General features: G+C 71.7%; 57 protein-coding genes and 3 tRNA genes (1 of these 60 running past the window's edge). 30 read left to right on the top strand and 30 right to left on the bottom strand.

Translation table 11 applies throughout. The features are described from left to right. The first annotated feature begins 278 nt into the window (after positions 1-278). The 3 genes from ACFVS8_RS19045 (at position 279) to ACFVS8_RS19035 (ending at position 2,437) form a co-directional block, all read left to right on the top strand. Positions 279-1,208, top strand: coding sequence for a DsbA family protein (locus ACFVS8_RS19045; protein ID WP_387065987.1), 930 nt, complete (start codon positions 279-281; stop codon positions 1,206-1,208). Positions 1,209-1,289: 81 nt separating this feature from the next. Next, positions 1,290-1,362, top strand: a tRNA-Thr gene (locus ACFVS8_RS19040). Between the two features lie 91 nt (positions 1,363-1,453). Beyond that, positions 1,454-2,437, top strand: coding sequence for a DMT family transporter (locus tag ACFVS8_RS19035; protein ID WP_387065984.1), 984 nt, complete (start codon positions 1,454-1,456; stop codon positions 2,435-2,437). A 51-nt stretch (positions 2,438-2,488) separates the two neighbouring features. On the opposite strand, the gene ACFVS8_RS19030 is transcribed toward ACFVS8_RS19035, so the two are convergent. Then, entirely contained in the window at positions 2,489-3,058 is a 570-nt protein-coding gene (locus ACFVS8_RS19030) for a nitroreductase (RefSeq protein ID WP_387066126.1), read from the bottom strand. Then, entirely contained in the window at positions 3,055-3,456 is a 402-nt protein-coding gene (gene msrB / locus ACFVS8_RS19025; RefSeq protein ID WP_387065981.1) for a peptide-methionine (R)-S-oxide reductase MsrB, read from the bottom strand. The genes ACFVS8_RS19030 and msrB overlap by 4 nt, the downstream gene beginning before the upstream one ends. Before the next feature lie 149 nt (positions 3,457-3,605). On the opposite strand from msrB, the gene ACFVS8_RS19020 reads away from it, so the two are divergent. From ACFVS8_RS19020 to ACFVS8_RS18995, 6 genes are all read left to right on the top strand, one after another. Further along, positions 3,606-3,896: a DUF3263 domain-containing protein gene (locus ACFVS8_RS19020; RefSeq protein ID WP_387065978.1), complete on the top strand. Its 291-nt coding sequence runs from the start codon at positions 3,606-3,608 to the stop codon at positions 3,894-3,896. A gap of 28 nt (positions 3,897-3,924) precedes the next feature. Then, complete coding sequence (locus ACFVS8_RS19015) at positions 3,925-4,467, top strand: LytR C-terminal domain-containing protein (RefSeq protein ID WP_387065975.1); 543 nt, start codon at positions 3,925-3,927, stop codon at positions 4,465-4,467. A gap of 207 nt (positions 4,468-4,674) precedes the next feature. After that, the gene (locus ACFVS8_RS19010) at positions 4,675-4,875 is read left to right on the top strand and encodes a cold-shock protein (protein WP_116081101.1); all 201 of its coding nucleotides are present in this window, start codon (positions 4,675-4,677) and stop codon (positions 4,873-4,875) included. A gap of 141 nt (positions 4,876-5,016) precedes the next feature. Further along, positions 5,017-6,072, top strand: a complete 1,056-nt coding sequence (locus tag ACFVS8_RS19005; protein ID WP_387065972.1) for a DUF3048 domain-containing protein — start codon at positions 5,017-5,019, stop codon at positions 6,070-6,072. A gap of 134 nt (positions 6,073-6,206) precedes the next feature. Continuing rightward, positions 6,207-7,826 carry a chaperonin GroEL gene (gene groL, locus ACFVS8_RS19000; RefSeq protein WP_387065969.1) on the top strand — a complete coding sequence of 540 codons (1,620 nt, stop codon included), beginning with the start codon at positions 6,207-6,209 and terminating at the stop codon, positions 7,824-7,826. 142 nt (positions 7,827-7,968) lie between these two features. Then, positions 7,969-9,168: a hypothetical protein gene (locus tag ACFVS8_RS18995; RefSeq protein ID WP_387065966.1), complete on the top strand. Its 1,200-nt coding sequence runs from the start codon at positions 7,969-7,971 to the stop codon at positions 9,166-9,168. 211 nt (positions 9,169-9,379) lie between these two features. Here ACFVS8_RS18995 and ACFVS8_RS18990 read toward each other — a convergent pair whose 3' ends face one another. The 3 genes from ACFVS8_RS18990 to ACFVS8_RS18980 all read right to left on the bottom strand — a co-directional run bounded on the left by ACFVS8_RS18990 (position 9,380) and on the right by ACFVS8_RS18980 (position 12,343). Beyond that, complete coding sequence (locus ACFVS8_RS18990; protein WP_387065964.1) at positions 9,380-9,670, bottom strand: WXG100 family type VII secretion target; 291 nt, start codon at positions 9,668-9,670, stop codon at positions 9,380-9,382. A 125-nt stretch (positions 9,671-9,795) separates the two neighbouring features. Then, on the bottom strand, positions 9,796-11,613 hold the full coding sequence (locus tag ACFVS8_RS18985) for an ATP-binding protein (protein WP_387065962.1): 1,818 nt from the start codon (positions 11,611-11,613) through the stop codon (positions 9,796-9,798). Between the two features lie 31 nt (positions 11,614-11,644). Further along, entirely contained in the window at positions 11,645-12,343 is a 699-nt protein-coding gene (locus tag ACFVS8_RS18980; protein WP_092966659.1) for a response regulator transcription factor, read from the bottom strand. Positions 12,344-12,431: 88 nt separating this feature from the next. Here ACFVS8_RS18980 and ACFVS8_RS18975 point away from each other — a divergent pair, with 88 nt between their 5' ends. Genes ACFVS8_RS18975 through ACFVS8_RS18965 form a run of 3 tightly spaced genes read left to right on the top strand, consistent with a single transcriptional unit; the run spans position 12,432 to position 15,333 of the window. After that, the gene (locus ACFVS8_RS18975; RefSeq protein ID WP_387065959.1) at positions 12,432-13,718 is read left to right on the top strand and encodes an NAD(P)/FAD-dependent oxidoreductase; all 1,287 of its coding nucleotides are present in this window, start codon (positions 12,432-12,434) and stop codon (positions 13,716-13,718) included. After that, positions 13,715-14,602 (top strand): dihydropteroate synthase, encoded by an 888-nt coding sequence (gene folP, locus ACFVS8_RS18970; protein ID WP_387065957.1) that lies wholly within the window; start codon positions 13,715-13,717, stop codon positions 14,600-14,602. The genes ACFVS8_RS18975 and folP overlap by 4 nt, the downstream gene beginning before the upstream one ends. Then, positions 14,599-15,333 (top strand): pyrimidine reductase family protein, encoded by a 735-nt coding sequence (locus ACFVS8_RS18965; protein ID WP_387065955.1) that lies wholly within the window; start codon positions 14,599-14,601, stop codon positions 15,331-15,333. The genes folP and ACFVS8_RS18965 overlap by 4 nt, the downstream gene beginning before the upstream one ends. A gap of 21 nt (positions 15,334-15,354) precedes the next feature. On the opposite strand, the gene ACFVS8_RS18960 is transcribed toward ACFVS8_RS18965, so the two are convergent. The 3 genes from ACFVS8_RS18960 to ACFVS8_RS18950 are packed head-to-tail and all read right to left on the bottom strand — an operon-like array spanning position 15,355 to position 19,215. Beyond that, on the bottom strand, positions 15,355-16,998 hold the full coding sequence (locus ACFVS8_RS18960) for a DNA repair helicase XPB (protein ID WP_387065953.1): 1,644 nt from the start codon (positions 16,996-16,998) through the stop codon (positions 15,355-15,357). A gap of 60 nt (positions 16,999-17,058) precedes the next feature. Then, positions 17,059-18,930 (bottom strand): helicase-associated domain-containing protein, encoded by a 1,872-nt coding sequence (locus tag ACFVS8_RS18955; protein ID WP_387065950.1) that lies wholly within the window; start codon positions 18,928-18,930, stop codon positions 17,059-17,061. Positions 18,931-18,939: 9 nt separating this feature from the next. After that, the gene (locus ACFVS8_RS18950) at positions 18,940-19,215 is read right to left on the bottom strand and encodes a multidrug ABC transporter ATPase (RefSeq protein WP_387065947.1); all 276 of its coding nucleotides are present in this window, start codon (positions 19,213-19,215) and stop codon (positions 18,940-18,942) included. 109 nt (positions 19,216-19,324) lie between these two features. Here ACFVS8_RS18950 and ACFVS8_RS18945 point away from each other — a divergent pair, with 109 nt between their 5' ends. Next, positions 19,325-19,705, top strand: a complete 381-nt coding sequence (locus tag ACFVS8_RS18945; RefSeq protein ID WP_092964766.1) for a cold-shock protein — start codon at positions 19,325-19,327, stop codon at positions 19,703-19,705. Continuing rightward, the gene (locus ACFVS8_RS18940) at positions 19,698-20,591 is read left to right on the top strand and encodes a DUF3027 domain-containing protein (RefSeq protein WP_387065944.1); all 894 of its coding nucleotides are present in this window, start codon (positions 19,698-19,700) and stop codon (positions 20,589-20,591) included. The genes ACFVS8_RS18945 and ACFVS8_RS18940 overlap by 8 nt, the downstream gene beginning before the upstream one ends. Here the strand turns inward: ACFVS8_RS18940 and ACFVS8_RS18935 are convergent. Together ACFVS8_RS18935 and serC are read right to left on the bottom strand one after the other, a co-directional pair. Continuing rightward, positions 20,567-20,833 (bottom strand): DUF2530 domain-containing protein, encoded by a 267-nt coding sequence (locus tag ACFVS8_RS18935; protein ID WP_387065941.1) that lies wholly within the window; start codon positions 20,831-20,833, stop codon positions 20,567-20,569. The two genes, ACFVS8_RS18940 and ACFVS8_RS18935, sit on opposite strands and share 25 nt — an antisense overlap. A 5-nt stretch (positions 20,834-20,838) precedes the next feature. Continuing rightward, positions 20,839-21,954 carry a phosphoserine transaminase gene (gene serC / locus ACFVS8_RS18930; RefSeq protein WP_387065938.1) on the bottom strand — a complete coding sequence of 372 codons (1,116 nt, stop codon included), beginning with the start codon at positions 21,952-21,954 and terminating at the stop codon, positions 20,839-20,841. A gap of 69 nt (positions 21,955-22,023) precedes the next feature. Here serC and ACFVS8_RS18925 point away from each other — a divergent pair, with 69 nt between their 5' ends. The 4 genes from ACFVS8_RS18925 (at position 22,024) to ACFVS8_RS18910 (ending at position 25,759) form a co-directional block, all read left to right on the top strand. Next, a complete protein-coding gene (locus ACFVS8_RS18925) occupies positions 22,024-22,716 on the top strand; it encodes a metal-dependent transcriptional regulator (protein ID WP_387065935.1) in 693 nt (230 codons plus the stop codon). Between the two features lie 335 nt (positions 22,717-23,051). Further along, complete coding sequence (locus ACFVS8_RS18920; RefSeq protein WP_387065932.1) at positions 23,052-23,807, top strand: C40 family peptidase; 756 nt, start codon at positions 23,052-23,054, stop codon at positions 23,805-23,807. Between the two features lie 374 nt (positions 23,808-24,181). Further along, the gene (locus ACFVS8_RS18915) at positions 24,182-24,679 is read left to right on the top strand and encodes an HNH endonuclease (protein WP_387065929.1); all 498 of its coding nucleotides are present in this window, start codon (positions 24,182-24,184) and stop codon (positions 24,677-24,679) included. Between the two features lie 291 nt (positions 24,680-24,970). Beyond that, positions 24,971-25,759 (top strand): CHAP domain-containing protein, encoded by a 789-nt coding sequence (locus ACFVS8_RS18910; RefSeq protein ID WP_387065926.1) that lies wholly within the window; start codon positions 24,971-24,973, stop codon positions 25,757-25,759. A gap of 327 nt (positions 25,760-26,086) precedes the next feature. On the opposite strand, the gene ACFVS8_RS18905 is transcribed toward ACFVS8_RS18910, so the two are convergent. Beyond that, positions 26,087-27,118, bottom strand: coding sequence for a lactonase family protein (locus ACFVS8_RS18905; protein WP_387065923.1), 1,032 nt, complete (start codon positions 27,116-27,118; stop codon positions 26,087-26,089). Positions 27,119-27,274: 156 nt separating this feature from the next. Here ACFVS8_RS18905 and ACFVS8_RS18900 point away from each other — a divergent pair, with 156 nt between their 5' ends. Together ACFVS8_RS18900 and ACFVS8_RS18895 are read left to right on the top strand one after the other, a co-directional pair. Continuing rightward, the gene (locus ACFVS8_RS18900) at positions 27,275-27,853 is read left to right on the top strand and encodes a hypothetical protein (RefSeq protein WP_387065921.1); all 579 of its coding nucleotides are present in this window, start codon (positions 27,275-27,277) and stop codon (positions 27,851-27,853) included. Between the two features lie 33 nt (positions 27,854-27,886). Next, positions 27,887-27,958: transfer RNA gene (locus ACFVS8_RS18895), tRNA-Arg, on the top strand. Positions 27,959-28,000: 42 nt separating this feature from the next. Here ACFVS8_RS18895 and ACFVS8_RS18890 read toward each other — a convergent pair. Further along, positions 28,001-28,324 carry a hypothetical protein gene (locus ACFVS8_RS18890; protein ID WP_387065919.1) on the bottom strand — a complete coding sequence of 108 codons (324 nt, stop codon included), beginning with the start codon at positions 28,322-28,324 and terminating at the stop codon, positions 28,001-28,003. Between the two features lie 150 nt (positions 28,325-28,474). On the opposite strand from ACFVS8_RS18890, the gene ACFVS8_RS18885 reads away from it, so the two are divergent. Further along, a complete protein-coding gene (locus ACFVS8_RS18885) occupies positions 28,475-29,539 on the top strand; it encodes an ATP-dependent DNA ligase (protein WP_387065916.1) in 1,065 nt (354 codons plus the stop codon). Positions 29,540-29,605: 66 nt separating this feature from the next. Here the strand turns inward: ACFVS8_RS18885 and ACFVS8_RS18880 are convergent, their stop codons facing one another. Next, positions 29,606-30,145: an Lrp/AsnC family transcriptional regulator gene (locus tag ACFVS8_RS18880; protein WP_387065914.1), complete on the bottom strand. Its 540-nt coding sequence runs from the start codon at positions 30,143-30,145 to the stop codon at positions 29,606-29,608. Between the two features lie 128 nt (positions 30,146-30,273). Between ACFVS8_RS18880 and ald the strand changes: the two genes are divergently transcribed. Further along, positions 30,274-31,374 carry an alanine dehydrogenase gene (ald, locus tag ACFVS8_RS18875; RefSeq protein ID WP_387065911.1) on the top strand — a complete coding sequence of 367 codons (1,101 nt, stop codon included), beginning with the start codon at positions 30,274-30,276 and terminating at the stop codon, positions 31,372-31,374. 36 nt (positions 31,375-31,410) lie between these two features. On the opposite strand, the gene ACFVS8_RS18870 is transcribed toward ald, so the two are convergent. Together ACFVS8_RS18870 and ACFVS8_RS18865 are read right to left on the bottom strand one after the other, a co-directional pair. Then, a complete protein-coding gene (locus ACFVS8_RS18870) occupies positions 31,411-31,731 on the bottom strand; it encodes a metal-sensitive transcriptional regulator (RefSeq protein ID WP_387065909.1) in 321 nt (106 codons plus the stop codon). After that, positions 31,728-32,036 carry a rhodanese-like domain-containing protein gene (locus ACFVS8_RS18865; protein WP_387065906.1) on the bottom strand — a complete coding sequence of 103 codons (309 nt, stop codon included), beginning with the start codon at positions 32,034-32,036 and terminating at the stop codon, positions 31,728-31,730. Before ACFVS8_RS18865 ends, ACFVS8_RS18870 begins: the two co-directional genes overlap by 4 nt. Positions 32,037-32,264: 228 nt before the next feature. On the opposite strand from ACFVS8_RS18865, the gene ACFVS8_RS18860 reads away from it, so the two are divergent. Then, positions 32,265-35,954: an AAA family ATPase gene (locus tag ACFVS8_RS18860; RefSeq protein ID WP_387066123.1), complete on the top strand. Its 3,690-nt coding sequence runs from the start codon at positions 32,265-32,267 to the stop codon at positions 35,952-35,954. Further along, on the top strand, positions 35,951-36,157 hold the full coding sequence (locus ACFVS8_RS18855) for a hypothetical protein (RefSeq protein ID WP_387065904.1): 207 nt from the start codon (positions 35,951-35,953) through the stop codon (positions 36,155-36,157). The genes ACFVS8_RS18860 and ACFVS8_RS18855 overlap by 4 nt, the downstream gene beginning before the upstream one ends. A 57-nt stretch (positions 36,158-36,214) precedes the next feature. Here the strand turns inward: ACFVS8_RS18855 and mscL are convergent, their stop codons facing one another. The 3 genes from mscL to ACFVS8_RS18840 are packed head-to-tail and all read right to left on the bottom strand — an operon-like array spanning position 36,215 to position 37,603. After that, entirely contained in the window at positions 36,215-36,652 is a 438-nt protein-coding gene (mscL, locus tag ACFVS8_RS18850; RefSeq protein WP_387065901.1) for a large conductance mechanosensitive channel protein MscL, read from the bottom strand. A gap of 29 nt (positions 36,653-36,681) precedes the next feature. Continuing rightward, positions 36,682-36,990, bottom strand: coding sequence for an FmdB family zinc ribbon protein (locus ACFVS8_RS18845; RefSeq protein ID WP_387065898.1), 309 nt, complete (start codon positions 36,988-36,990; stop codon positions 36,682-36,684). A gap of 34 nt (positions 36,991-37,024) precedes the next feature. Continuing rightward, positions 37,025-37,603, bottom strand: coding sequence for a 5-formyltetrahydrofolate cyclo-ligase (locus ACFVS8_RS18840; RefSeq protein ID WP_387065895.1), 579 nt, complete (start codon positions 37,601-37,603; stop codon positions 37,025-37,027). A gap of 71 nt (positions 37,604-37,674) precedes the next feature. Between ACFVS8_RS18840 and galU the strand changes: the two genes are divergently transcribed. The 5 genes from galU (at position 37,675) to ACFVS8_RS18815 (ending at position 42,011) form a co-directional block, all read left to right on the top strand. After that, positions 37,675-38,574 carry a UTP--glucose-1-phosphate uridylyltransferase GalU gene (gene galU / locus ACFVS8_RS18835; protein WP_387065893.1) on the top strand — a complete coding sequence of 300 codons (900 nt, stop codon included), beginning with the start codon at positions 37,675-37,677 and terminating at the stop codon, positions 38,572-38,574. 2 nt (positions 38,575-38,576) lie between these two features. Beyond that, positions 38,577-39,239, top strand: a complete 663-nt coding sequence (locus ACFVS8_RS18830) for a GNAT family N-acetyltransferase (RefSeq protein ID WP_387065890.1) — start codon at positions 38,577-38,579, stop codon at positions 39,237-39,239. Between the two features lie 51 nt (positions 39,240-39,290). Next, positions 39,291-40,295, top strand: coding sequence for a hypothetical protein (locus ACFVS8_RS18825; protein ID WP_387065887.1), 1,005 nt, complete (start codon positions 39,291-39,293; stop codon positions 40,293-40,295). Between the two features lie 68 nt (positions 40,296-40,363). Continuing rightward, positions 40,364-40,439 (top strand) — tRNA-Ala (locus tag ACFVS8_RS18820). Positions 40,440-40,520: 81 nt separating this feature from the next. Beyond that, positions 40,521-42,011: an MFS transporter gene (locus ACFVS8_RS18815; protein WP_387065884.1), complete on the top strand. Its 1,491-nt coding sequence runs from the start codon at positions 40,521-40,523 to the stop codon at positions 42,009-42,011. A 14-nt stretch (positions 42,012-42,025) separates the two neighbouring features. Here ACFVS8_RS18815 and ACFVS8_RS18810 read toward each other — a convergent pair whose 3' ends face one another. The 4 genes from ACFVS8_RS18810 to ACFVS8_RS18795 all read right to left on the bottom strand — a co-directional run bounded on the left by ACFVS8_RS18810 (position 42,026) and on the right by ACFVS8_RS18795 (position 46,466). Continuing rightward, positions 42,026-42,739: a DNA alkylation repair protein gene (locus ACFVS8_RS18810; protein ID WP_387065881.1), complete on the bottom strand. Its 714-nt coding sequence runs from the start codon at positions 42,737-42,739 to the stop codon at positions 42,026-42,028. A gap of 25 nt (positions 42,740-42,764) precedes the next feature. After that, a complete protein-coding gene (locus ACFVS8_RS18805; protein ID WP_387065879.1) occupies positions 42,765-44,228 on the bottom strand; it encodes an MFS transporter in 1,464 nt (487 codons plus the stop codon). 136 nt (positions 44,229-44,364) lie between these two features. Next, a complete protein-coding gene (locus ACFVS8_RS18800) occupies positions 44,365-45,747 on the bottom strand; it encodes a M20/M25/M40 family metallo-hydrolase (RefSeq protein WP_387065876.1) in 1,383 nt (460 codons plus the stop codon). 59 nt (positions 45,748-45,806) lie between these two features. Then, the gene (locus ACFVS8_RS18795) at positions 45,807-46,466 is read right to left on the bottom strand and encodes an NADPH-dependent F420 reductase (RefSeq protein WP_387065873.1); all 660 of its coding nucleotides are present in this window, start codon (positions 46,464-46,466) and stop codon (positions 45,807-45,809) included. Between the two features lie 247 nt (positions 46,467-46,713). Between ACFVS8_RS18795 and ACFVS8_RS18790 the strand changes: the two genes are divergently transcribed. Then, positions 46,714-47,838 (top strand): LLM class flavin-dependent oxidoreductase, encoded by a 1,125-nt coding sequence (locus ACFVS8_RS18790; protein ID WP_387065871.1) that lies wholly within the window; start codon positions 46,714-46,716, stop codon positions 47,836-47,838. A gap of 41 nt (positions 47,839-47,879) precedes the next feature. On the opposite strand, the gene ACFVS8_RS18785 is transcribed toward ACFVS8_RS18790, so the two are convergent. The 8 genes from ACFVS8_RS18785 to ACFVS8_RS18750 form a co-directional block, all read right to left on the bottom strand. Next, positions 47,880-49,082, bottom strand: coding sequence for a cation:proton antiporter (locus ACFVS8_RS18785; protein WP_387065868.1), 1,203 nt, complete (start codon positions 49,080-49,082; stop codon positions 47,880-47,882). A 16-nt stretch (positions 49,083-49,098) separates the two neighbouring features. Then, the gene (locus tag ACFVS8_RS18780) at positions 49,099-49,593 is read right to left on the bottom strand and encodes a cation:proton antiporter regulatory subunit (protein WP_387065865.1); all 495 of its coding nucleotides are present in this window, start codon (positions 49,591-49,593) and stop codon (positions 49,099-49,101) included. Between the two features lie 90 nt (positions 49,594-49,683). After that, entirely contained in the window at positions 49,684-50,586 is a 903-nt protein-coding gene (locus ACFVS8_RS18775; protein ID WP_387065862.1) for a metal-dependent hydrolase, read from the bottom strand. A gap of 10 nt (positions 50,587-50,596) precedes the next feature. Then, on the bottom strand, positions 50,597-50,773 hold the full coding sequence (locus tag ACFVS8_RS18770; protein ID WP_387065860.1) for a hypothetical protein: 177 nt from the start codon (positions 50,771-50,773) through the stop codon (positions 50,597-50,599). Positions 50,774-50,852: 79 nt separating this feature from the next. Further along, entirely contained in the window at positions 50,853-52,028 is a 1,176-nt protein-coding gene (locus tag ACFVS8_RS18765) for an acyl-CoA dehydrogenase family protein (RefSeq protein ID WP_387065858.1), read from the bottom strand. Then, positions 52,025-53,020 (bottom strand): DUF4349 domain-containing protein, encoded by a 996-nt coding sequence (locus ACFVS8_RS18760; RefSeq protein ID WP_387065855.1) that lies wholly within the window; start codon positions 53,018-53,020, stop codon positions 52,025-52,027. Before ACFVS8_RS18760 ends, ACFVS8_RS18765 begins: the two co-directional genes overlap by 4 nt. A 129-nt stretch (positions 53,021-53,149) precedes the next feature. After that, positions 53,150-54,001, bottom strand: a complete 852-nt coding sequence (locus ACFVS8_RS18755) for an aldo/keto reductase (RefSeq protein ID WP_387065852.1) — start codon at positions 53,999-54,001, stop codon at positions 53,150-53,152. A gap of 13 nt (positions 54,002-54,014) precedes the next feature. Then, positions 54,015-54,213 carry the end of an MFS transporter gene (locus ACFVS8_RS18750; protein WP_387065849.1) on the bottom strand. Its footprint extends 1,010 nt past the window's final position, so the window shows 199 of its 1,209 coding nt (coding positions 1,011-1,209); its start codon lies beyond the right edge, outside the window — the gene reads right to left on this strand; it ends in the stop codon at positions 54,015-54,017.

The raw sequence follows: 54,213 nt of genomic DNA, 5'->3' as shown, positions 1-54,213 counted from the left end.
CAGGTACGTGCCGGACGATCCGTAGTGAATGGACTGCGTCGACGTCGACGCTCCCTCAGTATTGCACGCGAGGCGGCGACGGCCGATTCGGCGGTCGCCCGCGGCATCCGCCGACCGTGCGCCGCTGCATGGCAGCCCCGAAGCGCCTGAGTGCCCGCCGAACGGCCGCCGAGCGCGAACCGTGGTGCCCGTGTGGCTGATTCCCAGCCACCGTTCCTACTATCGTGGGTGCGTTCGCAGTACGCGCGCGCCCACACAGCGACCCGGAGTGACCATCGATGACCAACGGCGGATCCCAAGAGCCACGTGCCACCCGTAACGAGAAGCGGGAGGCTGCCCGCGAGAAGGCGCGCGTCCTCCGCGAGGAGCAGAAGAAGCGCGACAAGCGCAACAAGGTCCTCATCCAGGGCGGCGTCATCGTCGCCGTGCTCCTCGTCGCGGCCCTCATCGGCTGGTTGATCTTCAACAGCATCAAGCCCGCGGGCCCCGGTCCGGCCAACATGGCGAGCGACGGCATCGTGCTCGTCGCGGGCGACGACGGCGCGATCACCGCGGTCGAGACGCCCGCCATCAAGCCTGGCGGCGAGCCCACGGCCACGGTCCCCGACGACAGCGGCACGGTGGCGAACATCGTGACCTACATCGACTACCTGTGCCCCTACTGCGGCCAGTTCGAGACGACGAACTCCGAGGCCATGCGCACCATGGTCGAGTCCGGAGCCGCGACGCTCGAGATCCACCCCATCGCGATCCTCACGAACAAGTCGGCCGGCACGCAGTACTCGCTGCGCGCGGCCAACGCCGCCGCGTGCGTCGCCGACCTGTCGCCCGACGCCTTCTTCGACTACAACGAGATCCTCTTCCAGAACCAGCCCGAAGAGGGTTCGGTCGGTCTCGCGAACTCCGACCTCAAGAAGCTCGCGACCGATGCCGGCGCCGACTCGTCGGTCGCCTCGTGCATCGACGACATGCGCTTCAAGACGTGGGTGCAGGATGCCACGACGCGGGCGCTGACCGGTCCGATCCCGAACTCCGACCTCACCTCGGTCACCGGCACGCCCACCGTGCTCGTGAACGGCCAGCAGTACAGCGGTTCGCTCACCGACGCGCAGGAGTTCCAGTCGTTCGTCGTGCAGGCCACGAGCGCCACCTTCAACGAGTCCGAGTCGACCCCGACCCCCACTCCCACGCCGACCCCGGCCCAGTGATCCCGTCCGCGCGGCGGAGCCAGACCGGGCTCCGCCGCGCGATCGGTAGGATGTCGTGGGTCCCCCTCGTGGGGCGGCCTCGCCGGCTTGGCGCAATTGGTAGCGCACCGCTCTTGTAAAGCGGTGGTTGCGGGTTCGAGTCCCGCAGCCGGCTCTTGACTGAAGACGAACGCATTCCCGACGCCGCCTCGCCGGCGGCACCGGCGGAAGACGGGCATCGGCACGCCCATGTCGAGCCCGCCGGCATGCCCGCTTGGATCGCGATCGCCCTTGCCGCGGTCGGCGGTGCGCTGACCGCCCTGCAGTCGCGCGTCAACGGGCAGCTCTCGGCGGCGATCGGCGACGCGTACACGGCCGCGGCCATTTCGTTCGGCAGCGGCCTGGCGATCCTGCTCGTCGCGCTCGCCTTCTGGAAGCCGGGGCGGGCCGGAATCGGCAACGTGGCCCGGGAGCTCCGCTCCGGAACCATCCGCTGGTGGATGCTGTTCGGCGGCGTCGCGGGCGCCTGGTTCGTCGCGACCCAGGGCATCTCGGCCGGTGTCATCGGCGTCGCGCTCTTCACGGTCTCGATCGTCGCGGGCCAGACGGTCGGCGGCGTCGTGTTCGATCTCGTCGGGCTGGGGCCGGCCGGACGCCGCCCGCTCACGGCGCCCCGGGTGTTCGGCGCACTGCTCGCGCTCGGCGCGGTGGTCTGGACCCTGTCGTCCGAGATCGGCGGCGAGGTGCCGGTGCTGCTCGTGATCCTGCCGTTCACCGCCGGGTTCGGTGCGGCGTGGCAGCAGGCGGTCAACGGCCGCGTTCGCATGGCGGCGTCGAGCGCACTCACGTCGACGCTCGGGAACTTCGTCGTCGGCACGACGGTGCTCGTGGTCGTGATGGTCGTGCACTCGTCGGTCGTCGGCTGGCCGACCGGGTTCCCCGGCGAGCCCTGGCTCTACGCGGGCGGCCTCATCGGGTGCATCTTCATCGCGGTGCAGGCGATCGTGGTGCGCGTGATCGGCGTGCTGGTGCTCGCCCTCGCGGGAGTCGCGGGCCAGCTCACCGCGGCGCTCGCGCTCGACCTGCTCGTACCGGTCGGCGACCGGGGAGTCGATCTGGCGACCATCGGCGGCGCCGCGCTCGCGCTCGTCGCGGTGATCATCGCGAGCACGAGGTGGTCGAGGAGCCGGCACGTCGTCGAACCCGGCGAGAGTCCGGCATCCGCGCCCTCCGCCGACCTCAACTCCTGAACGCGACGGGCTCGGCGCGAGCCCGGCGTCGGCCGTGGCCCGCGCCGGCGATCAGCCCAGGCTGGTGAACCGTGCCGACGCGTCGCGCGGCGCGCGCCGCTCCACCCGCGTGCGAGGAGGCCGGCCGCCGACGTAGAGCCAGCCGAGCAGCGCCTCGTGCTCGCCCAGCCCGTGCATCGCCGCGACGGCCGGATCCCGGGTGTGCGGGCCGGTGCGCCAGATGACGCCCCAGCCGGCCTCGTCGAGGAGCAGGCTCAACAGGTGCGCGACCCCGGAGGCCGTGGCGTCCTGCTCCCACTCGGGCACCTTGCGGTGGTCGGGCGTGCGCACGGCGACGACGGCGAGCAGCAGCGGCGCACGAAGCGGCTTGGCGGCGAGCTTCGCCGCGTCCTTCGGGTCGGACTCGGCGAGGCCGGACGCCTCGGCGAGGGCTGTCCCGAGACGCTCGCGGGCCTCGCCGCGCAGCGCGATCACGCGCCACGGACGGAGCGAGGCGTGGTCGGCCACCCGACCGGCGGCTCCGAGCAGCTCGATCAGCTCCGCGTCGTCGGGTGCGGCTTCGGTCACCTTCGAGGCGGAGCGACGCGTGCTCGCCGCCTGGAAGACCGGGCGCTCGTTCAGGATTCCGGCGTGAAGTCGAGCGCGATCGAGTTCATGCAGTACCGGTCGCCGGTCGGCGTGCCGAACCCGTCGGGGAACACGTGACCCAGGTGCGAACCGCAGTTCGCGCAGCGGACCTCGGTGCGCACCATGCCGAGCGAGGTGTCCTCGATGAGCTCGACCGCCTCGGGGCGCACCGACTCGTAGAAGCTCGGCCATCCGCAGCCGGAATCGAACTTGGTGCCGCTCTTGAAGAGCTCGGCACCGCACGCGGCGCACGCGTAGATGCCGGCGCGCTCCTCGTCGAGCAGTTCGCCCGTCCACGGGCGCTCGGTCGCCGCCTCGCGCAGCACCTGGAACTGCTCGTCGCCGAGCTGCTCGCGCCATTCGTCGTCGGACTTCTCGACCTGATACGCCATTGGGTTCCCTCCAGAACTGCGGATGCCTCCATCGTCGCAGGTCGCAGGGGCCCGCGCATGCACACGCCGCAGACGCTCGGCAGCCTCACGGCAACGCATCCCTAGGATGTGACGCGAAGGCGACGCCGTCGCCGCGGGAGGTGCACGTGATGCTCGATGGGCAGCCTCGCGACGCCGAGCCGCATCTCGACGCACTCGCCCTCCGCGTGCTCGCCTTCGAGGCCCACGCGTGGCAGCAGCCCGGCGTGAAGGCCGAGGGCATCCGCGAGGAGTTCGGCATGTCAGCCGCCCGCTACTATCGGATCCTCGGAGAGCTCATCGACTCGCCCGCGGCCCTCCGCCACGACCCCATGCTGGTGAAGCGCCTGCAGCGGCTCCGCGACGCCCGCGCGGCGACGCGGGCGCGGCGCTCGCTCTCGAACGGCCGCACGCTCGACTGAGCAGGCCCCGACCCCGACGACTGGACCCATGGCGCAGAACCCCCCTCGAGATCGCTTCGACACGATTCCCCACGGCATCGAGCGCGTGGGCGCCCACCGTGCACCGCAGCGTCGCGGGGCCAGGTGGATCGCGTTCGGCTGGGCGGCCCTCGCGACCGTCGTGCTCACCGGCGTCGGCATCACGTGGGTCGTGGTCGCCAACGACCGGCTCGACCTGTCGGAGGCCGCGCCCACCGCGACGGAGGCGCCGGTCGTCACGGCCGAGCCGACGATCGCCCCCGATGTTCCCGTGACCGTGCTGAACGGAACCGAGACGAGCGGGCTGGCCGCCACGGCCGGCGAGGCGCTCACCGCGGCAGGCGTGCCCGTCGGCGCCACCGCGAACGCGAGCGAGACCGATCTGGTCGAGTCCGTCGTCTACTACGCGAGCGCGGACCTCGAGGGCGCGGCGCGCGGCGTCGCCCAGGCGATCCCCGGCGCCGACGTGCGCCTCGACGCGAAGTTCGGCGAGATCGGCACCCCGCTCGTGCTGGTCGTCGGTTCGGACTACGCCGCGACCGTCGCGGGCTGAGCCGGGTCGCGGAATCGTTGCCATTCCGCGACATTTCGGCGCGTTCCACCCCTTTTCCTGGCTGTGCCCGCGTCATTAGTATCTGGAATTGGTCGCTCGAACCCGTGTAATGCCAGGTACCACCCGTGGTCCCGTCAGCACGACGGGCAGGCCCGGTACAGGCGACACGCACGTGCTGATCGACACACGGCTATATGGGAGCAACGCATGGCGAACGGAACCGTCAAGTGGTTCAACGCTGAAAAGGGCTACGGATTCATCACCGTCGACGGAGGCCAGGACGTGTTCGTCCACTACTCCGCGATCGACATGGCCGGCTACAAGGTCCTCGAAGAGGGCCAGGCGGTCGTGTTCGAGGTCGGCACCGGTTCGAAGGGCCCTCAGGCAGAGGCCGTCCGGCCCGCCTGATCGAAGCGTGACACGATGCGCCGCCGGATGCCTCGCACCGGCGGCGCTTCGTCGTCTCCGGGCCGGCGGTCGCAGGCGGCCCGGGGGTCGGTTCCGGCGCGCCGCCCGCGCACGGGCGGATCTCGATGGTTGGCTGTGCGCATGGCGCGGCGGAACGGATCTGCCATCGGATGGCGGCCGCTCGCCGTGCTGCTCCCGGCAGCCGCACTGCTGCTCGCGGGCTGCAGCGCCCCCGACCTCGACCGGATCGTCGCGACGCCGACGCCCGCACCCGCACGACCGGTCGGAGCCTCCGCCGCACCGGTCGCGCTGGCGTTCGCGCCGCTGCGCGGCACCCGTGCCGAATGGGCGGCCATGCAGCATCCGTCCATCGCCGCGAAGATCGACAACCACGAGGAGGCGCGACCGCAGCTCGCGCTGAACCGCACCGACCTCGTCTTCGAGGAGCTCGTCGAGGGCGGGCTCACCCGGTACCTCGCGGTGTGGCATTCCGACATCCCCGATGAGCTCGGCCCTGTGCGCTCGATACGTCCGATGGACCCCGACATCGCGACCCCTTTCGGCGGCATCATCGCCTACTCGGGCGGGCAGGAGCAGTTCGTCGAGATGATGCAGGCGACGCCGCTCGTGAACCTGGTCTTCGATCTCGACGACACCGGGCTGTTCACGCGGGCCGACGAACGACCCGGCCCGCACGACGTGATCCTCGACGCGGCCGAGGCGCTGGAACGCAACGCCGCGCTCGCCCCGCCCGCGGTGCAGTTCGTGTACGGCGGCACGGACCCGCTCTCGGCCCCCGATTTCGCCGCCGAGGCGACGTCGGGCATCTCGCAGGTGTTCTCGGAGGAGCGGTTCCCGTCGTGGACGTGGGATGCCGCGGCATCCGTCTGGCTGAGATCCCAGGAGGGCGAGCCCGACCTCGACGACGCGGGCGCGCAGGTGCAGGCGGTGAACGTGCTGACGCTGCGGGTCGCGATCGACTGGTCGTACGGCGAGGTGCCGCGGACCGTGCTCGACGGGTCGGGGGAGGCCTGGGTGTCGAGCGGCGGGCGGACCGCGCACGGCACCTGGTCGAAGGCGGCGCAGGCGTCGCCGATCGTGCTGACCTCCGACGACGGGGAGCCGTTGCCGCTCGCCCCGGGCAACACCTGGATCGAGCTGGTGCCCACCACCGGATCGGTGACCTTCGCGCCCTGAGCGAACCTCGCGCCGGCCGCCGGGTGCTCGCTTGCACTCGGGTCGGTCGAGTGCCAGAATTGATTTAGCACTCATTCGAATCGAGTGCTAACCCAAGAATCTTTGAGACGTCCGAGAAGGGACGAGAAACACACATGGCAAAGATCATTGCTTTCAACGAGGAGGCCCGCCGCGGTCTCGAGCGTGGCCTCAACACGCTCGCCGACGCGGTCAAGGTGACCCTCGGCCCGCGCGGTCGCAACGTCGTGCTCGAGAAGAAGTGGGGCGCCCCCACCATCACGAACGACGGCGTGTCGATCGCCAAGGAGATCGAGCTCGACGACCCGTACGAGAAGATCGGCGCCGAGCTCGTCAAGGAGGTCGCCAAGAAGACCGACGACGTCGCCGGTGACGGCACCACGACCTCGGTCGTGCTCGCCCAGGCGCTCGTGCGCGAGGGCCTCCGCAACGTCGCCGCAGGCGCCGACCCCATCTCGCTGAAGCGCGGCATCGAGAAGGCCGTCGCGGCCGTCGAGGCCGAGCTCATCGCCAACGCCAAGGAGGTGGAGACCAAGGAGGAGATCGCCGCGACCGCTTCCATCTCCGCCGCGGACGAGACCATCGGCGCCCTGATCGCCGAGGCCATCGACAAGGTCGGCAAGGAAGGCGTCGTCACGGTCGAGGAGTCGAACACGTTCGGCACCGAGCTCGAGCTCACCGAGGGCATGCGCTTCGACAAGGGCTACCTGTCGGCGTACTTCGTCACCGACCCCGAGCGCCAGGAGGCGGTCTTCGAAGACCCGTACATCCTGATCGTCAACGGCAAGGTCTCGAACATCAAGGACCTCCTGCCCATCGTCGACAAGGTGATCCAGACGGGCAAGCAGCTCCTCATCATCGCCGAAGACGTCGACGGCGAGGCTCTCGCGACCCTCATCGTCAACAAGATCCGCGGCATCTTCAAGTCGGTCGCCGTCAAGGCCCCCGGCTTCGGCGACCGTCGCAAGGCGCAGCTCCAGGACATCGCGATCCTCACCGGCGGCCAGGTCATCTCCGAGGAGGTCGGCCTCAAGCTCGAGAACGTCACCCTCGACCTGCTCGGCCAGGCCCGCAAGGTCATCATCACCAAGGACGAGACGACCATCGTCGAGGGTGCCGGTGACGAAGAGGGCATCGCCGGTCGCGTCGCGCAGATCCGCGCCGAGATCGAGAACACCGACTCGGACTACGACCGCGAGAAGCTCCAGGAGCGCCTCGCCAAGCTCGCCGGCGGCGTCGCCGTCATCAAGGCTGGCGCGGCCACCGAGGTCGAGCTCAAGGAGCGCAAGCACCGCATCGAAGACGCCGTCCGCAACGCGAAGGCCGCCGTCGAAGAGGGCATCGTCGCCGGTGGCGGCGTCGCGCTCATCCAGGCCGGCAAGGTCGCGTTCGACAAGCTCGAGCTCGCAGGCGACGAGGCGACCGGCGCGAACATCGTTCGCGTCGCGATCGACGCCCCGCTCAAGCAGATCGCGCTGAACGCGGGCCTCGAGCCCGGCGTCGTGGTTGACCGCGTGCGCAACCTCCCCGTCGGACAGGGCCTCAACGCCGCGACCGGCGAGTACGTCGACATGCTGGCCGCCGGCATCAACGACCCGGTGAAGGTGACCCGCTCGGCTCTGCTCAACGCAGCGTCGATCGCCGGCCTCTTCCTCACGACCGAGGCCGTCGTCGCCGACAAGCCCGAGAAGAACCCGGTTCCGGCCGGCGACCCCACGGGCGGCATGGACTTCTAGTCCGAACCGATCCCCGGCCGTCACGGCCTGATCAGCGCGAAGGGCGCCTCCGAGAGGAGGCGCCCTTCGTCGTGTGCGGCCCGCCCCGCGGCGTTGCCGAAACGTGACCGACCGCTCGAAGGCGCTTCGATAGCGTGGGCGCGTGCCGAGTACTCGATCTCTGCGGCGCACCGCGTTCGTGCTCGCCGCCGCCGCCATGTGCCTGCTCTCCGCCTGTTCGCCGGTCGCGCCCTCCATGACCGCCCCGACGACCTCGGCGGCGACGACGGCGGCGACGACGGAGCCGGTCGGGAACGACGCGCCGCCGGTCGACGCTCCGTCGCCGCGGTTCGCCATCGGGTGCGATGCCGTGCTGCCCCGAACGGCGCTGGTGGCCCTGCTGGGTGCAGGGGAGGCGCCGCTCGGCGAGGTCGACCTCGGCGCGGTGAGCGCGCCGGACGCCTCGGCGGCCGCTCAGGTCGGCGCGCTCGAGTGCGCCTGGAACGACGGGCGCGTCGGGTCGACCTGGACCGGGCCGGTCGAAGGGGCGCAGTCGGTGCGTCTGGGGATCGTGCCCGACGCGCAGGAGGCCGCACAGGCCTACGCCGACCTGTACAACGGCGGCGAGACGCCCACGCCGTACGGCGCGACCGCGCAGGGCCCGCGCTGCGTCGCCTTCGACGTCGACGCGTTCTGCGAACTCCACGGTTGGCTCGCCGAGGCGTGGATCGCGTTGCAGATCGACGGCATCGTGCTCGAAGAGGGTGACACCGAGGCTTCGCTCGCGGCCGAGTTCACGGCACTCACCGACGCGATGATCGCGGCGCTCGCCGACGTCGGCTCGAGCAGTGAACCTTGGATGCCGCCCGCCTCGACGCGCTCCGTGGAGGAGTGCGAGCAGTTGACGACGCCCGCCGAGTTGACCGAGGTGACCGGGCTGCCCGACCTGCGGTTCGGCTTGTCATGGGACGGGCCGAGAGTGGGGCAGTACTGGTACTCGGTCCAGGAGACCGGCGCCATGCGATGCTCGATCGGCTTCAGCCAGTCCGAGTCGGGATACGGCACCGTCTCGTACCTGCCGGGCGGCGACTGGCGCTACCTGCTCGAGCGCGATGCGTGGATCGCCGACGGCGGCGCATTCGTCGACGTTCCCGGGCTCGACTCCGAGGCTGCCGTACTCCGATGCGCGGACGACTCGCAGCCGTGCATGCTCGACCTCAGGCTCGACCGAGGCTGGGTGCGGATCTCGTTCCCCGAGGTGCCGCCGGCGAGCGTGACCTACCTTCCGGAGGGGCTCGACTTCGTCGCCGCCCGATCGTCGATCGTCGAACTCGCGTCGCGCATCGTCGCGAACGCGGGCTGACGCAACCTGACGCAACATGACGGGGCCTGACACAGCCTGACGGCGCCTCGCGACGTCCTCGTCATGCTCGCGCGCGGTGCGCGCACACAGTCGCGCGCAGGACCCCGCGCGCACGCACGCGCCACTGAGATCGGGCACCGAGGTGGCCGCGCACTGCGGTCGATGCGCCGCGGCCGCCGCAGGTGAGCGGCGTGCCGCGGCGAGGCATCCGTCAGCGCAGGAAGAGCCGCGCGTTGGCCTGCTCGGCCTCGGCGTACTGGGTCGCCGCGACGCCGAGCGCCCGGTTCAGCCCGTCGAGGCTCTGCTCGACGTGCAGCTGCGTGGCCCGCCAGTCGGACACGGCACCCTGGAACGCCGTCGCGGCCTGGCCCGACCACGACGACTGCAGGCCCGTGAGCTGGCCGAGCAGCGAGGCGACCTCGGACTGGATGCGGCCGATCGTGCCCTGCACGGTCTGCGTCGCAGCGGAGACTTGGGCGGCATCGACGTGGAAACTCGACATGGTGGTCCCTTCACTCGGTTGGTTCCGCCACGATGGCATCCCGGATTCGCGCCCGATCCGCTGACCCGGTCTGCTGTGCGCGAGTCCGCGGTCGTCGCCGCAGGGGAGGAAGGGTCGGGACCGGTTCAGTCGACCGCGACGGGCTGCGGCGCTGCCGCGCTGCCCGCGAGGGGGAGGAGCACGCGGAAGGTCGCACCGCCACCGGGCGTCTCGACCACGTCGACCGCACCGTTGTGCGCCGCGACGATCGAGGACACGATCGCGAGCCCGAGGCCCGAACCGCCCGTCTCGCGCGTGCGCGAGGTGTCGGCGCGCCAGAAGCGCTGGAAGATCTTCTCCCGGATCTGCGGCGGGATTCCCTCGCCGTGATCGATGATCTCGATCATCGCGCGCTCGGTGGCGCGATCGGCGCTGACCCGGATGTCGATCGGGCTCTCGTCGGCCGTGAACCGCATGGCATTGCCCATGAGGTTGGTGATGACCTGCCGGATCTTGTTCTCCTCGGCGAGCACCACTGCCTGCTGCACCGCGCCGGTCGTCGCGGTCGAGGTGCGTGCACCGGCCTGGGCCTGTCCGGCCGTCGATGTCGCCGGCACGGAACGCGTGGCCTGCACCTGTGCTTCGGCCTGGGCGGCCTGCGCTGCGGCACGACGGCTCGCGGTGGTCGTCGTCTCGGTCGTGCGCGGTCGCCGGTTGCGCAGGCGGGCGAGCGTCGCCCCGGCGAACGAGATCGCCCCGGTCGACGCGCGTCCGCTCCCGGCCGGCGTGCCGGCGGCGGCGACGGGGCCGTCGACCGGTGCTGCCGGAGCGGCATCCGCCGTCGCGAGGTCGTCGGGCGTCGTGACGGTGATCGTGCGGCCGGGGTGCGCAGCCATGGCGTCGAGGGCCGCGTCGCGGGCGAGGGGCACGAGGTCGACCTCGGCGAGCTCGAGCGGCTTCGCCTCGTCGAGGCGGGCGAGGGCCAGGAGGTCCTCGACGAGGCCGCCCATGCGGATGGCCTCCTTCTCGATGCGCTCCATGGCCTGGGCGACGTCGTCGGGGGTCTGCAGGGCGCCCATGCGGTACAGCTCGGCGTAGCCGCGCACCGACACCAACGGCGTGCGCAGTTCGTGGGAGGCGTCGCCCACGAAACGCCGCATCTGGTCGATCGTGCGCGCACGATCGCGGAACGCGCGGTCGATACGGTTCAGCATCGTGTTGAGCGAGCGGTTGAGCCGGCCCACCTCGGTGTTCGGCGTCGCGCCGCCGAGTCGCTGGCTGAAGTCGCCGTCGGCGATCGCGGCCGCCGTGGCCTCGACCTCGCGCAGCGGCGTGAACGTCGTCGTCACGAGCATGCGCGTGAGCAGTGCGCCGACCAGCACCACGCCGATGCCGAAGCCCAGGAAGATCGTGAGGTAGACGGCGATGAGCGACTCGGTGTCCTTCGACGAGATCGCGATGATGATCGGCGCCAGCGCTCCGTGGTCTCCGACGCCGAGGAGGGCGACCACTGCGCGGAACGTCTTGTTGCCGTCGGCGTCCTTCAGTTGGACGACCGTGTACTTGCCGGCGCCCTGCTCGTTCATCTCGTTGACGTCGGCCTGCGTGAGCGTCTTGGGGATCAGCGGCACGTCTTCGGCGGGACGGCCCTCCCAGTTGTGGTTCAGGAACTGCCCGGTGGTCGGGTCGTAGACGGCGACGAACACCTGGTCGTTCTCGGAGAACTTCGACTGCCCGTCCGATGAGCCGTCTGCATCGCCGCTGTCGACGAAGTACTTGTCGAGGCTGCCGCCCGCGATGCCCCCGAGCTTCGCCGACATCTGGTCCTCGACGTACGAGCGGAGCATGGCAGCCGTGCCGATGCCGGAGACGAGCAGCCCGAGGGTCAGCATCAGCACCGTCACACCGGTGATCTTGGTGCGCAGCGAGATGCGGTTCCACCGCTCGGAGATCGTCTGATGCATAGCGGGGCGAGTCTAGGCGGCCGACCCTGAGTCAGGGCTTGGAGACCGAGGACTTCAGCATGTACCCGAACCCGCGCTTCGTCTGGATCAGCGGCTCGGTCGAGTGCTGGTCGAGCTTGCGTCGCAGGTACGAGATGTAGCTCTCGACGATGCCGGCGTCGCCGTTGAAGTCGTACTCCCAGACGTGGTCGAGGATCTGCGCCTTGGAGAGCACCCGGTTGGGGTTCAGCATCAGGTAGCGCAGCAGCTTGAACTCGGTGGGGGACAGCTCGACGGGCACGTCGCCCACGAGCACCTCGTGGGTGTCCTGGTCCATCACGAGTTCGCCGGTGCGGATCACGGCGTCTTCCTCGGCGTGCATGGTGCGGCGCAGGATTGCCTTGATGCGGGCGACGATCTCGTCGAGGCTGAACGGCTTCGTCACGTAGTCGTCACCGCCGACCGTGAGGCCGGTGATCTTGTCTTCGGTGTCGTCTTTGGCGGTGAGGAAGAGGATCGGCGCCGTGTACCCGGCCGAACGCAGGCGCTTGGTGACGCCGAAGCCGTTCATGTCGGGGAGCATGACGTCGAGGATGATCAGGTCGGGTTCCTCTTCGAGAACGGCCGAGATGGTCTGGGCGCCGTTGCCGACGGCGCGAACGGCGAATCCGGCGAAACGCAGGCTCGTGGTGAGCAGGTCGCGGATGTTGGGCTCGTCATCGACGATGAGAATGCGTGGTCCATCGCTCATGTTGACCATCATCTGCGCATGGGCTGGAACTTTCCTGAACATTCTTCGAGGGTCGTGGAATCCGATCGCGGAATGGAACACTTGGCCTATGGCGTCGCAGCAACGGGTGGTCGTGGTCGGAGGGGGTCTGGCGGCGGCCGGGGCCGTGCGCTCGGCGCGCGAGAGCGGGTTCGAGGGCGAGGTCGTCGTGCTCGCCGAGGAGCCGCGGGCGCCCTACGAGCGGCCACCGCTCTCGAAGGGCTACCTGACCGGGTCGGATGCCGCGAGCAGCGTCTCCCCCCACGACCTCCGCTGGTACCGACGGCACGAGGTCGACGTGCGTCGGGGCGCCCGCGCAGTCGCCCTCGATCCGGCCGCGCACACGATCGACGTCGAGCAGCGCGACGGCGAGGACTCGACGCTGGCGTTCGACCGGCTGCTGCTCGCGACCGGCGCTCGCGCCAGGCGGTTCACCGGCCCCGGAGCCGGCCTGCGCGGCGTGCACGTGCTGCGCACCCTGCCCGACTCGACCCGGCTGCGCACGGCCCTCCGCGTCGGCGGTCGACGGGTCGTCGTGGTCGGGGGCGGCTGGATCGGGCTCGAGGCCGCCGCGGCGGCGCGCGGGTACGGCAACGACGTGACGGTCATCGTGCGCGGCGGCGAGCCGCTCGAGGCCGCGGTCGGAGCGGGCCTCGGGGCGATGTTCCGCGGCCTGCACGAGCAGCACGGCGTCGAGGTGCGACGAGGCGCGTCCGTCACGGCGCTCCGGGGCGCGCGCGGCCGGGTGACGTCGGCCGTTCTGAGCACCGGCGAGGAGGTGCCGGCCGACCTCGTGCTGTTCGGCATCGGTGCGGTGCCGAACGTCGAGCTAGCGGCATCCGCCGGTCTTCATGTCGACGACGGCATCGTGACGGATGCATCGCTCCGCACCAGTGCCGACGACGTGTTCGCCGCGGGCGACGTCGCCGCAGTCTGGAACCCTCGGCTCGAGCGGCACCTGCGCGTGGAGCACTGGGCGAACGCCGGCGCCAGCGGAGCCGCTGCCGGGCGTGCGCTCGCCCTCGCGCCGATCGCCTTCGACGAGGTGCCCTACTTCTTCACCGACCAGTACGACCTCGGCATGGAGTACTCCGGCTACGGCGACCTGGCGGCCGACGCCGAGATCGTCGTGCGCGGCGACGTGCCGCTCACGGCGGCGTCCGCGGCCGACGCACGTCGCGAGGGCATCGTGTTCTGGCTTGCGCGCGACGGCCGCGTGGTGGCCGGAATGAACGTCAACGTCTGGGACGTGAACCCCGCGGTCCAACGGCTCATCCGGTCGGGGCGGGTGGTCTCGCGCGACGAGCTCGCCGATTCCTCGGTGCCCCTCGAGGCGCTCGCCGGAGATGCGGCATGACCGCGTCGACCCCGACGACCGGCGGCATGGTGCGCACCATCGGACCGCGGACGTTCGACTTCTCGCGTCAGGTCGCGGTCATGGCGATCGTCAACCGCACGCCCGACTCGTTCTACGACCGCGGGCGCACCGACGCGCTCGACGCGGCCGTCGCCGCCGGGCTCCGGGCCGTCCACGACGGCGCCGACTGGATCGACATCGGCGGGGCGAAGTTCGCCCCCGGCCCCGCCATCCCGGTCGCCGAGGAGATCGATCGCGTCGTGCCCGTGGTCGCCGCGCTCGCCGACGCCGGTGCCGTGATCTCGGTCGACACGTTCCACGCGGAGGTGGCGATGGAGGCGATCGCGGCCGGCGCCCACGTCGTGAACGACACGACGGGTCTCAGCGATCCCGGCATGGCCGCGGTGCTCGTCGAGACGGGCGCCTCGATCGTCGTGACGCACAGCCTCGCGAAGCCTCGCACGGCTCACCCGTCGCCGCGCTACGACGACGTGGTCGCCGAGGTCGTCGACTACCTGCGCGACCGGGTGGCGCGCGCGGAGGCGGCCGGGGTGGCGTCCGACCGCATCATCGTCGACCCGGGCCACGACCTGAACAAGCACACGCTCGACTCGCTCGAGCTCACCCGCCGCCTCGACGAGGTCGTCGCGCTCGGGTATCCGACGCTCGTCGCGCTCTCGAACAAGGACTTCGTCGGCGAGAGCCTCGGCCGACGCGACCGTTCGCAGCGGGTCGAGGGATCGATCGCCGCGGCCGTCTACTCCGTCATGCGCGGCGCACGCATCGTGCGCGTGCACAACGTGCGCGAGACGGTCGACGCGATGCGCATGATCGAGGCGATCGAAGGGTGGCGCGAGCCGGTGTTCCTGGAGCACAACCGATGATCGAGGAGTCGAGGGTCGACCGCGCGACCCTGCTCGAGGCGTATGCGCCGCCCGATCGCGAAGCGCCGATGGTGCGCATGAACTTCGTCGCGAGCATCGACGGCGCGGTCACGCTCGACGGACGCAGCGGCGGCCTCGGCGACGCGAGCGACCGGCTCGCGATGCAGGCCATGCGCACGCTCGCCGATGTCGTGCTCGTCGGGGCGGGCACCGTGCGGGCCGAGGGCTACGGCGGTCTCTCGGTCGACGAGGCGGATGCCGCGTGGCGGCGTGCGCACGACCTCGACGACCAGCCCCGCGTCGCCGTGGTCTCGTCGAGGCTCGACCTCGACCCGCGGCATCCGTTCTTCGCGAAGGCCGTTCGGCGGCCGATGGTGGTCACGCACGCGGCGTCGCCCGAACCCCGGCGCGCGGCGCTCGCCGAGGTGGCCGACGTGCTCGTCTGCGGCAGCGCCGCGGTCGACCTGGCCGCCGCCCGGCGCTCGCTCGCCGCGGGCGGCCTGACGCAGGTGCTCTGCGAGGGCGGTCCGCACCTGTTCGGCGCGCTGCTCGACGCCGACCTGGTCGACGAGGTCTGCCTCTCGCTCAGCCCGACGCTGGTCGGCGGCACGGCGGGCCGCATCGTGCGGGGTGCACCCGAGCTGGCCAGGCCGATGCGCCTGGTGCACGCGCTGCCGGCCGGCGACCTGCTGCTGCTGCGCTACGCGCGCGACCTCGACGAGCGCGACTGAGACCGGCCGAGCGCGACCGCGTCAGGCGGCCTCGAGCGCGTGCGCGTCGAGGATCGTGTAGCTGTACCCCTGCTCGGCGAGGAACCGCTGGCGGTTCTGCGCGAAGTCCTGGTCGACCGTGTCGCGCGCGACGAGCGTGTAGAAGTTGGCGGTGAGACCCGACTCCTTGGGTCGCAGCAGGCGGCCGAGCCGCTGCGCCTCCTCCTGGCGCGAGCCGTACGAGCCGGAGACCTGGATCGCGACGGTCGCCTCGGGCAGGTCGACCGAGAAGTTCGCGACCTTCGACACGACGAGCACTGGCGTGCGCCCGTCGCGGAACTCCTGGAACAGCCGCTCGCGTTCGTCGACGGGCGTGGCGCCGGTGAGCTGCGGTGCGCCGAGCGTCTCGGCGAGCTCGTCGATCTGGTCGAGGTACTGGCCGATCACGAGGATCCGCTCGCCGCGGTGCTTGGCCACGAGCTCCTTCACGACGTCGAGCTTCGCGGGTGCGGTCGCGGCGAGGCGGTAGCGCTCGTCGTCGGCGGATGCGGCGTACGCGAGCCGCTCGGACTGCGGGAGGTCGATGCGCACCTCGTAGCAGGCGGCGGGCGAGATGAAGCCCTGGGCCTCGATCTCCTTCCAGGGGGCGTCGAACCGCTTGGGGCCGATGAGGCTGAACACGTCGCCCTCACGGCCGTCCTCGCGCACGAGGGTGGCGGTGAGCCCGAGGCGTCGCCTGGCCTGGAGCTCGGCCGTGAGCTTGAAGACCGGCGCCGGCAGCAGGTGCACCTCGTCGTAGACCACGAGCCCCCAGTCGAGCGCGTCGAGCAGTGCCAGGTGGGCGTACTCGCCCTTCCGCTTCGCCGTGAGGATCTGGTACGTCGCGATCGTGACCGGCTTGATCTCCTTGGTCTGGCCGGAGTACTCGCCGATCTCCTCGGCCGTGAGCGTCGTGCGCCGCAGCAGTTCGTCGCGCCACTGGCGCGCCGAGACCGTGTTCGTCACCAGGATTAGCGTCGTGGTCTTCGCGGTGGCCATGGCGCCGGCCCCGACGAGGGTCTTGCCGGCACCGCACGGCAGCACGACGACGCCCGATCCGCCGTCGAAGAAGTTGTCGACGGCCTTCTGCTGGTAGTCGCGCAGGTGCCAGCCGCCCTCGTCGAGCGCGATCGGATGCGGCGTGCCGGGCGTGTATCCGGCGAGGTCCTCTGCGGGCCACCCGAGCTTCACGAGCTCCTGCTTGAGGGCGCCCCTGGCCCAGGCCTCGACGAGGAACCCGGTGTCGTCGATCCGCTCGGTCAGCAGCGGCGCGATGCGCTTCGCGTTCGCGACCTCGGTGAGCACCGCGAGATCGTCGGAGCGCAGTCGCAGCGCGCCGTCGTCGGTGCGGTCGACCACGAGCCGGCCGTATCGCGCGACGGTCTCGCGCATGTCGACCGAGACGGTCTGCGGCACCGGGAACTTCGCGTACTTCTCGAGCGTGCCGAGCATGTCGTCGGACGTGTGGCCGGCCGCTCTGGCGTTCCAGAGTCCGAGTCGGGTGATGCGGTACGTGTGCACGTGCTCCGGTGCGCGCTCGAGCTCGGCGAAGACCGCGAGGTCGTGGCGCGCATCCTCGGCGAGGGGGTGCGCGACCTCCAGCAGCACGGTTCGGTCGCTCTGCACGATGAGGGGGCCGTCTGACATAACCGTCGAGTCTACGCCCGGTTCATGGGCGCATCGCCGATCGCCGCGGAATCGTCGGGGTCAGACGTTCGACGGCGCCGGGGCCACGGCCGCGATGGCCGAGAGCGGCAGCGTGCGCTCGATGTCGGCCTTGCGGTCGCGAGCCCGGAGGCGTCCGTTGGCGACGCTCGCCGGTGCCAGCAGGTAGTCGGCGGTGGTGCCGCCCGGCATGCGCACGGTGACGGTCAGCGTCTCCTTCGAGCGTGCGGCGGCTTCGAGCTGCCGCGCCAGCCACGCGACCTCGTCGGTGGCGTCGTCGTCGTGCTTGGCGAGCAGCCGGTCGAGCAGCGCCGCGACCTGGTCGGCCGCGGGCTGCGGGGCCGGCGACTGCGCGAGGTGGTGGCGGTGCAGGCGGATGATCGTGCCGTCGTGGTCTTCGGCCGCGACGGGGTACTTCGCGTCGGCCAGCGCCCAGAACACCACGTCGGGCGCGAACCGCGAGAGCAGGCGGTGGGGACCGACGAGCCTCAGCCCGACGGCGTTCAGCGTCTGGTCGACGGCGAGCGTGCCGATGAGCTGCTCGTCGTCGGAGCGCACCATCGTGCGCGCCGGGAGGTCGGCCTCGTCGGCGGCGGCCACGCGTACGCTGCCGAAGCGACGCGACGCCTCGGCGACGAGGTAGGCCACGGGCTGCGGGATGCCGGTGAGCGAGATGCCGCCGAGGAACTCGAGGATCGACTCCGCGGTCTCGCCCGCTGCCAGCCCGCGGTTCACGGATGCCGCGCTCACGCGATAGGTCGAGGCGAGATCGCGCCCCTCGACGTCGGCGATGCCGCGCAGGCGCGCGTCGATGACGGGCTCGAGCGGACCGGGGGAGACGACCGTGAGGTCGTGCTGCACGTAGACCTTCGCCACCTGCGCCGGGAAATGGGCCGAGAGCTCCGCTGCCGCGGCCGCCACTTCTCCCGTGAGCACGAGCCGACCGGATGCCACGGGCTCGCCCGCGACCGCCAGGCCCAGCGCCTCGGCGTCGTCGACGAGCCGGTCGAGGCCGTCGTCGAGCCATTTGCCGCCGGCCGGGTAGAGCCATCGCACGTCGTCGCGCAGGTCGGTCGCCGAGATTGACTCGCTGCGACGCGCGACGAGTTCGCGGAGCGACGGCGGGATTCGAGCCAGCCACTGCTCGGCCAGCCGCTGCCAACGATCGGCCGATCCGAGCTGGGACCACTCGGCGCCGATGTCGGACTCGAGCCAGTACGCGCCGTCGCGGAGCACGAGCCCCGCCTCGTCGGCCCGGTGGAACAGGCGCGGCAATGCGTCGAGGTCGACGCCGCAGGCCTCGGAGAGCCGCTTCGAGTCGGGCAGGGTCAGCCCGCCCTTCGCGAGCTCGCGCGCCGGCTGGGCGCCGACGGCGGCGAGCAGCTCGGCGGTCGCCGCGACGGTCGCGTACGCCGCCTCGGCCGCCCGGCGCTCGAGCAGCGTGCGGTCGACGTCGTCGACTCCCACGAGCACCGGCGGGGCCGGGGCCGCGAGTTCGGCGGCGGAGGGGATGTCGCGTTCCGTGCGCACGGCGAGCCGGGCGCCGACCGCGAGGGGGAGATGGACGCGTTCGTCGTCATGCGAGACGACCAGCAGGGAGTCCGCGAGGCGCCCGATCAGGCCGGGCACGGCGGCGCGCAGCTCGGGCGACGCGCCGAGCCGGCCCAGCTCCGCCGCGATCGCCTCGATCGTGGTGTCGGTGTGGTCGGCCGTCAGCGAGGCCGTCGCCGCGAGCACCGCGAGGCGCGGGCGGTCGAGGCGCGAGAGCACGTGGTCGAGCGAGTCGGGTGCCAGCAGCACCTCGGCGAGGTCGAACAGGTCGCGGACCCCGGAGCCCTCGAACTCGCGCGTGGCCAGCGCCGCCCCGAGGTCATCGCGGGGCAGCGAACGCAGGCGCGCGGCGAGTTCGAGCATCGTCTCCGATCAGTTCGTCTGGGCGCGCGTCGTGCGCGAGCGGTTCACCGCGTGCACGATGAACAGGGCGATGAGCAGCAGGAACGCGATCGGGAGGCCGAACCACGGCAGCATGATGACGACCGGCCAGACGCCCTGGCTGAAGCCGTCGTTCTCGGCCACTCCGGCCACGGTCGCGAAGATCACCGCGATGAACGCGGCGATGGACAGCAGCACCAGCCCGGCGAACATGAACGCGAGGACGCGTTCGACGCGCTGACTGCCGGACTGCTGGGTTTCACTCACTCTGCAAGGATAGGGCAGCGCGACGCCCGCATGGGGCCGGGACTCTAGACTGGTGCGTGCACGGCGCGCGCGTTCCCGCGCGCCTTCCCCGACATGAGCGAGGTTCCACATGCCCACCGGCAAGGTCAAGTTCTACGACGAGGAGAAGGGATTCGGCTTCATCAGCTCCGATGACGGCCAGGAGGTCTTCCTCCACGCATCCGCTCTTCCCGCCGGTGCGACCGTGCGCGCGGGCAGCCGTCTCGAGTTCGGCGTCGCCGAGGGCAAGCGCGGCGCCCAGGCGCTCTCGGTGCGCGTGCTCGACGCGCCCGTGAGCCTCGCGAAGATCAACCGCAAGCCCGCCGACGACATGGCGATCATCGTCGAAGACGTCGTCAAGGTGCTCGACTCGATCGGCGCCGACCTGCGCCGCGGCCGGTACCCGGAGAAGTCCAAGGCGCGCACGGTCGCGACCGTGCTGCGCAAGGTGGCAGACGATCTGGATGCCTGAGTTCACCGAACCCGAGACGGATGCCGCGGCGACGGCGTCCGCTTCCGACGCACCGGTCGAGTCCGAGGCGGCGACCGCTCCGGAGGCGGAGGCGGTCGAGGCCGCTCCGTTCGCCGACGAACCTGCTGAGGCCGAGTCGGAGCCCGGAACCGTCGAGGCCGAGTCGGAGCCCGGAACCGTCGAGCCCGAGTCGGTGCCCGAGACTGTCGAGCCCGAGTCGGCGCCCGAGCCCGTGGTGTTCGAGCCCGACCCGGTGCTGCTCGCGTCGGTCGACCTCGCCCGCCGTGCACTGCTCGAGACGACCGCGCCCGAGACCGTCGGATCGGTCGTCGGCCACATCGTCGAAGACGAGCACGTGCTCACGCTGCACTTCGCCTCCGACCTCTCCGGTTACCCGGGGTGGCACTGGAGCGCGACGATCGTACGAGTCGACGGCGAGGAGCCGACGGTCCTCGAGACCCAGCTCATGCCGGGCGACCGGGCACTGTTGGCGCCGGCGTGGGTGCCGTGGTCGGAGCGGCTCGCCGAGTACCGGGCGGCGCAGGCCGCGGCGGCAGCTGCCGCGCGCGAGGCGGGCGAGGAGCCCGAGTCCGACGAACTCGAGTTCGTGGCCGACGACGGGTCGGAGGAGCTCGAGATCGGCGACGACGAGTTCGACGACGACCACGACCTCGATGAGCACGACCTCGACGGCGAGCACGACGACGAGCACGGGTTCGACGACGAGCACCCCGACGAGGCCGACGACCTCGACGAGGAGCACTCCGACGAGGAGCACTCCGACGACGAGCACACCGACGACGCCGACGAGCACGACGCGCAGGGTGACGACGCCGAGCACGGGCTCGACGCCGACGACGATCAGGACGAGGCGCCCGCGCTCTGACGGCCGCGGCGCCGCCGGCTCACCTGCACGAACACCAGTGCGGCGACGCCGAGCAGCACCCCGGTCGCGCACGCCCAGATGAGCCAGGCGAGACCCGTCGACGCGAGGGCGTCTCGGACGACGAGGCACACCACGAGGCCGACGAGCCAGAGGGCCGTTCCGGCGAGCACCGCCTTGCGCGCGTCTGCGCGGGCGGGCGCCGGATCCGGCCGGCGCTCCGACTCGGGGAGCCAGAGCCGCATCGGCGTCAGCCGATCCGCTCGAGCACGTAGTCGATCGATGCCGTGAGCGCACGGACGTCGTCGGGCTCGATCGCGGTGAACGTCGCCACGCGCAGCTGGTTGCGACCGAGCTTGCGGTAGGGCTCGGTGTCGACGATGCCGTTCTCGCGGAGCGTCTTCGCGATCGCGGCGGCATCCGTCGACTCGTCGAAGTCGATCGTGACGACGACCTGCGAGCGGTCGGCCGGGTCGGCGACGAACGGGGTCGCGACGGCGGTGCGCTCGGCCCAGTCGTAGAGCACCGACGAGGACTCGCGCGTGCGCGCGTCGGCCCAGGCGAGCCCGCCGGAGGCGTTCATCCACTCGAGCTGGTTCTCGAGCAGCAGCAGCGTCGAGAGCGCGGGCGTGTTCAGCGTCTGGTTCAGGCGCGAGTTGTCGACGGCGTTCTTGAGCGACAGGAACTCGGGGATGTAGCGGTCGGATGCCGCGATGCGCTCGACCCGCTCGATGGCGGCGGGGGAGAACAGCGCGAACCAGATGCCGCCGTCGGACGCGAAGTTCTTCTGCGGTGCGAAGTAGTAGACGTCGAACTCGGTCGGGTCGACCGCGACGCCGCCGGCGGCGCTCGTCGCGTCGATGACGGTCAGCGCGCCCTCGTCGCCGACAACCCGCTGCACGGGCGCCATGACGCCGGTCGAGGTCTCGTTGTGCGGCCAGGCGTAGACGTCGACGCCGGCGACCGGCTCGGGGTTCGAGCGCGTGCCGGGATCGGCCTTGCGCACGTCGGGGGCCTCGAGCCACGGCGCACCGGCCGCGCCGGCGAACTTCGCGCCGAACTCGCCGAAGGAGCAGAGCTGCGCGCGGCGCTCGATGAGGCCCGCTGACGCGGCATCCCAGAAGGCGGTGGAGCCGCCGTTGCCCAGCACGACCTCGTAGCCGTCGGGAAGCGCGAAGAGGTCGGACAGCCCGGAGCGCACGCGCCCGACGAGGTTCTTGACCGGAGCCTGGCGGTGCGAGGTGCCGAGCAGGGAGGGGCCGACCTCCGCGAGGTGCGCGAGCTGCTCGGGGCGGACCTTGGACGGGCCGCAGCCGAATCGTCCGTCGGCGGGCAGGAGGTCGCTGGGGATCACGATGCTCGGCATGCACGGAAGTCTATCGAGCCTCCGCATCCGGCTAGGCTTGATGACGGGCTGCGACAGGAGGGCTTGCTGGTGACCGACCTCATCGACACGACGGAGATGTACCTCCGCACCATCCTCGATCTCGAGGAGGAGAACATCGTCCCGCTGCGCGCCCGGATCTCCGAGCGACTCGGCCACTCCGGCCCCACGGTCTCGCAGACCGTGGCGCGCATGGAGCGCGACGGGCTGGTGGTCGTCTCCGACGACCGGCACCTCGAGCTCACCGCCGACGGCCGGAGCAAGGCCGTCCACGTCATGCGCAAGCACCGCCTGGCCGAACGCCTGCTCTCCGACGTCATCGGCCTCGAGTGGGAGTACGTGCACGACGAGGCATGCCGTTGGGAGCATGTCATGAGCGAGCAGGTCGAGCGCCGCCTCATCGAGATCCTCGGCGAGCCCAAGGAATCGCCGTACGGCAACCCGATCCCGGGGCTCGAGGAGCTCGGTCTCGAGCCGGCCGACCCGTTCATGTCGGGCGTCGTGCGGGTCACCGACGCCATCGCGGAGCGCGATTCAGAGGTGCGCGGCGTGGTCCGCCGCCTCGGCGAGCCGGTGCAGTTCGACCCCGAACTGCTGCTCCAGCTCAAGCAGGCCGGCATCGTTCCGGGCGCCGCCGCGACGTTCACCCGCAGCGGCGGCTACATCGCCGTCGAGGTCGACGGCATCGACGGCGCGCTCGAACTGCCCAACGAGGTGGCCGGGCACATCTTCGTCGCGGAATGAGCCATCCCCGAACCTGAGTGTTCGCAAGGGATCACAGAAAACCGTGATCGGAATGTGACATTCAAGCACGCCTCGCGTATCCTCGGTCGAGTCCGACGGCATGAAGCCGGTCGTCGGACCAGGATCGGGATCGCCCCTCGGCACTCACCGCCCGGTTCAGGACGAAGACGCGCCTCGAGCGCACCAGGTGAGACGGAGCCCGACTCCGTGGGGCGGTGGAGGAACCCGATTTGGCTCGATTCACCCCACGCCGCCGTTTCACGTCCCCGAAGCGCGGCAGCGCCTCCAAGGCCGTGGCCCCGCGCGTCAGCCCAGAACCGCAGTCCGCTCCCGTCGTGCAGCGTCCGCTCGCCTCGACCCGTCGGCTCCGCCGCGGAGGCGTCGCGAACGTGGCCGTCATGACGATCGCCGCAGGCATCGTGGGCACGCTCGCGATCCCGGCCTACGCGTTCGCACCGGGCAGCAACGACCCCCAGTTCGCCACGAGCGACGCGACCCGCATGACGAAGGCGCAGGCCCAGTCCGTCGAGGTCGCCGAAGACGTCATCGCCGCCCCCGTGACGAAGGACGGCTTCGCCGCCACCACCAAGGCCGAGATCGACGCGGCCGCCGAGGCGCAGCGCCAGGCCGAGCAGGCCGCAGCCGAGGCCGAGGCCGCCAGGGTCGCGGCCGAGACCGCGATGACCTCGTACGCCGCGTCGTACGAGGGCCCGTCGGTCGGGGACTTCCTCGCCAACCCGCCGTACCCCAGCTTCGACCTCGCGAGCGTGTACAGCGTCGCGACCCAGTACATCGGCACGCCCTACGTGTACGGCGGGGCCACCCCGGCCGGCTTCGACTGCTCGGGCTTCGTCATGTACGTCTACGCCCAGTTCGGCGTCGGGATGCCGCACTCCTCCGCGGGCCAGGGCGCCATGGGCACCGTCATCTCCGAGGCCGACGCGCAGCCGGGCGACCTCGTGATCATGGACGGCCACGACGGCTTCTACGCCGGCAACGGCATGATCCTGCACGCGCCCTACGAGGGCGCCTCGGTTCGCGTGCAGCCGATCTGGACGAGCGACTACACGATCGTGCGCATCGGCATCTGATCGGTGAACATCGCGTGACACGGCGTGCGGACGGCGCGGAGGGTTGCCCCTTCCGCGCCGTTCATGCCGTAACCTGAAGCCCTGACGATCCGAGATCCGGGCGAGGGGAACGCCGATGGTCCGCACGTGCAGCATCCATTCCGCGGATGCGCGCGCGCAATTCGACCAACGGCGCGGGAGTCAGCCGAGCACCGCACGAGCCGACGTTTCGACGGGCACTGTCTTCATGACGGTGCCCGTTCTGCGTTTTCGGGGCGGATCTCGGCGGCGACCGGCATCCGTCCCGTCCGTGCCGTCGAGCGGCCGCAGTGCCGCCGGAGCGTCGATCCGTTCACGCGGCTGGAAGCCATCCAGCCCCGATCGAAAGGCACTCCATGCGCACACTCGTGCTCAACGCGGGCTATGAGCCACTCGCCGTGATCTCGTTCAAGCGGGCGCTCCTGCTGGTGATGAACCAGAAGGCGACCGTGATCCAGGCCGACGAGGACAATCCCGTCTGCGCCGCGAGCGGCTCCTGGCAGAGACCGAGCGTGATCGTGCTCACGAGGTACGTGCGCACGCCGCGCGTGCACTCGGTGCCCGTGAGCCGGCGAGGGGTGCTGCGCAGGGACGAGCACCGATGCGCGTACTGCGGCCGCTCGGCCGCGACCATCGACCACGTGCTGCCGCGCTCGCGCGGAGGACGGGACACGTGGGAGAACCTCGTGGCCTGCTGCCTGCGGTGCAACAACCTCAAGAGCGACCACACCCCCGCCGAGATGGGCTGGGAGCTCCGGTTCACCCCGCGCATGCCCCACGGACGCAGCTGGGTCGTGCGCGGGTTCGAGCGGACGCTGCCGCAGTGGGACGAGTACCTCTCGACCGCGGCCTGATCGGAAGGTGACTTCCGGCGGCCCTTTCCCCTATGGTGGTACGAGTCGCCGGAGCACCCGACCGTCGACAGCACGTCAACCCGAACCGAGCCGTCCCGCGGCCGGGCGGTGTCCGGAGGATCGACTTTGCACGAAGGTGACCACGCCGAGCAGCCGTCTCGCTCGCAGCGGCGCGCCGCGGAGGCCGCGCAGGGCCGTCGGTCCGCGTCCTCCGGCCGGGTCAGGGGCGGCGGCACCCGCAGCGCGGGTCGCGCAGATCGCGGACGCCCCGCAGCATCCGTCCCGCCGCCCGTGAACCCGAACGGCACGCCCCAGACGCCGAGCGCGCTGCGCAGGCCCGCCCAGGTGCGGCGCACGGGCCCGGTGCGCGTGTTCGCCACCCTGCTCGTGGTGCCGGCCATCTTCGGCACGGTCGCCGTGCCCGCCTACGCGTTCATGCCCGGCGGCGACGCCTTCCAGCCCGGCGGCGCGTTCAGCTTCGCGGTTGCCGAGGCGCAGGACCTCGACGTGTCGGCCGAGGCGAGCCGCGCGCCGCTCTCGTCCGACGCCTACGCCGTCACGACCAAGGCCGAGATCGACGAGGCGGCGCTCGACGCCGAAGAGGCAGCCCAGGCCGCCTGGGCAGCTGAGCTCGCGTCGCGCGGGTCGGGCAGCTACGCCATCTACACCGTCAAGGCCGAGGGCGACGACTACCCGTGGTGGGACCAGATCCCCGACGACTACGGCGGAGGGCTCTCGCCGCTCCGCTACTACTACCGCGAATGCGTCGACTTCGTCGCCTGGCGCCTCAACCGCGACGCCGGCGTCACCGGCGCTCCCTGGAAGTGGGACTGGTCGAACCTCGCGTCGGGCAGCGCCTACGCGTGGGCCGACGAATGGGTCTCGCACGGCTGGCCGACGAGCAGCGAGCCCGTGGTCGGGGCCGTCGCATGGTTCCCCTACAATCACGTCGCGTACGTGAACTCGGTCAACGACGACGGCACCGTCAACATCGAGGAGTACAACCAGAACTCCGACCACTCGTACCACCGGCGCACCATCGCCAAGGGCGACGCGCTCTACCTGTACCCGCCGACCTGATCCGCGGCCGGTCGCCACGGGTGCGCCTCGTCAGGGCCGGCTCGTCTCGCGCCGGCATCCGGTACGAGGGCGTCGTCGATCGGGTCGGCGACTTCGCCGACCGCGCTGTGACATTCTGGCGAAGCGGCCGTCCGAAGTTGGACGTCATGGACAATGACCCGCGCAGCGCCGTCGCGTAGCGTGAACGCACCCCCACGCACAGGCAGGTGACCGCGATGAAGCAATACCCGAACGAGCCGCGTATCGAAGAGATCCCGTTCGTCGACGAACTCTCGCCGACGACGTCCGCGATCGTTGTGCTCGGCTACAACTGAGCGAACGCCGGGGTCACGGCATCCGCGCCAGGCACGCGGGCGCAGGCGTCGCCACCGTCGCCACGACGTGCGTCGGCACGCCGGCGTCGAGCGCGACGACCGCGATCGAGTCGGACCCCTGATCGGCGACGAGCGCGAACCGCTCGTCGTGCGTCACGTGCAGGTCGCGAGGGTGGCGTCCGCCGGTCGGCACCGAGGCGACGCGCTCGAGCGTGCGCGCGTGCGCGTCGAACCGCAGTGCGACCAGGGCGTCGGCGTCGCGGTCGCCGATGAGCACGGTTCCGGAGCGGGTCGAGCGGATGGCCGAGAGCCCGAGCGCGCGGGGCGCCACGCGGTCGTCGACCGGGGCGTACCCGACCTCGCGTCCGTCGACGAGGTCGACCACGCTCGCGGTGCGGTCGAGTTCGTTGGCCACGATCGCGACGTCGCCGAGCACGACCAGGTGCCGCGGGCCGGCGCCGGAGTGGATCGCGAGGTCGTGCGACTCGTCGTGCCCGAGCCCCTCGGGCAGCGCGTCGAGCGCGATCGCACGGATGCGGTCGGCTCCGAGATCGGGAACGAGCAACCGCCCGCGCGCCGCGTCGAGCACGACTTGGTGCGGGTGCGACGACTCCTGGCGCGACGCGTCGGGCCCGGAGCCGCTGAACGCGACCGAGTGCGCGGCGGAGGCCGCGGCATCCGGAGCCACGTGATGCGCGGTGACTCGACCGCCGGAGTAGTTGGCCGCGAACGCCCACGCGCCGCTCGCGTCGAACGCGATGTGGCAGGGGTCGCCGGCGTCGGTCGGGCCCGCAGCGCCGAACGCGTGCACGGCGTCGCCCTCGATCGTCCACGTCGAGACCAGCCCGTCGGCGAGCTCGTGCACGATGCCGAGCACCCCGGCGGGGGAGACGGCCAGGAACATGGGGTTCTCGCCGACGTCGACCGGGTCGCCGAGCACGGTCGTGCCGTCGGGGGCCACGTCGAGCGGTCGGATGCCGCGGGCGGGCGACCCGAGCGCGCCCACCGTCGACGCGCCCACCCAGAACCTCGTGCCGCCGTCCATCGTGCTCCACTCGTCGTGAGGCGCCGGCGCGGCCCCATGGCCGCGTCTCGCGGACGCCGACGGCAAGGCTACCGCGACCTGCGGCGCGGTCGGTGCGCGCGCCGCTGCCGCTGAGCGCCTGCCGGTCGGCAGAATGACATCCGGGGGTGGTCCACGATGAGCGAAGACGGTTCGGTCGGTCCGGGGCCGCAGAAGGCCGGCGCGAGGCCACGCCGTCAACCGCTCGGCATCGTCGTGGTGGCCGTCAGCGTGTCGGTCTGGTGGCCGGCGTTCACGCTCGGCGCGTGGGGCGAACCGTTCTTCGACCAACTCCTGTTCGTCTGGGTGGCGTCGACCGCGGCTTTCGTCGTCGTCGCGTTCCAGCCCCGACCGTTCAAGCACCGCACGCGACGACTGGTGGCGCTCGCGTTCCCATCGCTCTGGTTGGGACTGTCCTTCGTGCAGGACACGGGTGACAACCTCGTCATCGGCGTCCTCGACCTGGTCGCCGTCCTGGTCGCGCTCGCCGGCATCCCCTTCACCCTCTGGGCCCTCGCGGTGGTCTTCTGGCCGGACTTCGGGCACGGGCTCCGACGCGGCGCGGTGGCGGTCGGTCTCGCAGCGATCGCGGCCATCGCCGTTGCAAGTTATGCGCTGGGTGCGAACCAGGCAAACTTCCTCACCTGCGAGGACTTCGCCCTGAGCGGCAACTCCGAGCCGCCGGGGTGCGTGCACGGCGATACCGACGGTCAGTGATCGCGGGGTCACTCAGGTAGGATTCTGCGGTCAGCCTCTGTAGCTCAATGGAAGAGCAGTTCCGTCCTAAGGAAAGGGTTGGGGGTTCGAGTCCCTCCAGGGGCACCGTTCAGCGGTCGCATGTCGTTCATGGGCCGCGGCAGCCCCTCAGGTCCAGTCGACGGCGTGGGCCCAGCCTGCGATGTAGGCGCGCTCGTTCGCGCCGAGCCGCACGGACTGGGCGGTCGCGGTGTCGGCGTTCATCCCGCAGATCTCGAAGACGCGGCGCACGGCGAACGGGCGCAGCGGTGCGGTCGGATTCGCGAGGATCTCGCGCTGCAGGCCGCGGTCGAGCAGCGTCCACCAGGTCCCGATGGGCGGGAGTCCGATGGGCGCGGCCGTGACGGACGGAAGACCGGTTCGGGTGCGTGCGCTCGTCGGGCGAGCGGTCAGAGCCGGCGCGTGCGCGGCGGCCGTCGTGCGGTGGTGCATGTGCTTCCTCGTTCTGGTCGGCCACATCGTCGGGGGCGACCGGCATAGACTCTACGCCACGATCCTGATCGTGCACAGAGTGCCGGCGGGGTGTTCGATCCGAGCCCCCGAGGGCTGTGCGAACGGCCTCCCGCGGAGCATGATGGAGCGATGGACCTGCCCGTGATGCCGCCAGTCGCGCCCATGCTCTCGAAGGCCGTCAAGGAGATCCCCGACGTCGGGCACGTCGAACCGAAATGGGACGGATTCCGCACGATCGTCTTCCGCGACGGCGATGAGATCGAGCTCGGCAGCCGCAACGAGAAGCCGATGACCCGGTACTTCCCCGAGCTCGTCGAGGCGTTGCGCGAGAACCTGCCCGAGCGGTGCGTCGTCGACGGCGAGATCATCCTGGTGCGCGACAGGCGCCTCGACTTCGACGCGCTGCAGCAGCGCATCCACCCCGCCGCGTCCCGCGTGAAGCTCCTCTCCGAGCAGACGCCCGTGTCGTTCGTCGCGTTCGACCTGCTGGCCCTGGGCGACGACGACCTGACCGGGCGGCCGTTCGCCGAACGGCGGGCGGAGCTCGAGGCCGCGCTCGCCGCGGCATCCGACCCCGTGTTCGTCACCCCCGCCACGGCGGACCTCGACGAGGCGCGCGAGTGGTTCACCAGGTACGAGGGCGCCGGCCTCGACGGCGTGGTCGCGAAGCCGCTCGACGGCGCGTACCTGCCGGACAAGCGCACGATGTTCAAGGTCAAGCACGAGCGCACGGCCGACTGCGTGGTCGCGGGCTTCCGCTGGCACAAGACCGGCGGCATCGTCGGCTCGCTGCTGCTCGGGCTGTACGACGACGACGGGCGCCTGCACCACGTGGGCGTCGCGGCGTCGTTCCCGATGGCGAGGCGCGCGGCGCTCGTCGAGGAGCTCGAACCGTATCGTGAAGACGACCTCTCGCAGCATCCGTGGGGCGAGTGGGCGGCCCAGGAGGGGCAGCAGGGATCGCGGATGCCGGGGGCGGTGAGCCGCTGGTCGGCAGGCAAGGACCTGTCGTTCGTGCCGCTGCGGCCCGAGCTCGTCGTCGAGGTCGGGTACAGCCAGATGGAGGGCGACCGCATCCGCCATACCGCGCAGTTCAAGCGGTGGCGCCCCGACCGGGATGCCGCGTCGTGCACGTACGAGCAGCTGGAGTCGCCCGACGGCCTCGACCTGTCGCAGATCCTGCCGGTGCGCTGACGTCGACGCCTGCGCCGACCTCGACCTCGACGTCGACGTCGACGCCGACGTCGACGCCTGCGCGGATCAGATGACGGCGCGGAGCCCCGCCGAGAGCGCCGTGTGGTGCTCGAACACGAGGTTGGTCTCGGTGAGGGCGACGGCGGGGTTCGCGGAGAGGTTCTTCAGCACGAACTGCCGCACGTGCTCGCTGTCGCGCACCCGCACGTGGATGAGGAAGTCTTCAGTGCCGCCCAGGAAGAACAGCTGGGCGACCTCGGGCTCGCGCCGGAGCTCGTCGGAGATCTGCTCCATGAGATGGCGGGCGCCGGGCCGGATGCGAACGCTCACGAGCGCCTGGAGGGTGAAGCCGAGCGCGACCGGGTTGATCTCCGCCGTGTAGCGCACGATGACGCCGCGCTCGCGCAGCGATCGCACGCGCGCGAGACAAGTCGAGGGCGAGATGCCGACCGCCCTGGCGAGATCGACGTTCGGGATGCGCGCGTTGTCGTGCAGGCGGGCGATGATCTGCCGGTCGACCTCGTCGAGGTCGGACGGCCCGACGAGCGGGTCGGCGCCGGACCGGAGAGCCGACGGCGGTGCGCTGATCTGCGGCGAGTCGGTCACTAGGCGGCATCCCTTCGAACATATGAATCAGACATCACGACTCTACCGAATTCTGTTCGGTGGTTCTTTCGATACGTCGAACAAGCGGCGAAAATGGTTCGTACAGTCCCATATCGTTCGGAGCCCCCATGTACATCGGCGTGCCTGCTGAGATCAAGAACAACGAATTCCGCGTCGCCATGACGCCCGCGGGCGTGCACACGCTCGTGCTGCGCGGCCACCGCGTCGCCATCCAGGCCGGAGCCGGCGTCGGCGCCGGGTTCACCGACCACGAGTACGTGACCGCGGGCGCTGAGATCGTCGCGACCGCCGCCGAGGCCTGGGCGGCCGAGCTCGTGCTCAAGGTGAAGGAGCCCATCGAGGCCGAGTACGGGTTCCTCCGCGAGGACCTCACCCTCTTCACCTACCTGCACCTCGCCGCAGACCTGCCGCTCACGCGCGCGATCCTCGACTCCGGCGTCACCGCCATCGCGTACGAGACCGTGCAGCTCGCCGACCGCTCGCTGCCGCTGCTCACCCCCATGAGCGAGGTCGCGGGTCGCCTCGCGCCGCAGGTCGGCGCCGCCGAGCTGCTCGCCTCGAAGGGCGGTCGCGGCGTACTGCTCGCGGGCGTTCCCGGCACCTCGCCCGCGAAGGTCGTCGTCATCGGCGGCGGCGTCGCCGGCGAGCAGGCCGCGGCGACCGCGCTCGGCCTCGGCGCCGACGTGACCGTCTTCGACATCTCGCTGCCGAAGCTCCGCGAGCTCGACGCCCGCTACGACCACCGCATCAAGACGCTCGCCTCGTCGCCGTACGAGATCGCCCGCCAGGTCGCCGACGCCGACCTCGTCGTCGGCGCGGTGCTCGTGCCGGGAGCCGCGGCGCCCAAGGTCGTCACCGACGAGATGGTCTCGCGCATGAAGCCGGGCGCCGTGCTGGTGGACATCGCCATCGACCAGGGCGGATGCTTCGAGGGCTCGCGCCCGACGACGCACGCCGAGCCCACCTTCCGCGTGCACGACGCCATCTACTACTGCGTCGCGAACATGCCGGGCGCGGTGCCCGCGACCTCGACGCCAGCGCTCACGAACGCGACGCTGCCCTACGCGGTGCGCATCGCCGACCTCGGCTGGCAGGCCGCGCTCGCCGCGGATCCCGCGCTCGCCAAGGGCCTGAACGCCACGGCGGGCCGCCTCACGAACGAGGGCGTCGCGCTGGCGCACGGCCTGGAGCTGCAGACCGCGCCGTGATCGAACGGCCCGCGGCGGCTCGATGCCGACGCGGGTTCAGGAGAGCGTCAGGAACAGCTTCTCGAGCTCGTCGATCGTGAGCCGATCGCCCGGTGCCGCGGACTCCGCGCCCGGGCGATCGTCGTCGACGCAGTCGCGCATCGCGGTGGCGACGATCGCGAACCCCGCCTTGTCGAGCGCGCTCGAGACCGCCGAGAGCCTGGTCACGACCGTTCGGCAGTCCGCGCCCGACTCCACGGCGTCGATGACCGCGTTCAGCTGGCCGCGGGCGCGCTTCAGGCGGTTCAGGATGCGGCGCTGGGCGTCGTCGTCGCCCGCCGACGCGGCCGGGCCGGCCGCGGCATCCGTCGTCGTCATCCGTCGCTGCCGATCGTGAGCGGGAGTCCCTGCCGGTGCCACTCGACGATGCCGCCCGCGATGTTCACGGTCTCGACGCCGATGCTCTCGAGGTAGGCCGCGGCCTGCGCGCTGCGCCCGCCCACGTGGCAGAGCGTGTACACCGTCGTGTCGCGGGGCACCTCGTCGGAGCGGGCGACGAGCTCCCCGAGCGGGATGTGCATGGCGCCCTCGATGCGCGCTCGCTCGAGCTCGTGCGGTTCGCGGACGTCGAGGATGACGGCGCCCTCGAGCGCGTGCACTTCGGTGGCGGTGATCTCGTGCATCGGGCGGTTCCTCCGGGTCGGCCGTGCGTTCGGATCGGGGCACGGGCGGTCGAGGCTACCACCATACCCGTGGGGTATTCGAAGCGGCGTCGAACGGCGCTGCATCCCACGAATCAGGCGACATGGCCTTATCGTGTCCGTGTGCGGCGGCTCGAACGGAACGAAGACGAGGACCTGAACCTCGGCGAGAACGCGGACGCCGCTGCCGCCGAACCGACCCCGGAAGCGATGACCCAGAACCTCACGAGCCCTCACAGCGTCAGCCTCGGCGACCCCGACCTCGTGGCGGGCAACGTCGCCGAACCGGCATGGCGCCGCTGGCAGCGCGAACTCGAGACCGTCGGCGGCCGTTCGCCGCTCGTGCGCTTCATCGACACGCCGCGCACCCGCATCGAGCTCTCGACCACGCACCCCGGTGGCCTGCCCCAGTTCATCACCGGGCGCTCGACGCTGCTCTCGAGCCTGATCCGCGACGAGCTCGCCCTGCGCAACGCCCGCCTCGCGGCCGCCGAGATCACGCAGAAGGGCATCGAGCTGCGCTCGGTGCGCGGCGTCGAGTCGGTGCACCTCGCGATCGGGCTCGCGTCGTGGCGCAACGGCGGCGAGGAGTTCCTCGCGCCCGTGCTGCTGCGTCCGCTCGCGATCCGGCGCTACGGCCGCGACTTCGAGCTGAAGCTCAAGGGGCAGCCGTTCCTGAACCCCGCGCTCGCGCGCGAGCTCCGCGACCAGTTCCAGATCACGCTCGACGCCGACGCGTTCGTCGCGCTCGCGATCACCAACGGCGTGTTCAAGCCGCAGCCCGTCATCGACCGGCTCCGCGGCCTCACGAGCTACCTGCCCTGGTTCCAGGTCGCCCCGCGACTCGTGGTCTCCTCGTTCGCCGAGGTCGGTCCGGCGATGGCAGCGGATGCCGCGGAGCCCGACCATCCCCTCGTCGACGCGATCGCGGGCAACCCCACGGCCCGCGCCGCCTTCGCCGGCTTCGGCGAGCGGGTGCGCCCGGTGCCGCAGGACGAACGGCCGCCGTCGACCGACACGCTGCTGCTCGACGCGGACCCCGAGCAGGAGCGCGTCGTCGCCGAGATCGAGGCGGGCACGTCGCTCGTCGTGAAGACCCTGCCCGGCACGGGCGGAACCCAGACGATCGTGAACGCGGTCGGCGCACTCGTGGCGAAGGACCGACGCGTGCTCGTGGTCGGCGCCCGCAAGGCGAGCCTCGACGGCATCGTGCACCGCCTCGCGCAGGTCGGCCTCGCGGGCGCGGCCGTTACGACGGCCGGCCTGCGACGCGACCTCATCACGTCGATCTCTCGCAACGAGAAGGTCGAGCGGCCGCGGGTCGCCGACGTCGACGACGCGCTCGTGCGGCTCCGCAAGGCGCTCGTCGACTACCGCACCGCACTCACGCGCCCCGAACCCGAGCTCAAGGTCTCGGTGCTCGACGCGCTCGGCGAACTCGCGAGGCTCGCGCTGTTGCCTGCAGCGCCGTCGACCACGGCGCGGCTCTCGCACGCCTCGCTCGTGGCGCTCGCCGAGGGCGGCGACCGGGTCTCGCGCGACCTCGTGCGCGCTGCGGCGCTCGGCGAGTTCAAGTACGGGCCCGGCGACTCGCCCTGGTACGGGGCGTCCTTCGCCTCGTCGGCCGAGGCGACCGAGGCGCACGAGCTCGCCAAGCGCCTGAGCGACGTCGACGTGCCCCGCCTGCTCGACCGCGGGCGCACCCTCATCGGGCAGACCAGGCTCCGCATGTTCGAGTCGGTCGCCGAGCTCGGCGTGTTCCTGCGCCTCCTGCTCGACGTGCGCGAGACGCTCGACCGCTTCCGGCCCTCGGTGTTCGACCGTCCGCTCGGCGAGCTCATCGCCGCGACGTCGCCGCGCCGCGAATCGCCGGGCATGTCGGGCGCGAACCGCCGTCGCCTGCGCCGCCACGCGCTCGAGTACGTGCGCCCCGGCGTGCACGTCACCGACCTGAACGCGGCCCTCCGCGGCATCCAGCAGCAGCGCACGCTCTGGCAGCGGTACTCGGAGGCCGGATCCATCCCGGGAGTGCCGGTCGGACTCGACGACGTGCACGTCGCCCACCGCTCGGTCGAGCACGACCTCGGCGTGCTCGACGGCCCGCTCGGCCTCGCCGGCACGCCGCGCCGCCTCGCCGTGCGCCCCGTGCGAGACCTCACCACGATGCTCGCCGGGCTCGCCGCGGAGTCCGAGGTGCTGGCGAACCTGCAGGAGCGCACCGCGCTGCTCGGCTCGCTCCGCGACCTCGGGCTCGACCCGCTGCTCGTCGACCTCGCGAGGCGCCACGTTCCCGAGCAGGTCGTCGCGGGCGAGCTCGAGCTCGCGTGGTGGCAGTCGGTGCTCGAGCAGATGCTCGCGACCGACACCGCGCTGCTCGGCGCCGACACCGCGCTGCTCGACCGACTCGAGGGCGACTTCCGGCTCGTCGACGAGGCGCACGCGTCGTCGGCCGGACCGCAGCTGGCCTGGCACCTCGGCGAGAACTGGAAGGTCGCCCTCGTCGACCACCCCGAAGAGGCCGGGCACCTCAAGCGCATGCTGCGCGGCGACCGCGTCGACGCCTCCAAGCTGCAGCGCGACACCCCGCACCTGTTCCGCGCCCTCGCGCCCGTCTGGCTCGCGTCGCCGTACGACGTCGCCGCGATCGACCCGTCGATCGTGTTCGACGCGGTGATCCTCGTCGACGCCGGCTCGACGACCATGGCCGAGAACCTCGGCGCCATCCGCCGGGCCAAGCAGGTCGTCGCGTTCGGCGACCCCGTGACGCAGACGCCCACGATCTTCGAGACCGGCCTCGACGACCCCGACGCGACGACGGATGCCGCGACCGCCGCAGAGCGCGAGTCCGACGGGGTCGACGCGCTCCACGCCGACTCCGCGCTCGCCCGCCTCGGCGAACTGCTGCCGACCATGACGCTCACGCGCAGCTACCGGGCCGGGGGAGAGGACCTCGCCGAGCTCGTGAACCGGCGCTTCTACGGCGGCCGGATCGAGTCGCTGCCCTGGGCGGGCAGCTTCCTCGGGCACGGCAGCCTCGGCCTGCACTACGTGCGCGGCAACGGGCTGCCCGACCAGGTGACGGGCACCGTCGAGAGCATCGACTCCGAGGTCGCGAAGGTCGTCGAGCTCGTCATGGAGCACGCCGTCAAGCGGCCGCGCGAGTCGCTCATGGTCGTCACCGCGAGCACCAGGCACGCCGCGCGCGTGCACCAGGCCGTGCTCGCCGCCTTCGCCAAGCGCACCGACCTGTCGGACTTCATCCTGAAGGACCGCGCCGAGCCGTTCACCGTGCTCACGCTCGAGCAGTCGGTGGCGCAGAGCCGCGACCGCGTCATCTTCTCGGTCGGCTACGGCCGCACACCCCACGGACGGCTGCTGTCGAACTTCGGCTCGCTCGGCGAGCCCGGCGGCGACCGCCTGCTCGCCGTCGGCATGACGCGCGCCCGCCGCTCGATGGACATCGTGTCGGCGTTCCGCCCCGACGACATCGACGAGGAGCGCCAGTCGCACGGCGTGCTCGCGCTCGCGAGCATCCTCAGCCAGACCGAGGAACGTGCCGCCGACGACGGCAGCGGCACGTCGGGCGCGTCGATGCTCGACGACCTCGCCGCACGGCTCGAGCGTCGCGGCATCCGCGTCAGCTCCGGTCATCGCGGCCGCCTGGCGCTCGCCGCGGCCAATGCGGGCAAGGCCGTGGTCGTCGAGACCGACGAGGTGCTCACGGGCTACAGCCTGCGGGAGTCGCTGCGCCTGCGCCCCGACGTGCTCCGCCGACTCGGCTGGCACTACCTGCGCGTGCACAGCTTCGAGCTGTTCGGCAACCCCGAGGCCGTCGCCGACCGGGTCGCCACGCTCCTCGGCAAGCCTCCGGCACTGCCGGCGGATGCCCCATCCGCATGAACGACGAGCGTCAGCGCGTCGAGCGGGCGACGGGCCGCGCGAGGCGGGCGCGCCTGACGCCGGCGCCCGGCACGGATCCGACGCCCGAGGCGCCGGTTCCCGGTCGTGACGTCGCCGCCGACGACGAGGACGCCGGGCGCGCGGCATCCGCTCGCCCGGAAGACGAACGCCTGAGACGCGAGAAGCCGCCGCACTGGGGGTGACCAGAGGTCGTTCCGGTGCGACGGCTCGCGGCGGTGTGCCCGCCGAACGCGGAGGCGTCAGTGACGCGGCTGGCGCGGCTCCTCGGCCGGCCGGTCGGCGAGCAGGTCGCGGATCTCGGAGAGCAGCGTGAGCTCGGTCTCGGGCTCGTCGGGGTCGGGCGCGCCGGCCTTGCGCTTCGCCTCGGCGCGGTCCTTCAGGGTGTTCATCGGCATGACGAACACGAAGTAGACGACGGCCGCGACGATGATGAAGGTGATGATCGAGCCGATCACGGCGCCGAACCTGACGTCGGAGGTGCCGCCGTCGAGGGTCGGGATGTGGAGCACCAGCGCCTCGTCGAGGCTGTCGGCGCGGAACACCGCGCTGATCAGCGGGTTGATCAGGTTGTTCACGATCGAGGTCACCACGGCAGTGAACGCCGTGCCGATGACGACCGCGACGGCCAGTTCGATCACGTTGCCCCGGAGGATGAATTCCTTGAAGCCCTTCAGCACGTTGCCCCCTGCTGGTTCGTCGGTCAGGTCTACGCCACGCTAGCCGAGGAGGACGACGAGGTCGAACCGCCGCTCGACGACGAGGAGCCTGAACCCGACGACGAACCCGAGGAACTGCCCGATGCCGCCGCGCCCGACGAACTCTTCGAGCCCGACCCGCTCGACCGGGAGTCGGTGCGGTAGAACCCCGACCCGTTGAACGTGACGCCGACCGCGCTGAAGAGCTTGCGCAGCGGGCCGCCGCACGACTCGCAGACCGTCAGGCTGTCGTCGGTGAAGGACTGCTGGATGTCGAAGGCGTTGCCGCACTCGGTGCAGCGGTACGAATAGGTGGGCATGAAGGTCTTTCGGCTCGAGGGGGTGCGACGCCGGTCAGAACGCGTGGATGCGAGTCGGGGTCACGACGCCGTTCACCGGCTGGTCGTGCACCTCTCGCGGAACCTCTTCGACGAACTCGCTGTCGAAGACCACGGCGTACACCGGAGGACATTTTCCCATCGAACCGAGGGTTTTGTCGAAATAACCCCGACCCCAGCCGAGGCGCATGCCCGTGCCGTCGATCGCGGCCGCGGGTACGATGATGAGGTCGACGTCGTTGATCGCCATCGGCCCGAGCAGTTCGCCGACCGCCTCGGGGGTGCCGTGCAGGCCGAGCCGCTCGTCGTCGGACTCGCCGACGGTCCAGTCGAGCAGGCCGTCTTCACGGGTCACCGGGAAGAGCACGCGGATGCCGTGGCCCTCCGCCCACTCGACGAACGGACGCGTGTCGGGCTCGGACGGCATCGAGAGGTAGCACGACACCGACGCGGCATCCGTCGACCCGACCAGCTCCTCGAGCCTGGCGGTGAAGCCCTCGGTCGCGAGCCGGCGCTCGTGCGCCGACATGTTCTGGCGGCGCTCGCGGAGTTCTGCGCGCAGAATGCGCTTCTGAACGGACGGATCGTCGGGCATGGCACTCATCCTAAGACGATGTTCAGCTTTCGTGACCGCGCCGAAACAGCCTTCCGGATACGCTGATTCGCATGACTGAACGCATCACCAAGGCTGTGATCCCGGCAGCGGGTCTCGGCACCCGATTCCTCCCCGCGACCAAGGCCATGCCGAAGGAGATGCTCCCGGTCGTCGACAAGCCCGCGATCCAGTACGTCGTCGAGGAGGCCGTCGCGGCGGGCCTCGACGACGTGCTCATGATCATCGGCCGCAACAAGAACGCCCTCGCGAACCACTTCGACCGCGTGACCGAGCTCGAGTACACCCTCGAGACCAAGGGCGACGACTCGAAGCTGTCGAAGGTCAAGGAGTCCAGCGACCTCGCCGACGTGCATTTCGTGCGCCAGGGCGACCCGAAGGGCCTCGGCCACGCGGTGCTGCGCGCGCGCAAGCACGTCGGGCACGAGTCGTTCGCGGTGCTGCTCGGCGACGACCTCATCGACGCGCGCGACCCGCTGCTCACCCGGATGCTCGAGGTGCACGCCGATCGCGGCGCCACCGTGGTCGCGCTCCTCGAGGTCGATCCCGACAGCATCCACCTCTACGGTGCGGCCGCCGTCGAGGCGACCGACGACGACGACGTCGTGCGCATCACCGGACTCGTCGAGAAGCCCGCGAAGGAGGTCGCCCCCTCGAACTACGCCGTGATCGGCCGCTACGTGCTGAAGCCCGACGTCTTCGACGTGCTGGAGCGCACCGAGCCCGGCAAGGGCGGCGAGATCCAGCTCACCGATGCGCTCATGGAGATGGCGGGCGACGTCGAGGGCACGGGCGGCGTCTACGGGGTCGTGTTCCGCGGCCGGCGCTACGACACCGGCGACAAGCTCGATTACATCAAGGCGGTCGTGCAGCTCGCGGCCGATCGCGACGACCTCGGACCCGAGCTCAAGCCCTGGCTGGCCGAGTACGTCGCCGGCCTCGGGCGCGACTGACGATGGCCGCCGCCGCGATCCCGACGCTCCGCGACGGCGAGCTCGTCGTGCGCCCCATCAGGGCCCGCGACGCCAAGCAGCTCGAACGCGTGCTGCTCGACAACCGCGCCTGGCTGCGCCGCTGGGAGGCCACGTATCCCGGCGGGGGCACGATCATCGACACGCGCGCCAGCATCCGCAACCTGCTCGCGCACGCGCGAGCGGGCCACGCGCTGCCGTTCCTGCTCGAGGTCGACGGCGAGATCGTCGGGCAGTTGAACGTCTCGTCGATCGCCTACGGCTCCCTGTCGTCGGCGTCGATCGGCTATTGGGTCGCGCAGGGCGCGGCCGGGCACGGCATCACGCCCACAGCCGTCGCGCTCGCCACCGACTACTGCTTCCAGGTGCTGCGGCTGCACCGCATCGAGATCTGCATCCGACCCGAGAACGGGCCCTCGCTGCGGGTCGTCGAGAAACTCGGCTTCCGCTACGAGGGCTTGCGCAGGCGCTTCATCCACATCGACGGCGGATGGCGCGACCACTTCTCGTTCGCGCTCGTGGCCGAGGAGGTCGCCGAAGGCGTGCTGCGGCGCTGGCGCGACGGTCGCGCGCCGATCGATGCCGCGCGCATCCCCGCCGAGGACCGCTCGGCCGCGGCGCACCCGCTTCGCGTAGCAGATCGTTGACACGCCCCGCAACGGGGGCGGCATCAGTCGGCGGTGACCTACGTTATTCGTATGGGTGTGATCGGCGGGGGTCTGCTCGTGGCAGTGGCCGCGGCATTGTGGATCGCGTACCTCATGCCCATCTGGCTGCGGAGGCGGCAGTACCTCGCGACCGAGCGCAACGCCGTGCGGCTGCAGCAGACCCTTCGCATCCTCGCCGAGACCGCCGAGACGCCGGAGCCCGTGCTGATCGAGGCCAATGCCCGGCAGGTCGCGCTGCAGCAGAAGGCGCTGCGCGAACAGGAGCGCACGGCGCGCCTCGAGGCGCAGACCACCGAACGCCTGGCGATCGCTGAGCGCAAGGCCGCCGAGATCGCCGCAGACGCGGCCGTCGCGGCCGCGGCCGAGGTCGTCGAGCACGCGCGCGAGGTCGCCCGACCCGCCGACGCGCCGATCGGCGCGTCGGCCACCGGGGCTCCGCGGCGCCGCGCGCTGCGTCGTCGGCGTGCCTTGTGCTCGCTGGCGATGCTGCTCGGCCTGCTGACCGCGGCGGGCGGGCTCGTCGGCCTCGCGTTCGGGGCCTCGTGGACCATCGCCCTCGGCGGCGGCGTCGTGGCCGCGATCGCCTTCGGCGGGCTCGTCGCACTCGCGCGCCGGCGCCCGTCGGCGCCCGTCGCGGCCCCGGTCGAGCGCCGGGCGGCCGAGCCGTTCGAGCCGGTCGAGCTGGCCGACGAGGCGCCCCTCCAGGAGGGCTGGACCCCGCGCCCGCTGCCGAAGCCCCTCACGCTCTCGCGCGGCACGATCGCCGCGACGGCGATGGCGTCGATCGAGGCCGCAGCCGAGCTGCAGCGCGTCGCGGCCGAGGCCGAGCGCGCCAAGCGCATCGACGAGATCGCGGCACCCGTGCCCACGATCGCGCCCGCCCCGCAGGCGCCGGCCGCGAGCACGCGCGTCGAGCAGCTCGAGCCGACGCGCGAGCCCGCGAGCCCGTACGCCGGCATGGGCGTGGTCGGCGAACCGCAGCGCCGCTTCGGCGATCTCGACGCCGTGCTGCAGCGCCGGCGCAAGGTCGGCTGAGTGCCGATCGGGCCGGGCCCGGGGTGGTCAAGACCACCCTTCGAGTGGTGATAGGCTCGTACTCGCTCGGGCCCATGGCGCAGTTGGTAGCGCGTCTCGTTCGCAATGAGAAGGTCGGGGGTTCGAATCCCCCTGGGTCCACCAGCAGCCAGAACGCCCCGGAGAAATCCGGGGCGTTCTGCATGTCCGGCCGCCGGAATTCCGCTCGGGCGTAGGCTGGCAGCGATGTCGCAGCCACCGCTCACCAGGTCGATTCCCGTCTCCGAGCAGCATCGGTGGCGCGCGTACTGGATCTGCGTCGGGGTCGCCGCGCTCACCATCCTCGACCTGTCGAAGGTCAACGTCGGACTGCCGTCGATCGAGGCGGCCTTCGACGCCTCGGCGACCCAGTTGCAGCTCATCGTCGCCGGGTACGTGCTCACGTTCGGCCTCACGCTCGTGCCCGCCGGTCGCATCGGCGACCAGCGCTCGCGCAAGACGCTGTTCGTCACCGGGCTCAGCCTCTTCCTCGTCACGAGCCTCGTCGCCGCGCTCGCGCCGAACATCACCGTGCTGCTCGTGGCACGACTGCTGCAGGGCGTCGCGGCCGGCATCCAGATGCCGCAGGTGCTCGGCATGGTGCAGGAGCTGTTCCGCGGCCCGGAGCGCGGCAAGGCGTTCGGCCTCTTCGGCGCGGTCATCGGCCTCGCGACGGCCTTCGGTCCGACGCTCGGCGGCCTGATGATCGCCATCGGCGGGCCGCAGGACGGATGGCGCGGCATCTTCCTGCTGAACGTCCCGCTCGTGATCGTCTTCCTCGTGCTCGCGATCTGGTTCCTCCCGGTCACCAGGCGCCCGTCGCCCGACCCGCTGTCGCTCGATCCGGTCGGGCTCGTGCTCTTCGCGGTGACCGTGCTCGCACTGATGTGGCCGTTCCTGTTCACGACCGGATCGCCCAGCGACAACCCGGCCAGGTGGTGGGTGCTCGTGGTGTTCGTGCTCGGGCTCATCGGGTTCCTGTCGTGGGAGCGGCGCTACGCGGCATCCGGTCGGCAACCGCTCGTGCCCCTCGCGCTGTTCGGGGTGACGTCGTTCCGCAACGGCATCTCGCTCGCGAGCGTGTACTTCGCCGCGATCCCGTCGATGTTCCTGCTCACGACGCTCTACCTCCAGGACGGCCTGGGGCTCGAGGCCGTGTTCGCCGGCATGGTGAGCATCGGCTTCGCGCTGGTGAGCGCGATCGCCTCATGGGTGGGCGGCAACCTCGTGAACCGCCTCGGGCGACCGCTGGTCGTGGCCGGGCTCGTGCTGCTGCTCATCGGCATCGGCCTGCTCGTGCTGCTCGCCATCACGACCCCGGCCGAGGTCACGCCGTGGGCGATGGCCGCCGCGATGGCGATCGCCGGTGCGGGCGGCGGACTCGTGGTCTCTCCGAACCAGACGCTGACCCTCATGGACATCCCGGTGAAGCAGGGCGGGCTCGCGGGGTCGGTCGGGCAGCTCGGCCAGCGCATCGGCACCGCGATCGGCACCGCGATCACCCTGTCGCTGTTCTACTCGACCATCTACCGCGAGTCCGACGGCAAGCCCGATCTCACCGTGTACCACCACGCGTACGGCTACGGCATGCTCGCCGTCGCGGTGCTCGTCGCGGTCGCGTTCGGCATCGGCGTCGCCGACCTCGGTGCGCGGCGACGGCAGCGGTCGACGGGCGACGAGGCCGCGGCTGCGGGGTAGCGGTCGCGCGCGGCTCAGCGGATCGCGAGCAGCCGCGCGCGTTCGGGCCGGTCGACGTGCTCGAGCGCGGCGCGCAGCGCGACCCGGGGCATGGCTGCGGCACGTGGCTCGACGAACGCGGTCAAGCGGTCGGGGTCGAGGTCGCCCGCCGTGCGCAGCACCCAGCCGAGCGCCTTCGCGACGTAGGGCTCCTGATCGGTCGCGAGCATGCCGGCGAGCTCGTAGGCGTCGTCGAGCTGGCCGCGCTTCAGGAACGCGAAGGTCGCCACGAGCGCGGTCCGGCGTTCGGGCCAGGCTCGGGATGCCGCGAGCGAACGCAGCGGCGCACGGTCGCGCTCGAGCAGCCAGCCGCCGACCACGTCGCGTGCGGCCAGGTCGACGAGGTCCCACTGGTCGATGCGGTCGTGACGTCGCAGGTACAGGTCGTAGAGCTCCAGCCGCCTCGGCTCCGTCGTGCGGCGATGCGCCGCCGACTTGCCCATGATGCTGCACGCGAGCGCGCGCACCTCGTGGGTCGGCCGCTCGAGCAGCGCCTCGAGCTCGGAGACGGGGAGGTCGAGGGCGGTCTTCGCGAGGTCGAACACCTGCCCCATGCGCACGCCGATGAACGGCGCCGACTCGTCGGGCGGGAAGAACCGGGTGTACTTCTGCCGTTCGGCGTCGGTCGCGAGCGACTCGAGCACGGCGACGAGCGCTGCGGCATCGTGCGGACCTGCGGTCTCGGACATCTCGCGCTCCCTCCCGCGCACGGCGTCAGCTTACGGCAGCGGGCTCCCGCACCTCGGGGGCGTCGGAGAACGCGAGCTTCGGCACGAACGCCAGCAGCACCACGGACACCGCCGCGGTGAGGCCGCAGACGATCCACACGGTGAGGTACCCCGAGAGCGACCCTGCGGTGCCCTCGGCGCCGGCGGAGCCCGAGCCGCCGATGACGTGGCTCGCGAGCGCGATGCCGAACACGCAGGAGGCGATGGCGCCGCCGACGGTCTTCACCGAGTTGGTGAGGCCGGTCGCCACGCCCGTCTGCGTCGGCGGGGCGGCCGCCGCCGCTGCGGCGGGCAGCGCGGCCACGAGCGCGCCGGAGCCGATGCCGGCGATGATCATGTTCGTGAGCGTCTGCGCGTAGGTGTCGTGCAGGGGGACGAACAGCAGGTAGCCGACCGCCACCAGCGAGGAGGCGAGCATGAGCGTGATGCGCGGCGTGAGCCGGCGCGCGATCGACGAGTACGACAGGGCGCCCGCGATCATCGCGATGAGGTAGACGCCGATGAGCAGAGAGGTCTGGAACCCCTGGGTGCCGAGCCCGTAGCCGTAGACCTCGGGATCGGTGCGCGCGAACGTCGAGAGGGGGGCCTGCGCGCCGAGCACGCTGACGCCGAACAGGCCGGCCGTGATGAAGACCGGGCGCAGCGAGGGCGAGGCGAACATGCGCACGTCGATGAGGGGATCGTCGTGGCGCAGCTCGAACCACGCGAACGCCGCGCCGATCGCGATGCCGAGCGCGATGAGGCCCCACGAGAGCGGGTCGTCGACGCCGTTGAGGCGGAGGAAGCTGAGTCCGCCCGTGACGGCCAGCAGCGCGAGCGAGACGAGCACGAGACCGACGACGTCGAGCCGGCCGCCCGTGAGCTCGGGGGACTCCTTCACGCCGAAGAGGATCACGAAGAAGCACGCCGTGACCGCGATGGCGGGGATCAGCAGCACGACAGTGAGCGGCAGCGCGTCGATGAGCGCGCCGCCCGCGAGGGCGCCGGAGATGGCGCCGATCTCGAGCGCGGCCACGAGCAGGCCGGCCGACTTCATGGTGAGCGACGCCGGGTGGCCCGCAGCGCGCGAGCGCGACCAGATGAGGGCCACCTCGAGGGGCAGCCACACCACGTAGAAGCCCTGCAGGGCCCACGCTGCGAGGAAGACGGGGAACGAGTCGGTGAACGGCAGCACGAACGACGCGGCCGCGGTGATGGCCGTCGACCAGACGAGCATGCGCTTGTGGCCCACCATGTCGCCGAGCTTGGCGAACGCGGGCACGACGAGGGCCGACAGCATGAGCTGCGTGCCCTCGAGCCAGTTCACGTCGGCGTCGTGGATGCCCAGGTTGCGCGCGATGTCGGTGAGCATGGGCGTGTAGAAGCCCTGCAGGATGCCGCTCGTGAACTCCACGAACGCGAGGAATCCGACGATCGCGGCCAGGGGGCCGAGGCTCAGGGCACGCGACATCGGGGCTCCTTCGGGTTGGGGGTGGATACACCCTAAGCCCTCGTGGGAGCGCTCCATCGCCAGGAGGGCGGGTCGATGGTCACGCTTCGGTCACACCTGTCCGGATGCCGCGGCGGCCCGCCGCGGCATCCGGAGCTCATGCGGCGGTCGAGCCGTCGAGCGAGACGATGAGCGCCCGGTGGAAGCGCTCGCCGCGCGCGAGGCTGTCGAACGTGACGGACTCGTCGACGCCGTGGATCGCGGCGCGCTGCGCAGCCGTCATGGCGAGCGGGGCGAACCGGAAGACCGAGGGCGAGAAGCGGTGGAACCAGCGCGAGTCGGTGGCGGCCATCACGAGGTACGGCGCGGTGACGGCCTCGGGGTACGAACCGGCCACGGCCGCCTCGATCGCGCGGAACGCCGGCGTGTCGACGGAGGACTCGGGCGACGGGTCGCTGCCGTCGAGCACCGTCACCGTCACGTGCCGGTCGCGGATGACCCGGCGCACCCTGGCCGCGGTGCCCTCGACGGTCTCGCCCGGCGCGATGCGCAGGTTCAACACGGCGGCCGCCTGCGACGGCAGCACGTTGTGCGCGGTGCCGCCCTCGAGCATGGTCGCCGCGACCGTGGTGTGCACGATGGCCGCCGGCTCGCCGCCGAGCTTCGCGAACACGCGGGCCGTGACCCACGGCATGGCGTTCAGCGCCTGGAGCAGCAGCCGCGGAGCGCCGGTCGTGTGCGGGGTGAAGCTCCGCAGCATCGCGCGGGCCGAGACGGGCACGCGTTTCGGGAACGGGTTCGGGTGCAGCCGGTGCACGGCGCGCGCGATGCGGTCGGTGGGCGTGTTGGCGGGCGGAGCGGAGGCATGGCCGCCCTTGCTCTCGGCCTCGAGGCGGAGCGACACGATGCCCTTCTCGCCGACGCCGACCATGGCGGAGGGCAGCTTCACGAACGGGAACGGCGCGTCGATGACCGCGCCGCCCTCGTCGAGCACGAGCCACGGCGTGATGCCGCGCGCCTGGAAGAGGTCGGCGATCGCCCGACCTGCGCTGCCGTGGTCCTCCTCGTTGCCGCCGAACGAGAGGAAGACGTCGCGAGCAGGGGTGAACCCGTCGGCGAGCAGGTTCTCGACGGCCTCGAGCAGCACGAGCATCGGGCCCTTGTCGTCGAGGGCACCGCGGCCCCAGACCGAGTCGTCGTGGATGCGGCCCTCGAAGGGCGGGAAGGTCCATCCGTCGGCCTCGACCGCCGGCACCACGTCGTAGTGGGCCATGAGCACCACCGGGTCGGCGTCGCTGGTGCCGCGCCAGTGGAAGAGCAGGCCGAGCTCGTGCGGCTGCTCGAACGCGAGGTGTTCGTGCACGAGCGGGTACAGCTCGGCCAGCAGGTCGCGGAACGCGTCGAAGTCGGCCATGCCGCGCTGCTCGAGCTCGGCCGACACGGTCGGCAGGGCGATCATGCGGGCGAGGCGTTCGGGCGCGCCGGCGCGGACGGTGGGTGCGGCCGTCACGGCCGCGGGCGATGCAGGGGAGTCGGGCATGCGAACAGCGTACGTCGCTCGTCGCGCGCGTCAGGCCGCGGCGCCGCTGATCGCGCGCGTCAGGCCGCGAGGTGCGCGGCGGGCGCCAGCAGCGCGGAGAGCTCGGCCGCGCTGAGTTCGCGCCCGAACGCCGGATGACCCGGCTCGAGCGCACGGCCGTTGGCGAGGGGGCCGCCGTCGACCGCGTCGAAGCCGAGGTCGTCGATGATGCCGGCGAGCACGTGGCGGGCGTCGGCGTCGTCGCCCACGACCGCGAGGGCGCGGCGCAGCGGCGACCCCGCGTCCATGCTGTCGTCCTCCATCTCGTGGTAGCCGAGGTGGTTCAGCGACTTCAGCACCCTGGCCTCGGGGTTGCGCGCCGCGTTGATCTCGCTGGTCGACCGCTCGTCGGCGTCGATCTCGGCGATGTGCCCGTCGACGGGCGGCCAGTAGTTCATGGCGTCGACCACGATGCGGTCGCCGAACTCGGCCCACGGCACGGTGCCCGCCTTGCCGAACGGCACGGCGACGATGATCACGTCGGCGCCGGCGACGAGTTCGGACGGGGTCGCGACGCGGGCTCCGGGGGCCACGACCGACACGAGCAGGTCGAGCGCGGTCTGGCGCGGCGAGCCGGCCAGCACGACCTCGTATCCGGATGCGACGAGCAGGCGGGCGAGGGCGGTGCCCACCTTGCCCGCTCCGAAGATGCCGATCGACGGCCGGTCTGCCACGTGCATGTCTCCATTCTCCCGCGCCGGCAGCCGGAGACCCCGAACTTCCATGCGCGCGCATGTGGTGCAACCGGTCGGGCGGATGCCGCATTCCCCGGCGAGGTGCGTCGAGACGCCGCCGCGCGGCATCCGCCCTCCGCATCGCGCGCGGCGGTCGTGGCCGGGCACGGCCTGCGCGCGCACGTCGGAGGGGAATAGCATCGGATGAGGCCCGGTTGTTCCATGCGAACGCATACGAACGGAGCGCACCAGCATGACCCACTACGAATTCGGCGTCGACACGTTCGGCGACGTGACCCTCGACGCCGACGGCGCGAAGCTGTCGCACGCGCAGGTGCTGCGCAACGTCGTCGAGGAGGGCGTGCTCGCCGACCGCCTCGGCCTCGACTTCTTCGGCGTCGGCGAGCACCACCGCCACGAGTTCGCCGTCTCGTCGCCCGAGGTCGTGCTCGCGGCGATCGCGGCGCGCACCGAGCGCATCCACCTCGGATCGGCCGTCACCGTGCTGAGCAGCGACGACCCCGTGCGCGTGTTCCAGCGCTTCGCGACGCTCGACGGGCTCTCGAACGGGCGTGCCGAGGTGATCCTCGGGCGCGGCTCCTTCATCGAGTCCTTCCCGCTCTTCGGCTACGACCTCGCGCAGTACCAGGAGCTCTTCGACGAGAAGCTCGAGCTCTTCGCCGCCCTGCTGCCCCAGGAGCCAGTCACGTGGAGCGGCAAGCTGCGGCCCGCGCTCGCCGATCAGCTCGTGTACCCGCCCGTCGAGCACGGTCGGCTCAAGACGTGGATCGGCGTGGGCGGCAGCCCCGAGTCCGTCGTGCGCGCCGCCCACTACGGTCTGCCGCTCGTGCTCGCCATCATCGGCGGCAGTGCCGCGCGGTTCGCGCCCCTCGCCGATCTCTACCGTCGCGCGCTCGAGCAGTTCGGGCACGAGCCGCAGCCCGTCGCGATCCACTCGCCCGGCTTCATCGCCGATTCGCGCGCGGAGGCGCTCGACACCCTCTGGCCGCACTACGAGGCCATGATGAACACGATCGGCGCCGAACGGGGCTGGGGTCCGACCACGCGCGGGCACTTCGAGAGCGAGGCCGTGCACGGCGCGCTGTACGCGGGGGAGCCCGAGGTCGTCGCGCACCGCATCGCCGACGCCTTGCGGGTCACCGGTGCCACGCGCTTCGACCTGAAGGTCTCGAACGGCGGGCTCTCGCACGAGGCGATCATGGGCAGCATCGAGCGCTACGCGACCCTGGTGGTGCCGCGCGTGCGCGAGCTGCTCGCGGCCGACGTCGACGTCGACGCGGAACTCGCCGAGGCCCGCGAGCTCGCGGCGCGCGATCGGGCGGATGCCGCGGCCGAACGCACCTCCTCGGCCGACTGACCGGCGGCGCGGGCCCTGCCGCGAGTCGGTCGGGCCGCGGGTCAAGCGGCCGCGCGCCCCGCTGCGGCCGCCGACCGCGCGGCACGGCGCTTGACCGCGGCCCGGAACCACGCGGCATCCGGAACGCGTGCGAGGAACGTGCCGGCGAAGATCGTGATGAGCACGTAGGCGGTCGCGAGCGGGGCGAGCTCGGGCGCCGCACCCGACGCGACCGCGATGCCCGCGATGACGATCGAGAACTCGCCGCGCGGAGCCAGCGCGAAGCCCGCGCGCCACTGGCCGAGCGTGCCCACGCCGGCGCGCCGCGCCGCGTACGCCCCAGTGACGACCTTCGTGGCGATCGTCACGATCGCGAGCAGGAACGCCGGGAGCAGCATCGACCAGAGCGCCGAGGAGTCGGACGTGATGCCGAAGAAGACGAAGAACGTGGCCGCGAACAGGTCGCGGAGCGGCGTCAGCACGCGGCTCGCGTTCGCCGCCACCCGGCCCGAGAGCGCGATGCCGACGAGGAACGCGCCCACCGCGGACGACACGCTCACCTGGGCCGCGAGCCCGGCGACGAGCATGGTGAGGCCGAGCACGCCGAGCAGCAGCGGCTCGTACTCGTCGGCCGGGAACAGGCGCGATATAAGGTGCCCGTGCCGGAGCGCCACGAACAGGATCACGCTCGCGACGCCGACCGCGATCGCGACGCCGATCGCGCCCTGGAGGATGCTCGCGCCCACCGCGAGCGCCGAGAGGATCGGCAGGTAGAACGCCATCGCCAGGTCTTCGATGACGAGCACCCCGAGCACCGCCGGCGTCTCGCGGTTCGAGAGGCGGCCGAGATCGCGCAGGATCGTCGCGACCACGCCCGACGACGAGACCCACGTGACCCCCGCGAGCGCGACGGCCGCGAGCGGGCCCCAGCCCATCATGAGCGCGACGAGCGCGCCCGGGATCGCGTTCATGAGCCCGTCGACGATGCCCGCCGCGCGCGCCGACTTCAGGCTGTCGAACAGCTCGGAGGCCGTGTACTCGAGCCCCAGCAGGGCGAGGAGCAGGATGATGCCGATCTCGGAGCCGGCCTCGAGGAACTCGGCGCTCGCGTCGAGCGGGATCAGCCCGCCCTCGCCGAACGCCAGCCCGATGATCAGGTAGAACGGGATCGGCGACATGCCGATGCGCAGCGCGAGGCGCCCCGCGAGGCTCATGACGAGCAGGAGCGCGCCGACTTCGATCAGCAGCAGCGTGGTGTCGTGCATCGGCGGCGCCCGGCGATCAGTCGGGGCCGTTGGCGAGCAGCCTGGCTACTCCGTCGAGTCCTTCGCGTGTTCCGACGGCGACGATGACGTCTCCGGCGCGCAGATGATCGGCCGGGGTCGGGGAGGGGATGATCGATCCGTCGCGCACGATCGCCACGATCGACGCGTGCGTGCGCGTGCGCGCCTTCGTGTCGCCCAGCGTGCGGTTCAGGAAGGGCGAGTCGGTCGGCAGCATGATCTGCTCGGTGTAGAGCCCGGCGGTCTCGTCGCTGAGACTCGTGAGCCGGCTCAACATGACCGAGGCGCCGAGCACGTCGGCCAGGGCCGCGGCTTCGTCGTCGCTCAGCTGGATGGAGTCGCGGCACTCGTCGGGGTCGTCGCGGTCGAAGACGCCGAGGTCGCGCTCGCCGTCGCGGTGCGAGACGACGCTGATGCGACGGCCGCTCTCGGTGACGAGGTCGTGACGGAAGCCGATGCCCGGCAGGTCGACCTTCTCGATACGGATACCCACAGCGGATATCGTAACCCCGCTGAGGGGGCGGCCGTCCGGTTCGACGCGCGTCGGCCGGCAGCACCGTGCGTCCGCCCGCAGCGCGCGGCCTCAGCCCGTGACGACCGTGCGCATCTCGAGCACGGGGGTTCCGGCGTCGTCGACGAGCTCGAACGAGACCCCGGCCTCGCCGAGCTCGGCCAGCGAGCCCGCATGCGTGCCCCCGCAGGGGATCCGCGCCTCGCCGTCGGGCAGCTCGGCCACCCACGAGCGACGGTCGGTCAGCCCGTCGCCGTCGCGGTCGATGCGCACGGGCGAACCGGAGGCGATCCACCATGCGACCGTCGAGGTGACGGTCTGCGCCAGCGTCGCGAGGCCGTCGCCCTCGCCTCCGGCCTCGTCGAGCAGGCTCGCCACGTCGAACCCCGCCCGGCGCAGCGACTTGTTCAGCCGGTACCGGTCGACCGATCCGTTGGGCTCGATGCGGCTCGTCGCGATCGCGATGCCGTCGAAGTCGGGGCGCTCGAGGGCGTCGGTGCGCGCCGGCTTCGACCAGCGCGACTCGAGTGCCGCGTTCAGGGCGAGGGATGCCGCATGGCAGGCCGTGTGGCCGAGGGAGAGCGCACGTCGTGCGTCGCCGTCGGCCGTGATGACGACCTCGTCGCCCTCGGCGGGCGCCGGGGCGGACGCGTCGGCGTCGACGAGGTGCGCCACGAGGAACGCCCACCCCTCGGTGCCCTTGCGCACGGGGAGGTCGGCGCCGACGAAGAGCGCGTCGCCGTCGGTCGCGGCCACCACGGCGTCGCGGATCGGCAGGCCGGCGCCGCGCACCTCGAGGGTGCCGGAGTCGGCGGGCTGGTCGGGCCAGGCCGCGTCGACCGGGTGGAAGCTCGTCGCATCGGTGATGACCGCGAGCCGGCCGTCTGCCAGCGGCTCGACGTGGAGCACGACGGCCTGCTGCACGAGGTCGCCAAACGGGTAGGAGACGCGCGTGTCGTGCGAGGGCAGCGTCATCGGGCGGCGCTCAGGCCTTGTCGCTGCGGCCGAGGAGGCTCATCGGGATCGCCATCGCGAGCGAGATGCAGAGGATGCCCGCGAAGAACACGATCGCCTCGAACCCGACGATGTGCGTCGCGTTGCCCATGAGCCACATGCCGAACACGAACACGCCCATGGCGATGATGAACAGAACGGCGCTCACGACGACCCCCTTGACGAATGCGCGGCGCGGCACCGCACTCCGGCCAGTCTATCGAGCGGATGCCGCGCCCCGCCCGCACTCATTCGGGAATCGGCCCCAGCCAGGTGTTCGCCACGGTCGCGTGGGCCGACTCGTCGTCGGACGGGTGGAAGATGCCGGCGAGCACGTCGCGGTAGAGCCGGCCGATCTCGGATCCGGCGAAGTAGCTCGAGCCTCCCGAGACGCGCACGGCCTGGTCGACGACCTGCTTCGCGGTCTCGGTCGCGCGGATCTTGACGCCCACGAGCTTCGCGAACCACTTCGAGCCGTGGTCGACGAGTCCGTCGAGGTCGCGGGCGACCGCCAGCAGTTGCGGCTCGAGCGCGTCCTGCGCGAGCGCGGCGTCGGCGATGCGCCACCGGATGTCGGGGTCGTGCGCGTACGGCGCGCCGTCGCGCTTCATCGAGGTGCGCCGGTGGGCGGCCGCCACGGCCAGGTCGAGGGCTCTCGCGCCGATGCCCGCGTAGACCGATGCGAGCAGCAGTTCGAAGCTCGCGAAGATGCCGAACACCAGCGGATCGGCGTTGGGGCCGGGGTCGAGGCGGCGCACGATGCGGTCGGGCGCCGCGTACGCGCCGTCGAGCACGGTGGTGCGGCTCTGGCTGGCGCGCATGCCGAGCGTGTTCCAGTCGTCGAGCACCTTCACGTCTGGGTCTTCGCGGTCGATGAAGCCGTACACGAGCTTGGGCGCATCGGCCGACGCCGAGTCGAGCCCCATGGTGCCGAGGCGGGTCCACGCGGGGGAGAGCGACGTGAAGATCTTCCGGCCGGTGTAGCGGTACCCGCCGTCGGCCTGGAGGTCGGCCTCGGTGCGCGAGCCGAACAGCATGAGGTCGTTGCCGGCCTCGCTGATGCCGAACCCGAACACCTCGCCCGCGCCGGCCTCGCGCTGCAGGAACTCCAGCGTGTCGTCGCCCCGGTCGGCGAGGATCTTCGCGACCGCGGTCCACACGAGGTGCATGTTCACGGCGAGCGCGGTGGCCGGCGCTGCGCCCGCCAGGCGCATCTGCCCGCGCACGGCGTCGTCGAGCCCCCAGCCGAGCCCGCCGAGCTCGGCGGGCACGAGGGCCCGCAGGTAGCCGATCTGCTGCAGTTCGGCGAGATCTTCGTCGAAGAACGCGTTCTCGCGGTCGTAGCGTGCCGCGCGTTCGCGGAAGCGTTCGAGCAGGTCGTCGTCGAGCAGGGTCTCTGGGCCGTCTGGCGTCGTCGCGGTCACGTCGTCAGACTACGCCCGCGGGGCACCGCGATCATCGCGACGACGAGCGAGGCGAGCAGCCACGGGAGCAGCACGCCGACGACCACGCCCACCCAGCCGAGGAAGAACAGCAGCGCGTTCCATCCGGCGACGAGTCCGCCCCAGAAGCCCTCGGGCGCAGGCTCGGGTGCGACGACGACGGGCACCGTCGTGAGGCCGACGGTCAGGGTCGAGTAGGCGATGCGGTCGTCGAGCCCGTCGCGCTGCTGCACGAGCCCGTCGAGTTCGGCCTGGCGGGTCGTGAGCTCGGACTCGACGGCCATGAGGTCGCCGATGTCCTTCGCCTCGGCGAGCAGTGCGGTCATGCGCCCGATCGAGGTCTCGAGGGCGCCGATTCGGGCGTCGAGGTCGTCGTGCTGCTGCGAGACGTCGGTCGCGTCCATCGACACCGACGTCACGTCGCCGAGGTCGCGCAGCTCGTCGAGAGCGCCGTCGAGTCGGTCGGCCGGGATGCGCAGCACCAGCGAGGCGGAGGCCGATTCGGGGTGATCGGCGGCGCCGGGGTTCTCGGTGCGCTGGTCGACGCGCCCGCCCGCCTGCTGTGCGATGCGCACGGCCTCGGCCGCAGCGTCGACGGGGTCGTCGACGGTGATGCGCACGTCGCCCGTCGTGACCACGCTGCGGTCGGCGTCGGCGGCGCTCGCGGCGGCGTCCGACCCCGCCTCGGCCTCATCGCCCGCTTCGAGCGTGACCGCGCCGTCGAGCGCCACGGCGCCGTCGAGCGAGTCGGCGCCGGCGGGCGCATCCATCGGCGCCTGCTCCGACGTCGATCCGCCGCTCGCGGAGCACCCGGCGAGGAGGGCGATCAGCAGGGCCGCGCCGGCTCCGGCGACGGACCAGGCGGCGCCTCGCGATCGTCGCCTGCCGTGCGGATGCCGGTGCTCGCCGACGCTCGGCTCGGGCTGTTCGTGATGCTCGACTTCGGGGCGGTTGCTGCGCTGCGAGGCTCTCATGGGCACACCGTAGCGCCGCGCGCGAACCCGCTGTCTGGGCGCCGACTGGGAGTGCGATCACGATCGCATTGCGCTTCGCTGGGAGTCGTCGAACGGCCCCAACGAACCGGAGTCGCCGCTCGTTCGCGCTCAGTCGAGGTCGGGGTCGCGGCCCGTGCGTTCGCCCGTCTCGAGGGAGGCGATCGCCGCGAGGTCGGCGTCGTCGAGCTCGAAGTCGAACACGTCGAGGTTCTCGCGCAGGCGGGCGGGCGACGAGGCCTTCGGGATCGCGATCACGCCCTGCTGCACGTGCCAGCGCAGCACGACCTGGGCGGGCGAGCGCCCGTGCTTCGCGGCCAGCTCGGCGAGCGTCGGGTCGTCGAGCACGCGTCCGCGGGCGAGCGGCGACCAGGCCTCGACGCGGATGCCGCGCGCGGCGTGGTCGGCGCGGAGCTCGCGCTGGGGCAGCCACGGGTGCAGCTCCACCTGGTTGACGACCGGCGCGACCCCGGTCTCGTCGACGATGCGGTCGACGTGGTGCACGTGGAAGTTCGAGACGCCGATCGAGCGCACCCGTCCGTCAGCCTGCAGCCGCACGAGTGCGCGCCAGGTGTCGACGTACCGGTCGGTCGACGGCACGGGCCAGTGGATGAGGTACAGGTCGAGCGCCTCGATGCCGAACCTGGCCATCGACGCGTCGAACGCACGCAGCGTCGCGTCGTAGCCGTTGTCGTCCTTCCAGACCTTGCTGGTGACGAAGAGCTCGTCGCGCGCGACATCCGTCTGCCGGACGGCTTCGCCGACCTCGGCCTCGTTCGCGTAGAACGCGGCCGTGTCGAGGTGCCGGTAGCCCGCGTCGATCGCGGCGATCGCGAGGCCCGTGGCGTCGGCCGCGGGCACCTTGTAGAGGCCGAAGCCGAGCTGCGGGATGCGCGCGCCGTCGGCGAGGCCGAGGCGCGGGGCATGGGGGAGCGGGCCCTTCGGCAGGGGTGCGTCGGTCATGGGGGAGCTCCGATCAGCTCGGTTGCAGGGGAACGGGTTCGGTGTCGGGGATCGGGCTCGCATCGCGTCCGCGCAGGTCGGGGTGCCAGCGGCGCCCGAACGTCGGCACGAGCACGCCGACGAGCGCGAACCCGGCGGCGATCCAGAACGCGCCCTGCGCGCCGTAGCCGTCGATGAAGAAGCCCGCGAGCGCCGAGCCGAGCGCGGCGCCG

This window comes from Agromyces sp. NPDC058110, assembly GCF_042884735.1.
Lineage (GTDB): Bacteria > Actinomycetota > Actinomycetes > Actinomycetales > Microbacteriaceae > Agromyces.
Note: the sequence above shows the minus strand (reverse complement) of the source record. Positions and strands in the feature narration are given on the sequence as shown.

Bases quoted from the DNA above. Each gene is read 5' to 3' on its own strand.
- ACFVS8_RS18955 (WP_387065950.1), bottom strand. From the start codon at position 18,930: ATGCTCGAACTCGCCGCGCGCCTGCGTTCGCTGCCCCGCGATGACCTC.
- ACFVS8_RS18815 (WP_387065884.1), top strand. From the start codon at position 40,521: ATGTCGCAGCCACCGCTCACCAGGTCGATTCCCGTCTCCGAGCAGCAT.
- ACFVS8_RS18870 (WP_387065909.1), bottom strand. From the start codon at position 31,731: ATGACGACGACGGATGCCGCGGCCGGCCCGGCCGCGTCGGCGGGCGAC.
- ACFVS8_RS18775 (WP_387065862.1), bottom strand. From the start codon at position 50,586: ATGACGCTGCCCTCGCACGACACGCGCGTCTCCTACCCGTTTGGCGAC.
- ACFVS8_RS19035 (WP_387065984.1), top strand. From the start codon at position 1,454: ATGCCCGCTTGGATCGCGATCGCCCTTGCCGCGGTCGGCGGTGCGCTG.
- ACFVS8_RS18890 (WP_387065919.1), bottom strand. From the start codon at position 28,324: ATGCACCACCGCACGACGGCCGCCGCGCACGCGCCGGCTCTGACCGCT.
- ald (WP_387065911.1), top strand. From the start codon at position 30,274: ATGTACATCGGCGTGCCTGCTGAGATCAAGAACAACGAATTCCGCGTC.
- ACFVS8_RS18810 (WP_387065881.1), bottom strand. From the start codon at position 42,739: ATGTCCGAGACCGCAGGTCCGCACGATGCCGCAGCGCTCGTCGCCGTG.
- ACFVS8_RS18830 (WP_387065890.1), top strand. From the start codon at position 38,577: ATGGCCGCCGCCGCGATCCCGACGCTCCGCGACGGCGAGCTCGTCGTG.
- galU (WP_387065893.1), top strand. From the start codon at position 37,675: ATGACTGAACGCATCACCAAGGCTGTGATCCCGGCAGCGGGTCTCGGC.
- ACFVS8_RS18855 (WP_387065904.1), top strand. From the start codon at position 35,951: ATGAACGACGAGCGTCAGCGCGTCGAGCGGGCGACGGGCCGCGCGAGG.
- groL (WP_387065969.1), top strand. From the start codon at position 6,207: ATGGCAAAGATCATTGCTTTCAACGAGGAGGCCCGCCGCGGTCTCGAG.
- ACFVS8_RS18845 (WP_387065898.1), bottom strand. From the start codon at position 36,990: ATGCCCACCTATTCGTACCGCTGCACCGAGTGCGGCAACGCCTTCGAC.
- ACFVS8_RS18905 (WP_387065923.1), bottom strand. From the start codon at position 27,118: ATGGACGGCGGCACGAGGTTCTGGGTGGGCGCGTCGACGGTGGGCGCG.
- ACFVS8_RS18790 (WP_387065871.1), top strand. From the start codon at position 46,714: ATGACCCACTACGAATTCGGCGTCGACACGTTCGGCGACGTGACCCTC.
- ACFVS8_RS18795 (WP_387065873.1), bottom strand. From the start codon at position 46,466: ATGCACGTGGCAGACCGGCCGTCGATCGGCATCTTCGGAGCGGGCAAG.
- ACFVS8_RS18805 (WP_387065879.1), bottom strand. From the start codon at position 44,228: ATGTCGCGTGCCCTGAGCCTCGGCCCCCTGGCCGCGATCGTCGGATTC.
- ACFVS8_RS18940 (WP_387065944.1), top strand. From the start codon at position 19,698: ATGCCTGAGTTCACCGAACCCGAGACGGATGCCGCGGCGACGGCGTCC.
- ACFVS8_RS19005 (WP_387065972.1), top strand. From the start codon at position 5,017: ATGGCGCGGCGGAACGGATCTGCCATCGGATGGCGGCCGCTCGCCGTG.
- ACFVS8_RS18865 (WP_387065906.1), bottom strand. From the start codon at position 32,036: ATGCACGAGATCACCGCCACCGAAGTGCACGCGCTCGAGGGCGCCGTC.
- ACFVS8_RS18840 (WP_387065895.1), bottom strand. From the start codon at position 37,603: ATGCCCGACGATCCGTCCGTTCAGAAGCGCATTCTGCGCGCAGAACTC.
- ACFVS8_RS19020 (WP_387065978.1), top strand. From the start codon at position 3,606: ATGCTCGATGGGCAGCCTCGCGACGCCGAGCCGCATCTCGACGCACTC.
- ACFVS8_RS18985 (WP_387065962.1), bottom strand. From the start codon at position 11,613: ATGCATCAGACGATCTCCGAGCGGTGGAACCGCATCTCGCTGCGCACC.
- ACFVS8_RS18885 (WP_387065916.1), top strand. From the start codon at position 28,475: ATGGACCTGCCCGTGATGCCGCCAGTCGCGCCCATGCTCTCGAAGGCC.
- ACFVS8_RS18945 (WP_092964766.1), top strand. From the start codon at position 19,325: ATGCCCACCGGCAAGGTCAAGTTCTACGACGAGGAGAAGGGATTCGGC.
- ACFVS8_RS18825 (WP_387065887.1), top strand. From the start codon at position 39,291: ATGGGTGTGATCGGCGGGGGTCTGCTCGTGGCAGTGGCCGCGGCATTG.
- serC (WP_387065938.1), bottom strand. From the start codon at position 21,954: ATGCCGAGCATCGTGATCCCCAGCGACCTCCTGCCCGCCGACGGACGA.
- ACFVS8_RS18785 (WP_387065868.1), bottom strand. From the start codon at position 49,082: ATGCACGACACCACGCTGCTGCTGATCGAAGTCGGCGCGCTCCTGCTC.
- ACFVS8_RS18935 (WP_387065941.1), bottom strand. From the start codon at position 20,833: ATGCGGCTCTGGCTCCCCGAGTCGGAGCGCCGGCCGGATCCGGCGCCC.
- ACFVS8_RS18900 (WP_387065921.1), top strand. From the start codon at position 27,275: ATGAGCGAAGACGGTTCGGTCGGTCCGGGGCCGCAGAAGGCCGGCGCG.
- ACFVS8_RS19010 (WP_116081101.1), top strand. From the start codon at position 4,675: ATGGCGAACGGAACCGTCAAGTGGTTCAACGCTGAAAAGGGCTACGGA.
- ACFVS8_RS18975 (WP_387065959.1), top strand. From the start codon at position 12,432: ATGGCGTCGCAGCAACGGGTGGTCGTGGTCGGAGGGGGTCTGGCGGCG.
- folP (WP_387065957.1), top strand. From the start codon at position 13,715: ATGACCGCGTCGACCCCGACGACCGGCGGCATGGTGCGCACCATCGGA.
- ACFVS8_RS18980 (WP_092966659.1), bottom strand. From the start codon at position 12,343: ATGAGCGATGGACCACGCATTCTCATCGTCGATGACGAGCCCAACATC.
- ACFVS8_RS19045 (WP_387065987.1), top strand. From the start codon at position 279: ATGACCAACGGCGGATCCCAAGAGCCACGTGCCACCCGTAACGAGAAG.
- ACFVS8_RS18990 (WP_387065964.1), bottom strand. From the start codon at position 9,670: ATGTCGAGTTTCCACGTCGATGCCGCCCAAGTCTCCGCTGCGACGCAG.
- msrB (WP_387065981.1), bottom strand. From the start codon at position 3,456: ATGGCGTATCAGGTCGAGAAGTCCGACGACGAATGGCGCGAGCAGCTC.
- ACFVS8_RS18755 (WP_387065852.1), bottom strand. From the start codon at position 54,001: ATGACCGACGCACCCCTGCCGAAGGGCCCGCTCCCCCATGCCCCGCGC.
- ACFVS8_RS18965 (WP_387065955.1), top strand. From the start codon at position 14,599: ATGATCGAGGAGTCGAGGGTCGACCGCGCGACCCTGCTCGAGGCGTAT.
- ACFVS8_RS18860 (WP_387066123.1), top strand. From the start codon at position 32,265: ATGACCCAGAACCTCACGAGCCCTCACAGCGTCAGCCTCGGCGACCCC.
- ACFVS8_RS18760 (WP_387065855.1), bottom strand. From the start codon at position 53,020: ATGAGAGCCTCGCAGCGCAGCAACCGCCCCGAAGTCGAGCATCACGAA.
- ACFVS8_RS18915 (WP_387065929.1), top strand. From the start codon at position 24,182: ATGCGCACACTCGTGCTCAACGCGGGCTATGAGCCACTCGCCGTGATC.
- ACFVS8_RS19015 (WP_387065975.1), top strand. From the start codon at position 3,925: ATGGCGCAGAACCCCCCTCGAGATCGCTTCGACACGATTCCCCACGGC.
- ACFVS8_RS18800 (WP_387065876.1), bottom strand. From the start codon at position 45,747: ATGCCCGACTCCCCTGCATCGCCCGCGGCCGTGACGGCCGCACCCACC.
- ACFVS8_RS18960 (WP_387065953.1), bottom strand. From the start codon at position 16,998: ATGTCAGACGGCCCCCTCATCGTGCAGAGCGACCGAACCGTGCTGCTG.